Consider the following 57671-nt stretch of genomic DNA (forward strand, 5'->3'; position numbering starts at 1 on the left):
ACGCCCACCTTAACTTCGCCTTGATTGACATGCAGATGGACTACTCAATGAACACCGCCTATGAAGTGGCGAAGAAAGTATTGTCGGAGCTGGGCAAAGTGACCTCGCTGCATAAAAAGCGCCCAGAGCATGCTAGCCTCGCGGTACTAAAGTCTCCCGACATTCCCTCTATTTTGGTTGAAGCAGGCTTTATTACTAACCACAAAGAAGAGAAGTTGCTTAAAACTGGCAATCATCAAGAGAGAATTGCTAAAGCGGTAGTGAAAGGCATTAAAGCCCATTACCGCGCCAAGCCCTTGGCTGGCACCTTGTATGCGCAAACCTATGGGGTGCGTAAACATACGGTAAGAAAAGGCGAGTCTTTGTCGGTATTGGCAGCGCGCTACAATACTAGCGTGGCAGGTTTAAAAAAGGCCAACAAACTGACTTCCAATACCTTGCGCATTGGTCAAGTGCTGACCATCCCAAATAGTTAACTCAATGCCTATTCAAATATTGCCAGCGCAGCTGGCTAACCAAATTGCCGCCGGAGAAGTGGTAGAACGCCCCGCTTCGGTAGTTAAAGAGCTGATTGAAAACTGCCTTGATGCCGGCGCTACTCGTATCGATATTGAGATTGATAAAGGTGGCGCAAAGCGCATTTTAATTCGCGACAACGGCAGTGGCATTGCCAAAGACCAGCTAGGCTTGGCGCTAAGTCGCCATGCAACTAGCAAAATCGACAGCCTTGATGATTTAAGTGCCATAGCCACCTTGGGCTTTCGCGGTGAAGCACTGGCAAGTATTAGCTCGGTCTCTCGCTTAAGTCTAAGTTCTCGTACTGCTGAGCAAGAACAAGCTTGGCAAGCTCAAGCTGCTGGTCGTGACATGCAAGTTAGTTTGCAACCCTGCGCCCACCCAGTTGGTAGTTCGCTAGAAGTGCTCGATTTGTTTTTTAATACGCCTGCACGGCGCAAGTTTTTACGCACTGAGAAAACCGAGTTTTCGCACATTGATGAGCTGTTGAAACGTTTAGCCTTGAGCCGTTTTGATGTGGCGCTGAGTTTAAAACACAATGGCAAATTAATCCGTCAGTATCGCATAGCCACAGACTTGGATAAGCAGCTGAAGCGAGTAAGCACAGTATTTGGTGCCCCTTTTGCTAACCACTGTTTGCATCTAGATAATCAGCATGACCAACTACGTTTACACGGTTGGTTAGGTTTACCGGAAGTGGCACGTGCGCAAAACGACCAGCAGTATTTTTATGTGAACGGTCGGATGATGCGCGACAAGTTGCTACAACACGCTATTCGCCAAGCATTTGCAGCCTATTTACCCGATGAACAATATGCCAGTTATGTATTATTTTTGGAGTTGCCATTAGACCAAGTCGATGTGAATGTGCACCCGGCTAAACATGAAGTGCGCTTTCATCAAGCCCGTTTGGTACATGACTACATCGTACAAGTATTGGCATCAGCCTTGAGCAAAATACCGGCCCATAATCACACTGGCGAACTGCCGGTTTGCCAAGATGAACCGGCAAACGAAATGTTCGCTCAACCACTAGAGCCAGTTGGCCATGGATACACCAGCGCTGCTCCCGCGACGCCGAGAGTGAGCGAAGGCCGTCAGAGTTACCAGTCAAGCTTACAACGAGCCGATAAGCCGCGAGCCTCAGAATTATCCGCTAATCATCAGTGGTTGAGCAGTACTGCCGATTTTTCTAGCCAAGCTGCCAGTGCTAGCCCTACAAACTCTGTTAGTTCCAAGTCACAGGCCGCCGCGCTTTATCCTTTGCATTTAGTGGAAAGCGCATACTTGTTAGCGCGTATTGGCGAGAAGCTAGTATTGTTAGATCTTTGGGCCAGCCAGCAAAATCTCGCCTATACCCAAGCAATGCAGCAGTGGCCGCAGGGCTTAGATAGCGTTCCTTTATTATTACCATTAAAGCTAGCTCTAGATGAACCGATGCATCTGTTACTTAGTCAACAACAAGAAGCGCTTAAGCGGATTGGTTTTGCGTTTAACATTGCTAACAAGCAACAAGTTATTGTTGCCCAAGTGCCTAAGCTGATACGCAAGGCTGACTTTGCTCAGTTAATTCCAAGTTTGTTAATGGCGATGAGTCAGCTTCCTGAGTCTGAATGGCAGCAAGCCGAGGTATTGTTAAGTGGTTTAGTTAAGCTACAAAACAAACCCAATGAGTACAGTTGGCAGCAAGCTATAGAGCTAAGCCAGCAACTGCATAGTCACTATGCTAATCAATTGCCTCAGCACTTATGGCAAGCTGTAGATCTAAGCACCTGTATCAAGGGTTTCAATCATGATTAGCAATCTGCCAGTGATTACCTTAATGGGGCCTACGGCCTCTGGAAAAACTGCTTTGGCAATTGAGCTTCATCAGCAAATAGGTGCAGAATTAGTTAGTGTTGATTCTGCATTAATTTACCGTGGAATGGATATCGGCACCGCTAAGCCAACTGCCGAAGAGCAGCGACAAGCCCCACACGCTCTAATTGATATTTGCGATCCTACTGAAGTGTATTCAGCCGCCGATTTTCGCCGCGATGTTCTAGAGCAAATTGATGCCATTCATGCGCGTGGTAATGTCCCGCTCTTGGTGGGCGGCACCATGTTGTATTTTAAAGCCTTAGTGGACGGCATTGCTGATTTGCCAGAAGCAGATGCAGCCTTACGCAATGAGATTCAGCAGCAAGCAGCAGACGGTTCTTGGGAAAGTTTGCATCACGAACTTAGCCAATACGATCCCACCTCCGCAGCAAGGATCAATGTAAACGATCATCAGCGCTTAATGAGGGCGGTTGAAGTATATCGTTTAACCGGTAAATCTCTGACTGAAATTAATAATCAACCGGTTGCGGCCTTACCTTATAAAATCCATCAGTTTGCGATTGCGCCGAAAGAAAAAGCCCAACTACACCATCTAATAGAGGTGCGATTTAAGATGATGCTGGAACTTGGCTTTGAAGCCGAGGTCAAATCGCTGATGCAAAGAGGGGATCTCGATTTATCTTTGCCATCAATGCGAAGCGTTGGGTATCGCCAAATGTGGCAATACCTTAGTGGTGAGATGGATTACGATGAAATGGTGTTTCGAGGCGTAGTAGCTACGCGGCAATTAGCTAAAAAACAAATGAACTGGTTAAAAAGCTGGTCAGATCTCACTTGGTTACAGAGTGGTGATCCAATAAATAACGAAATAATTACTAATTCGCTAAGTGATACTTGAAATTGTCGCTATAAGGCTCCAAGTTAGTGGTATATAATCGAATTTGATCTATGCCAATTAATTAATAAGAAAAAAGGAACAATAACATGGCGAAGGGGCAATCATTACAAGACCCATTTTTGAATGCGTTACGACGTGAGCGTATTCCCGTTTCAATTTATTTAGTAAACGGTATTAAGTTGCAAGGCCAAGTTGAATCATTTGATCAGTTTGTCATCTTGTTGAAGAACACTGTCAGCCAGATGGTATACAAACATGCTATCTCTACTGTGGTACCAGCTCGCGCTGTTCCACACCATACCCCAGTATCTGACGACTCGAAGAACGACGAATAGCATTTGCGAAGGCTTATCAGCCTTGGTAAGTGCCAAGGAGTAAAATAGCTTGTTTGACCGTTATGAAGCAGGTGAACAAGCCATCTTAGTGCATGTAAATTTTAATGACGAAGATGAGCGAGAAGACCTGGAAGAGCTGAAGATGTTAGTCAGTTCTGCAGGCGTAAATGCGGTGGCTACCATCACCGGTAGCCGAGTTTCTCCCCACCCTAAGTACTTTGTAGGTGCCGGAAAAGCAGAAGAAATCGCAGAATTAGTGAAAAGTGCCCAAGCGGATGTGATCATTTTTAATCACGCTTTATCGCCAGCACAAGAGCGAAACCTAGAAATGCTCTGTGAGGCGCGGGTTTTAGATCGTACCACCCTCATTTTAGATATTTTTGCTCAACGAGCGCGAACCCACGAAGGTAAGTTGCAAGTTGAGTTAGCGCAATTGCGCCATATGTCGACCCGATTAATTCGCGGCTGGACTCACCTAGAAAGACAAAAGGGCGGTATCGGTTTACGCGGCCCAGGTGAAACCCAGTTAGAAACCGATCGACGTTTATTGCGTGCGCGAATTAAACAAATTCAACAGCGTTTAGAAAAAGTAGGCAAGCAACGAGAGCAGGGCAGACGAGCGAGGCAACGTGCCGAGTTACCCACTGTTTCCTTAGCGGGTTATACCAATGCTGGTAAATCAACATTGTTTAATCGAATTACTGAATCTAAGGTGTATGCAGCCGATCAGTTGTTTGCCACCCTAGACCCAACGTTGCGAAAAATTGATATTGAGGATGTAGGTAAGGTGATTCTTGCCGATACCGTGGGCTTTATTCGCCACCTTCCTCATGATTTAGTGGCGGCGTTTAAAGCTACCTTAACCGAAACCCGTGAAGCCCAGCTATTATTACATGTGATTGATTGTAGTGATGAAAGAATGGCTGAAAACGTAGAACAGGTTGAGGTAGTATTAGAAGAGATTGGGGCGGGAGAAATACCTTTCCTGCAGGTCTACAATAAAGTAGATCAGCACCCAGATATGAGTCCGCGTATTGAGCGTGATGACCAGGGTTTACCCCAAAAAGTGTGGGTATCAGCGTTAACGGGAGAAGGTTTGTCTTTGTTGTATAAGGCAATCAGCGAACGTTTGGTTGGTGACATGGTTAACCACACTTTGCGTTTACCACCCAGTGAGGGGCGCTTGCGTAGTCGTTTGTATCAGTTAGACTGCGTAGCAGGTGAACGTTTAGACGATGAAGGAAATATCGTTTTAGATATTCGACTCGATGCTATTGCGTGGCAGCGGTTGGATAAGCAGTTCGACCATAGTTTGGAAAGTTTTATTGCTCAATGTGAGTAGGCATTAACTATAATTTCTGGAGACACAGATGGCCTGGAATGAGCCTGGCAACAAAGGTGGCGGCGGTGACCGTGACCCTTGGGGCAATAACAATAAAAATGGTAATCAGGGTCCGCCTGATTTAGATGAAGTAATTACTAAGCTAAGCCGTAAGTTTGGTGGCATTTTTGGTGGTGGTAAAAAACCATCATCTGGTGGCAGCAGCGGTGGTGTGAGTGGTTTTGGCATTGCTGTAGTAGTGGTCATCTTGGCTGTTATTTGGGTAGCGAGCGGTTTCTACACCATTAAAGAAGCTGAAAAGGGCGTAATTCTTACCTTTGGTAAATACGATCCTGAATCAGGTTTGGTAGATTCTGGTTTGAACTGGAAAGCAACCTTTGTTCAAGAAGTGATTCCAGTGAACGTAGAGGCTATTCGATCTTTACCTGCGTCGGGCTTTATGCTGACTGAAGACGAAAACGTAGTACGCGTAGAGATGGATGTACAGTACAAAGTGGTTCGTCCACATGCTTACCTGTTTAGTGTAACTGCGCCAGATGATAGCTTGGCACAAGCTACCGACAGTGCCCTGCGTTACGTGATTGGTCACACCACCATGGATGATATTTTAACCACGGGTCGTGAAGTTGTGCGTAGCGAAACCGAAGCCTTATTAAACAAAATCATCGAACCTTATAACTTAGGTATTGAAGTGGTTGACGTGAACTTCCTGCCGGCTCGTCCGCCAGAAGAAGTTAAAGATGCCTTCGATGATGCTATCTCTGCACAAGAAGATGAGCAGCGTTTCATTCGTGAAGCCGAAGCCTATCAACGTGAAATTGAACCACGAGCACGTGGTCGAGTTCAGCGTATTGAGCAAGAAGCCCAAGGTTATCAAGAGCAGATTGTATTGCGTGCACAAGGTGAAGTGGCTCGTTTTGAGCAGTTGCTTCCTGAGTATGAAAATGCACCAGACGTAACTCGCCACCGTTTATATCTAGAAACGATGGAAGAAATTTACGCTAAGTCGAACAAGGTGTTGATTGACGCATCTAACAACAGCAACATGCTTTACTTGCCTATCGACAAGCTAATGGAGCAAGGCCAGCAGCCTACTCAACGTAAATCTAGCTCGGGCAACAAACCATCTACTATAAGTTCAGAGCCTGCTAGCTCGATTCCGTCACGCCCTTCGTCGATTCGAAGCAGTGACCGCTCTAGTTCGGGGAGAAACTAAGCCATGAAACAATTAGCTATTTTTGGCATTATTTTAGCCTTGTTAGTGGGTTACTCGTCGGTATTTGTAGTGAACGAAGGCGAGCGCGGTATTGTTATTCAGTTTGGTAAAGTAAAACGTACCGCTGATGGCGCAACCAAGGTTTACCCACCGGGTTTACAGTTTAAGGTTCCATTTATTGATTCTGTGCGTACTTTAGATGCACGTATTCAAACTTTAGATGGCAACGCTGACCGTTTTGTAACCTCTGAGAAAAAAGACTTAATCATTGATTCTTACGTTAAATGGCGAATTGCAGATTTTTCACAGTTCTACCTTTCAACCGGTGGTTCGGTACTGCAAGCTGAGTCTCTGTTAACACGTAAAATCAACAATGGTCTTCGTAGCGAAATTGGTGCTCGTACCATTCGCGATATCGTATCTGGTGAGCGTGGCCAAGTAATGGAAGATGCACTTAAACGTATGGCGCGTTCTTCTGAGATTGGTATCGAAGTTACCGATGTGCGTATCAAGCAAATCAACTTACCTGATGAAGTAAGTAGTAGTATTTACCAACGGATGCGTGCAGAACGTTTAGCAGTAGCTAAAGAACACCGTTCGCAAGGTCAAGAGCAAGCCGAGATTATTCGCGCTAACGTTGACCGCCGTGTAAATGTATTGCTGGCCGATGCAGATAAGCGTGGTCGCGAAATGCGTGGTGACGGTGATGCTACAGCCGCTAGAATATACGCAGACGCTTATACTAAGAACCCAGAGTTCTATAAGTTCTGGCGTAGCTTGGCGGCTTATCGCACCAGTTTCGATAATGGTGGAGACGTAATGGTGTTAGAACCAGATAGCGAATTCTTCCGTTACATGAAAGAACCTGCGAAACAATAATACTGAGGGCCCAGTTAACGCTGGGCTTTTTTATGACAGATTCTGTATTACTTGCATTGGCTCTAGTGTGCCTTATCGAAGGCCTAGGGCCTTTATTGTTTCCTAAGCGTTGGAAACGCCTACTAAAAACAATATCGGAAGCGCCAGCGAGTAATATTCGGCAAATTGGTCTCGGCTTAGTGGGTGTTTCTATTATACTCTTGTATGTGATTAATCTTTGACCTTGGCACATAAAATCGGTATAACATGCACCCCTTGACTGTCCGATTTCTGCTAGAATCGCTTTTTAACTGAGACGACAAAAGACAATGGGAAAGAACGTAGTGATCCTTGGCTCCCAATGGGGAGACGAAGGCAAGGGTAAGATCGTAGACTTACTTACCGATAAATCAAGCTATGTGGTGCGCTATCAAGGCGGTCACAATGCTGGTCATACCTTAGTTATTGACGGTGAAAAAACTGTCCTCCACTTAATACCATCTGGTGTACTTCGCGACAACGTTACCTGTGTAATTGGTAATGGCGTGGTGTTAGCCCCTGATGCGCTATTTAAAGAAATGGCTATGCTCGAAGAGCGCGGCGTTCCTGTAAAAGAACGCTTGGTGATCAGTGAAGCTTGTCCTCTAATTTTGCCTTACCATGTTGCCTTAGACATGGCGCGCGAAAAAGCGCGTGGTAAAAACGCTATTGGTACTACTGGTCGTGGTATCGGTCCTGCTTATGAAGATAAAGTTGCTCGTCGCGGTTTACGTGTTGGCGATTTGTTCGACATGGAGCAATTTGCTACCAAGCTAAAAGAAGTGATGGAGTACCATAACTTCCAACTTAATCATTACTACGACGCGCCAAGCGTAAGTTATGAAGAAGTGCTTGAGCAAATGACCAAGATGGCGCCAGTAATTACGGCTATGGTAACAGACGTTACTGACTTGCTAGATAAAGCGCGTCGTCGTGGTGACTCAATCATGTTTGAAGGTGCTCAAGGCACACTATTAGACATTGACCACGGTACCTATCCGTTTGTTACCTCATCAAACACTACAGCGGGTGGCGTAGCTACAGGTAGTGGTTTTGGTCCTTGCCACCTAGATTATGTTTTGGGTATTACTAAAGCTTACACCACGCGTGTGGGTTCTGGTCCTTTCCCAACTGAGCTAGATGATGACATTGGCCAACACTTAGGTGTGAAAGGCCATGAGTTCGGTGCTACTACTGGCCGTAAACGTCGTTGTGGTTGGTTAGATGCAGTAACAATGCGTCGTGCGGTACAAATTAATAGCCTTTCAGGTTTATGTTTAACTAAGCTAGATGTACTAGATGGCTTGGAAGAACTAAAAATTTGTACTGGCTACAAAATGCCAAATGGCGATTTGCTTACTGTACCACCGATGGCCGCTGAAGGTTATGAAGTAGCTGAGCCTGTATATGAGTCAATGCCTGGTTGGTCTGAAAATACCTTTGGTGTTACAGCCCGTGAGCAGTTGCCACAAGCAGCCTTAAACTACATTGCGCGTATCGAAGAGTTATTGGAAGTACCGGTTGATATTATTTCAACGGGTCCAGATCGTGTAGAAACTATTATTCTACGCCATCCATTTGCTTAATTAGTAACGTGCTAATAAAAAGGCTGCCCTTAGGCAGCCTTTTTTGTATCTGTGGTGCTTAAAGCCGGTTAAGCGGCTCGGTCGGCAGCAATATTGGCAAGGCTCATTAGTGCTTGCTTATAGTCACTATCAGGAATGATGCTTAAGGCATCAATGGCTTTTTGTGCTTCTTCGGCTGCACGTTTGCGACAATACTCAAGCGCCTTGGTTTTATCTAGAATGGCTAAGATGGCATCCAATTGGTCGCGTGAGCCACCTTGTTTAATGGCTTCGCTTATAAGCGTTTTATCGCTTGGCTCAGCTTGTTCCATTGCATAGATAAGCGGTAGGGTAGGCTTACCCTCTGCTAAGTCATCACCAACGTTTTTGCCCATCTCTGCTTGGTCTGCCACGTAATCCAGTACGTCATCCATAATCTGAAAAGCAGTGCCAAGATATTTGCCGTAGTTTTGCATGGCTAACTCAACCTCAGCGTTTTGCTCACCGATGACTGCTGCTAAGCGAGTGGCGGCTTCAAATAACTTGGCAGTTTTGCAGTAGATTACTTCAAAGTAGCGTGCTTCATCAGTACCGGGGTCGTTGCAGTTAATAAGCTGTAATACTTCACCTTCGGCGATCACATTGGTGGCGTCAGCGAGTATGTCCATTACCTTAAGGTTTTGTAATTGGGTCATTAACTGGAAAGAGCGCGAATAAAGGAAGTCACCTACCAATACGCTAGCTGCATTACCAAAGCGGGCATTGGCGGTATCTTTACCGCGGCGTAACTCCGATTCATCTACTACGTCATCATGTAGCAAGGTAGAGGTATGAATAAACTCGATAATCGCGGCAAGTTTAATGTGTTGATCTTGGCTATAACCTAAAGCTCGCGCGGCCAATACCGTTAGCAAAGGTCGGATCCTTTTGCCGCCGCTATTTACAATATAAAAAGAGATTTGGTTGATGAGGGCCACATCTGATTCGAGTTCTTTAAATATAAGCTCGTTTACTGCAGACATGTCTTGATCAGACAGCTTTTTTATCGCATCCAATTGCATAATTTCTTATTAGAGGTTGATGCCGATGATTCAGCAACTAAGGGTGATAATTTAATGCATTAATAGTATCTCAATTCCTTGGTTTAAGCAGCTTTCGCCGCGCAAAATTCTTGGCCTTGCGTGATTTTTAAACTTTTTTGAAATTCCCCTTGCGGGAACAGATCTTTTTCCGTAGAATCCGCCGTCATTGTTGAGAATTATAGACACCTTGAAATATCAGGTGTAAGCGGAGTTTGAAAAAAATGTACGCGGTTATCCTAAGTGGTGGTAAACAACACCGTGTGGCCGAAGGTCAAACACTTCGCCTTGAGAAACTAGACGTTGAGACTGGTAACACAGTTGAATTTGATAACGTATTACTAGTTGCGAATGGCGAAGACGTTAAAGTAGGCGCACCTTATGTAGATGGTACCAAAGTAACAGCTGAAGTTGTTTCTCATGGTCGTGGCGATAAAGTTAAAATCGTTAAGTTCCGTCGTCGTAAGCATTCACGTAAGCAACAGGGCCACCGTCAGTGGTTCACTGAAGTTCGCATTACAGGCATTAACGGTTAATTTAGAGGAATATACTCATGGCACATAAAAAGGCTGGTGGTAGTACTCGTAACGGTCGCGATTCGGAAAGCAAACGCCTAGGTGTTAAGCGTTTCGGTGGCGAGTCTGTATTAGCGGGTAGCATTATTGTTCGTCAACGTGGTACTAAGTTCCACGCTGGCTCTAACGTTGGTATCGGTAAAGACCATACTCTTTTCGCAACTGCCGAAGGCAAAGTGAAATTTGAAGTTAAAGGTCCTAAAAACCGTAAGTTTGTAAGCATCGAAGCTGAATAAACGTCCAACTCGATATTTAAAAAGCCCCGCAACAGCGGGGCTTTTTTTTTCCAAGAAACCACTATTTCGCTTACGAAGTAGGCGTGGTGCATTATAGTTAAGCGATAATGCTGGAGTGAAAAATGAAATTTGTAGATGAAGCGGTAATTAAAGTAGACGCTGGTGACGGTGGCAATGGCACCATTAGTTTCCGTCGCGAGAAATATGTTCCTCGTGGTGGCCCTGATGGCGGCGATGGCGGTGATGGCGGTAGCGTATATTTGGTTGCCGATGAAAACCTAAATACCTTGATTGATTACCGCTTTGAACGTTTTCATAAAGCAGAACGTGGCGAAAATGGCCAAGGTTCTAATTGTACTGGTAAGCGTGGTGAAGATTTAGAATTGCCTGTGCCGGTGGGTACGCGGGCTCGTGACCAAGATACCGGTGAGGTCCTTGGCGATCTTACTCAGCACAAGCAGCGTTTATTGGTGGCTAAGGGCGGCTTCCACGGTCTAGGTAATACACGCTTTAAGAGCAGTACTAACCGAGCACCGCGTCGCAAATCTAATGGTACGCCTGGTGAAGTTCGTAACCTGCAGTTGGAGCTATTACTGCTTGCTGACGTAGGTATGTTGGGCTTACCGAATGCGGGTAAATCTACCTTTATTCGCAGTGTGTCTGCGGCTAAACCAAAGGTAGCTGATTATCCGTTTACCACGCTTATCCCTAATTTGGGTGTGGTGCGTCAATCGGAGAATCGCGGCTTTGTGATCGCCGATATTCCTGGTTTGATCGAAGGTGCTGCAGATGGTGCAGGGCTTGGTGTACGTTTCTTAAAGCACTTAGAGCGTTGTCGCGTATTGTTGCATCTGGTAGATGTATTGCCAGCTGACGGCAGCGACCCAGCCGAAAATGCCATCACCATTATCAACGAGCTAGAACAGTACAGTGAAAAGCTATTCGAAAAGCCACGTTGGTTGGTATTTAATAAAGTCGACTTAGTGCTTGAAGAAGAAGCTGAAGAGATCCGCCAAAAAGTGATTGAAGCACTGGATTGGCAAGGTGAGGTTTTCTCCATTTCAGCCTTAGAAAACAACGGTACTAAAGATATCTGTAAAGCGATCGGTCAATTTATCGAAACCCTACCAGTGGTTGAAGAAGAAATGGCTGAGCGCGAAGAAGTTAAATTCCAATGGGATGACTATCATCAACAGCAGATCGACAAAGCAAACCAAGAAGATTGGGATGATGAAGACGACGATGATGATTGGGATGATGACGATTATGATGTAGAGGTTATCTACCAGCCATAGTAAGCTATCACCAGTGGTAGTATGACTTGGATCGTTAAATGTTACGCTCATTTAGAAACTCTCCGGAGCCTGTTCAGGCTCCGGTTCGTATTATTTCTCTAGAACAACAAACTCGGATTTGCCGTGTCGCAGTACAAGCCGGCAGAATCATGCAGCAACATGGCGCTGAGAGTAAGTTAATTGAAGAAACAACAGTCCGCTTAGGTAAAGCATTAGGCCTTGATAGTGTTGAGCTGGCAATTACCGCCAATGCACTGATTCTTACAGGCTTGTCGCAAGGGCGTTGTATTACAACCACTCGGCGAGTTTACGACCGTGGCATTAACATGCATATGGTGTGTGAAGTGCAGCGAATCACCATAATGGCGGAGAAGCAGCTATTAGATGTTGATGATGTAGTAAAACGTTTAGAGCGCTTGCAGCCTTACAAGCATAACCGCTGGTTAGTGGTATTTATGATTGGTATGTCTTGCGCGTGCTTTAGCCGATTGTTTGGTGGTGACTGGGCTGTATTTGCCATGACCTTTGTAGCCTCTGCCATAGCGATGCTATTTCGACAAGAAATGGCGCATCGCCATCATAATCCAATTTTAAATTTTGGTATGACTGCTTTTGTAGCTACGACTATCGCCGGCCTTGCGGTGCGTTACGATATTGGCAACCAACCGCAAACGGTGATGGCCGCATCGGTATTACTACTGGTGCCTGGCTTTCCTTTGATTAATGCGGTGTCAGACATGGTTAAAGGGCATATTAGCATGGGGATCTCGCGCTGGTTTTTCGCCTCTTTACTTAGTTTGGGCGTAGCCATGGGAATAGCGCTTTCTATGTGGGCTACTGGCGTAAGTGGGTGGTTATAATGATTGAATTACTCGCATTACTAGTTGAAGACGCGCTATTTTCAGCGGTCCCTGCGGTTGGCTTCGCCATGGTCTTTAATGTGCCTACTCGCATGTTAGGCTTTTGCGCCATTGGAGGAGCCTTCGCGCATAGCCTTAGGACCTTATGTATTTATTGGGGCGTGCCGCTTGAATGGGCTACTTTGGTGGCTTCTACTAGCGTAGGCTTAATTGGCGTTTACTGGTCGCGTCGTTATTTGATCCCTCGTCCAGTATTTACCGTGGCCTCTATAATTCCGATGATTCCAGGTAGCTACGCATTTACTACCATGGTGGGAATTATTAGCTTATATAGTAATGGCTTTAGTGAACCGCTACTGGCTACTATTATTGAAAATGGTTTAAGGACGATGTTCATTTTAATGGCCTTAAGTTTTGGCTTGGCCATTCCCTCAGTTGTGATATATCGCGGCCGCCCAATCGTGTAGGCCGTTTAGTTTAAAAAGGTAAAACAGTGAAAGTAGCAATGATAGCCGCAATGGCAAAGCACCGGGTCATCGGAAAAGATAATCAAATGCCATGGCACTTACCAGCCGATCTTAAGCATTTTAAAGCGGTGACTATGGGCAAGCCGGTGATTATGGGGCGTTTAACTTACCAATCAATTGGTCGTCCTTTGCCTGGGAGACTAAATGTGGTGGTAAGCCGAAATACAGAACTCGCTATAGAAGGTGTTAGCGTGGTTAATACTGTGCAAGCGGCCTTGGATTTAGTTAAAGATGAAGCTGAAGTAATGATTATTGGTGGCGGTAATATTTACCAGCAATGCTTGGCTTTTGCCGATACGTTGTATTTAACCTTTATCGACAAAGAAGTGAAAGGGGACGCTCACTTCCCTGATTATCAGCAATATCAGTGGCAGCAGTTAGAGAGTGAGAAACATCAGGCTGATGAGAAGAATCCTTATAACTACGAATTTGTAACACTGGCCCGAGTTTAGCCCACCGCATTATCGTTTAGGCACTCTTGGGTGTACATGCGCTGGTCCTCCCAGCGCAGCATCGATAAATGGTTGCCCCATACACAGCCAGTATCAAGCCCTGAGACTAAGTCATGTTTACTCTTACCCATTAGCGCGGCCCAGTGACCAAACACTATGTGGGTCTCTTTTAGGTGCTTTCCCGGGATTTCAAACCAAGGTTTAAGGTTAGGGTTGGTATTTTTGTTTGGTGGGACTTTTGATTCAAAATCCAAGCTGGCATCTGGGAAACAATAGCGCATACGAGTAAATACATTGATGATGCAACGCAGGCGATCATAACCCACTAACTCATCACTCCAATGAGCGGGCTCATTGCTGTACATATTCTTAAGCAATGATAAGTAATCATCACTGGCGAGGTGCTTATGCACTTCTTTACCGAGTTTGATTGCCTTACTGACTTTCCATTTCGGATATATGCCAGCATGCACCATCACTACATCGTAGTGGGGGTGTTTCTTAATTAGCGGCTGTTGGCGTAACCAATACAGTAATTCTTCTTTGTCGGGGGCTTCGAGTAAATCTTGTAGCTTATCGCGACGCTTGGCTCGGTGAATACCGTTGGCTACCGCTAATAAATGCAAATCGTGATTGCCTAGTACCACTTGAGCGGCACTACCTAGATCCTTAACAAAGCGTAAGGTTTCTAGTGATTTAGGACCGCGAGCAACTAAGTCTCCAGCGAGCCAGAGCTGGTCTTTTTTTGCGGAGAATTTGCACTGTTTTAGCAGTGCTTTTAATTCATCCAAGCAACCTTGAATGTCACCAACAAAATAAGTCGCCATGGCTCACCTTAAATTAGTGAAGCTTATTAGGAAGTGATAAACGAAACGGTGGGATCTCCGCTTCAAATTCGTTACCTGCTTCGTCAATCAGCGTGTAGCTTCCTTGCATTACCCCTACTTCAGTGGCTAGCACGGCACTGCTGGTATAAGAAAAAGGTTTTTCCGGTTTAAGGTGGGGCTGTTTACCCACAACACCGTCGCCTTTCACTTCATTTACTTTGCCGTCGCCGTCGGTAATCACCCAGTGTCGTCGCAATAACTGCAGCGCTTCAGCGCTGCAGTTACGAATAGTAATGGTGTAAAAAAAAGCGAACTGTTGTTTTTCTGGAACTGAGTGCTCAGGTAAAAAGCCTGATTCTACTTCAATATCCAAGTCATATTCTGGGGTATTACTCATCGCTGCTAGAAGCCTGCAATAACTGTTTTTTGTCTATGTAATTAGCAATATCACAAAATTGCTGAATAGTTAAATTTTCTGGGCGCAGCGTGGGCTTTAAATCAAGTTCGGCTAAATGCTCAACCGTAAGTAAGTTACCTAATGCGTTACGAATAGTTTTGCGGCGTTGATTAAAGGCCTCTTTACATACTCTGTCTAAGGTTGCTAACGAGTTAAGCGGGTAAAGTGTGCTCTCGTAAGGCTCTAAGCGCACCACGGCAGAGTCAACCTTAGGTGGCGGTGCGAAAGCCTCTGGCGGAACTTCTAAGGCTGGCATTACATTACATTGCACTTGAGTCATTACACTTAAACGGCCGTAAGCTTTACTATCTGGGCCTGCAGCCATGCGTTTCACCACTTCTTTTTGCAGCATAAAGTGCATATCAGAAATTGCGCTGGTAAAGCTCAGCAGGTGAAAAATAAGCGGCGTTGAAATGTTGTAAGGTAAGTTACCAAATACCCGCATTTTTTGTTCGGGCTTAGCTAACTGCATAAAATCGAATTTAAGCGCATCAATTTCATGAATAGTAAGCAGGCTGGCTAGGGTAGGGTGCTCGCGTAGGCGCTGGGCTAAGTCGCGGTCTAACTCTACCACTTGTAGGTGGCCAGCGGTGGTGGCAACGGGCTCAGTTAAAGCGCCTAAGCCAGGGCCAATTTCAACCAGGTTTTCACCTGTTTGAGGGTAAATAGTTGCTACAATTTGGCTAATAACTGAGTCATTGTTAAGGAAGTTTTGACCAAAACGTTTACGGGCGCGGTGTCCCTGATGAACTTGTTTATTCATGTTCTCGCTCTACCATATCAATGGCTTGTTCGATGGCGGTAATCATACTTCCATGATCGGCTTCACCAGTTCCCGCTAGCTCTAAGGCTGTTCCGTGGTCAACTGAGGTTCTTATAAAGGGTAGACCAAGTGTAATGTTTACCGATTGGCCAAAACCTTTATATTTTAGCACTGGTAGGCCTTGGTCGTGGTACATGGCTAACACTGCGTCGGCTTCTGCTAAATACTTATCTTGGAAGAGCGTATCTGCAGGTAAGGGACCGATTAAATTCATACCATGTAGCTCACGCATTTCGTCAAGTAATGGAATGATAATATCCAGCTCTTCGCGACCAAGGTGGCCATCTTCGCCAGCATGGGGATTTAGGCCACAGACAAATATCTTCGGCTGTTTAATCGCGAACTTGGTTTGCAGGTCATGATGCAAGATGCTGATAATATTGTATAGGCGCTCATGAGTGATGGCTTTGGCTACATAGGCTAAAGGTAGATGAGTAGTGGCTAAGGCAACCCGCAGACCTTCGGTTGCAAGCATCATTACAACATCGGCAGTACCGGATTGCTGGGCAAAAAACTCGGTATGTCCACTAAAAGACACGCCCGCTTTATTAATAATGCCCTTGTGCACAGGGCCAGTAACTACTGCAGCAAACTGACCATTCATGTTGCCATCACTAGCAAACTTCAAGGTATTTAGCACATAGTGACCGTTGGCCTCATCTAACTGCCCAGCTACTGCTGGACTGGTCATCGCAATTGGCGCAACCGTTAAGGTGCCAGCTGCTTGTGGCTTAGCCGCCTGTTCTGGCTGATAAGGGAGTAGGGTAATATCCATACCCAATTGGCTAGCGCGCTCTTTAAGCAAGCGAGGATCGGCAACTACCACTAGCTCCATTGGCCAATCACGCTGGCTAATGGCCAGCACTAAGTCTGGACCAATACCCGCGGGTTCACCTGGGGTAATAGCTATTCTAGCAACAGGCTTACTCATGCCTCACCATCCAGTATCTCTACGTATGCTTCTTCGCGTAGCTCTTCTTGCCACGATTGGGTTTCTTCATTGAACTTACGATTGAAGATCATTTGATAAGCACGGTTTTTACTGGCTTTATTGGTTGTGTCGGTGGTGCGTTTGTCTAGAACTTCCATTAAGTGCCAGCCAAAGGTAGAGCGGAAAGGCTGGCTAAGCTCGCCGACTTCTAAACGGTTAGCTGTGTCTCTAAATGCCGGTACAAATACACTAGGGTCTGACCAACCTAATTCTCCACCACGCACAGCTGAGCCCGGATCTTCAGAATACTGGCGAGCTAACTCTTCAAATGTCACTTCGCCTAAGATCAATTGCTGGCGGAACTCGGAGAGCAAACTTTGCGCCTTTTTATCGCTCAGAATAATCGAAGGTTTAATTAGAATATGGCGAGCATTCACCTCCAAGGTTTCAACTTTTTGCAAACCTTCAGCGTCCAATACCATAATGATATGTAGGCCTGAATCAGTGCGAACAGGACCCATTACTGAACCTTGGTGCTGGTTTCTTACCACTCCAGCAAACAACGTTGGCATTTCTTCAATGGTCATCCACCCCCAGTCTCCGCCTTCTAAGGCTTTTGGACCTTGCGAGTGAGTCATTGCCAACTGGTTAAAGTTTTCACCATCTTTAAGCTGCTGAACTAGGCTTTCTGCTAACTGTTGTGTGGCTTGTTCATCACCAGAAATACGCAGTAAAATGTGACCTACTTGATAGCGAACAGTGCCTTTGTCTTGCTCTTCTATAAGTTTCATTAAGGCATCAATTTCTTGCTCGGAAACATTTACGCGACGTTGAACCTGACTGCGACCTACTTCGCCAAGAACAATTTCGGTGCGAATGTCTTCACGAAACTGATTATAGCTAATGCCTTGCTTAGCTAAGTCATCTAAGAATTCTTCGCGGCTTTTCTTTTCACCGGCAATAATGTTGTCGATGGTGTTTTCTAGTTGGCTATCACTAATCTTAATACCCAGACGATCCGCCAGCTGAAGCTGTAGGCTTTCAAGAATAAGCCTGTCCATCACTTGTTGCTGTAATTCATCTTCAGGTGGTAGCTCCTGTTCCGCCCCTTTGGAATTACGCATAACTTTGTTGGTGAGTTCATCAACTTGGCTCTGAGTGATCACATCATTATTGACAATGGCGACAACTTTATCGAGCAATTGCTCTTGAGCTTGAACCAGCCCAGTTGTAAGCATAAGCATACTTAAACTAAGCAAAAATAATCTTTTCATTTCGTTCCTATCATTACTGCGAGCAAAACGCCGCTTACTCTATCATATTTGGGTTAAAGGTTTTAATTGTTGAGGTAAAAGGGGCGTCCATATTTAAAGTTACCACCTTCCAGCATTTCTTCTCGACTGCTGGTATCGCTGCCACCTAGGCCTTTAATTTCGAAATCGAGGCGTAGCGAGGTATCAAATTCGCCCACTCGGTCGACGCCTGAGCTGTCATCAACATAGGTGCTTTGCAAGCCGCGTTGGTATGTAAGGCGGATGCCCCAGCAGCAAGAGCTATATTGAACACCTAAGTAGCTCTCGATACTGCGATCTAAAATCATGTCACGGTAATAACTACCCACTGCAGATACGCTATCAGTGATGGGCCAAGCCACCTTGGTTCCCACTTGGTTTACATCACTCACCATGGTTTCAGTGGCTTGCGAATATCGGTAGTTCATTTGCACCAGTTTTTGCGCTTCGGGGCGCCACTCAATAGCGGCATTGGCCTTGTTAAGTCGTCCTTCTAATGTGTCGATTTGAAAACCAGTATGGCCGTACCAGTCTCGCTGGATATTAGCGTCAGCTTCAAAGGCCAGCGCTGAGCTGGAGTTATCTGAAGGTTCACTACCCGGTATTAAGGTGGTGCGGCTGGGTTCAAAATAGATAATTTGGCCAAGGCTTAAACGCAGTGTCTCTTGATTACTCGGTGATAAAAAGCGCGAGTGAACACCAAGGGTGATTTGGTTGGCATCGGCAATTCGGTCTAAACCGCTATAGCGTTTGTCTCTAAATAAGCCGTAGTAATCTTGTTGTAGGTTATCGGTATCATAAATCCCAATATCATCTTGATTGGTATAAGGGATGTACAAGTACTTAATCACAGGTTCTAGGGTTTGGGTGTAGTTATCGCCAAACCAAAGGGTATTTCGGTCAAAGTTTAAGCCGCCTTCAATACTCACTTTAGGCAGAGTACGATTAACTGAGCTGGCTAAATAATCATACTCAAAGTTACTACCTTTATCTTGGCTATAATAGGTATGCATTAAGGCTAAGTCAGCTTTGAAGAAACCTGCTGGCACCACATATGGCAAACTTAAACTAGGTTCAAAGTGCACCCGTTGAGCAGTGTATAAGCTACTATCACTGTGAGTGAAATTACTGATTTCTGAATCAAAACCAAACTGCAGCGTTTGCCAGTTTAAATCCCAGTCACCGGCAAAGCTTAACTGCGGAAGCAGTGTATGTGGTTGCTCGGTGTTACCCAGTACCTGAAAGTCTTGCACTAACAGCTCGGTGTACCAGTTTTTGGTGTGATAACCCACATCACCCGTTTGCAGCAATTGGTTCTCGTTTACTTTGCCAAGCTTGTCACCTAAGTCATTAAAGTAATTGTCATCACTAATGCGGGTGTAATCAGTATTAAAGCGCCAGTGGCGTTGGTACTGTCCTTGGTGGTCCCAGTGAAGTAAGTATCGATCGCGGTCTAGTTCACGGTCATCGGCTAGATATTCTACATTTAAGTTACCGTTGTTTTGCCCAAGCAAATACCTGAATTCAGTTTGCAGTTGCAAGCCTCGGCGTGTCATCAAACGTGGGGTAATGGTTGCGTCAAAATTCGGAGCAATGTTCCAGTAGTAAGGGGTGGAGACATCCACACCGTTTTTAGTGGAAGTAGAGATACTCGGAAATAAAAAACCACTGTGGCGTTGGTCGCCGATGGGGTAAGAGAAATACGGTAAGTACATCACCGGCACGTTAAATAACCTAACAGTGGCATTTTTTGTGGTTGCCCACTGCTCACTTGAGTCGATATCAATTTTCTCTGCGCGAATTTCCCAAGTAACATCATCAGGTGGGCAAGCGGTATAGCTGGCATCTTCTAATGATAAGTTCTGCTCATCATTGATCATCAGGTTGCTGGCTTCGCCACGACCTTGTTGCTCAAACAGTTGATACTCGGCAGAGTTAAGTGAAGCTTGATGGTCTTTTAAGTTGGCGTCAAAAGTATCACTTTTCACGCTCACTAAGTTATCTTGAAACTCAATGTTGCCGCTAGCTTTTAGGGTTTGAGCCTGCTCATCTAATACAGTGTTTTCGGCTTTTAATGCGCGAGGGCCTTGAGAGAACTCAACATTACCGCTGAAACTGGCTTTATCCCCTTGTTTCGCATGTAATTCATCGGCGGCAATAACATAAGGCGCGGTAGGATCTACAGGACCGGATTTAACGCGTTCTGGGATGTGTGCTCGGCACTGAGGCATCGATAACGGTGTTTCTGCGTAGGCACTGAGGCTTGAAAGCAACGCCGCTAATCCTAGCGATGTTTGCAGGCACCGTTTAGTTACGAACATATAAATGTGAACCATTCCCTGATATAAACAAATTCCAAGCCTGTAACGTCAACGTTGTGCTTAATGAATTCTGTGGTTAAAGTTAGCCGCTTATAATACTGGATTTATTGGTGAGCGGCTATTTAAAGGCTGTTATTAGTATAAGAAATTATGAGTAATTTAGTGCGCGAATCTGCATTACAGCTATGGCTGTCACAAACCTTCGACATTGTTCCTCCTCTGCTTACGATGGTAAGTGGCGACGCCAGTTTTCGGCGCTATTTTCGTTTCCAACTTGCAAATGGCGATACCGCAATTGCTGTTGATGCCCCGCCAGCGACGGAAAAAAACCAGCAGTTTGTTGATATTGCCAAGGCCCTAAATGCCCAAAATCTGCCAGTGCCTGCGGTGCTGGCTGCAGATATAGGTGCCGGCTTTTTATGCATTGAAGATCTTGGTTCAACCATGCTTGAGCAAATACTAAGCGCAGATAATGCTGCTGAACTGTATAGACAAGCACTTGCTTTAATCGTTCAACTTCAAGGCTCTAAGCGCGAAGATTTGGCAGAAATGGAAGCGTTTGACCAAGTTTTTATTCAGCGAGAGCTAGATATTTTTGCTGATTGGTTTGCCAAACAAGAATTGCAGGCCAGTGAAGAGTGGCAACAGACTTGTGATTGGTCAGGCCTATGTAGCGTGGTTAGCCAAGCTATATTGGAGCAGCCCTATGCCCCTATGCATCGGGATTTTCACAGTCGCAATTTAATGCTAAACCAACAACAAATTGTGATGATTGATTTTCAAGATATGGTGTGGGGACCGATTGCTTATGATGTGGTCTCGCTGCTGCGCGATTGCTACGTAGCTTGGCCAGAAGAGCTGGTTGATGACTTACAACAGGCTTTTTTAAGCGAAAAGTCTGCCCAATTAAGCGGCTCTATTGAGCCAAGTACTTGGCAACGCTGGTTTGATTTAACTGGATTGCAGCGCCATATAAAAGCATTAGGAATTTTCTGCCGACTTGATCACCGTGATGGCAAAACTGCCTATCGAGAGGCCATTCCACAAACTCTCGAATACGTGCTGCAAGTGACTAAACGTTACCCGGAATTAAAGGCCTTTCATCAGTGGCTAAGTCCAATCGCCAAAGGTTTTATAGTATGAGCCAGATTCGTACCGCAATGATTTTGGCTGCCGGTCGTGGTGAGCGAATGCGCCCCTTAACTGATAACTGCCCTAAGCCTTTGTTAAAAGTGGCGGGAAAAGCCTTAATAAATTGGCATATTGATAAGCTAGTAGCTGCGGGCATAACACGTATCGTGATTAACACGGCATATTTAGGCGAGATGATTGAAGCGCATTTGGGCACTGGTGAACAATGGGGAATAGACATCCTTTATAGTCACGAAACTAGCGCCTTAGAAACCGCAGGCGGCATTATTAAGGCCTTGCCGATTATTGATAGTGAACAATTTTTGGTGATTAACGGCGATGTTTGGAATGATTGGGATTACCAAGCGATTTGCCAAACTAGCCAAACCGAGTCTGATGCTCATTTATACTTGGTGGCTAACCCAAGCCATAATTTGCAAGGCGATTTTAGTCTTGAAAACGGCAAGGTGGTAGATAAGCCCGAGTTTACTTTTAGTGGTGTGGCCATTTATCATCAAGGTTTTTTTCACGGCTTGCCAAGTGGTAAGCAAGCTCTGGCTCCGTTGTTACGAGCGGCAATGGCAAATCAACAAGTGAGTGGGCAGTTGCAAGCTGGCCAATGGGTAGACGTAGGCACACCGCAGCGACTGCAATGTTTAGAACAACAATTAACCAATATTAGAGATTAGTGATGCGAATTTGGGGAAAAGTGTTAGGCGTATTCTTTGGCTTTATGTTCGGCGGGCCATTTGGCGCCTTGCTGGGTTTATGGCTAGGCCATCGTTTTGACAAAGCAGTAGGTGGCAATTTTGCGTTCTCGGCCGCTAATAGCCTAGCCGCTCAGCAAGCCTTTTTATTTTCGACCTTTGCGGTTCTTGGCCATATTGCTAAATCAAAAGGCGTGGTTACTCAACAAGAGATTCAGGTCGCTAACTTTTTGATGGATCAAATGCGGCTGCAAGGCGAAGCTAGGCGCCAAGCCCAAGATGCATTTCGCCAAGGCAAAGACGCAGACTTTCCCTTAGAAGATCAGATTTCTCAATTTGTTAGTGCGGTCAATGGACGTCGCGATTTGCTGCAAATGTTCATGGAAATTCAGCTGCAAGGGGTGTTTGCAGATGGCGTAATCGACGACAGTGAACACGCTTTATTAAAGCGTGTTGCTAAGGCTTTAGGTTTCTCAGAGCCTGAACTTCAAGCAATGATTTCGCGTTGGGAAGCTGAGCTTAAGTTCCATCGTCATGGTGGCGGTCAGCGCCAGAGTGCTCAAAGTAGTGCTAAACAGCTAGAAGAGGCTTACCAAATTCTGGGGGTTAGCCAGCAAGACAGCGACCAACAAATTAAACGCGCTTACCGTAAGCTAATGACTCAGCACCACCCAGACAAGCTGGTTGCTAAGGGCTTGCCGCCAGAAATGATGGAATTAGCAAAACAACGTACCCAAGATATCCAACAGGCTTACGAGCTGGTAAAACAGCAGCGTAAAAGCGCTAGTTAGCAGAAACTTGGTGGCGCGGTTCACCCGTTATAAATGCTTCAATGTTTTCAATTAGCTGGTCAGCCAAAACTTGCATGTTTTGGCTGCTAGCCCAGCCCACATGTGGAGTGACAATCAGATTATTCAAGCTAAGTGCTTGCATTAAAGGGCTATCTTCGGCTGGCGGTTCGCATTCTGATACATCACTGGCCGCTCCAGCAATTTGCTTGTTCTGCAAAGCATGAAGCAAAGCTTGCTCGTTCACAATTCCGCCTCGGGCGGTATTTATGAGCAAGGCGGTTTTTTTCATCATCGCAAACTCTTTTTCAGCAATTAGATCTTTTGTTTGCGAATTAAGTGGGCAATGAATGCTGATTACATCGGCACTGCGTATTGCTTCTTCAAAGGCAATCTTTCCTGAGCGAGGAGTTTGGCCTTTATGTTCTGAGAACAACACGTTCATGCCTATTTTGCTGGCTAGCTGAGCAGTGGCTTGGCCAAGATTTCCGCCACCAATAATGGCTAAAGTTTGCTTGGCTAAGTTGTCGATGGGAAAATCGAAGAAGCAAAATTGCTTGGCTTGTTGCCAGCGGCCTTGTTGAATCGCTTGATGATAAGCTAGTAGATTTCGCCTTAGGTTAAACATCAGCGCTAGGCTATGTTCGGCAATGCTTTGGGCGGCATAGTTTCTAATATTGCTGACTACGATTCCCAGCTCTGTGGCTGCTGCTAAATCTACGTTGTTAGTGCCAGTGGCCGCTACCGCGATCATTTTTAACTGTGGTAGCTGGGTTAATACCGCTTTATCTAATGGCACTTTGTTTACGATGATGATGCTGGCATCTTGGCAGCGCTCCAGCACTTGAGATGGCATAGTGCTGGGGAACTCTTGCCAGTTATGTTCAAAGCTTGGGCGCGCCAGTTTAATGTGACTAGCAAGGGTGAGGCGGTCTAAAAAAACTATTTTCATGGCAAGCAATTAGCGACAAAAGGTGGTGCTCAGCTTAGCAATATCTCGAGGCTGTCTCCAGTATCGGAAAGCGCGTTTAGCCTAATACCAACCTAAGGCATTAAACCAGCCGTAAACGGTTTTATTCAATTTTGCACTGTTCGGGGCGGTATCGGTGGTCGCCGGCAAATGGGTTTGACGGTAGTTCAATTTTTGATTTTTGTTGCTGGCAGTTAAGCGTTGCTCACGAGCTTGCTGCTGCCAGTGATTGTAATGCTCGGCATAGATATCGAGTACTGGCATAGCCAGAGTTGCAGTCTGCTCTGCCAGCTTTTTGTTTAGTGTTTGGTCTGGGTAATAAGCGCTTATAAGCACAATGCCATCAGGCTGCGCCAGTGCATCTTCGGCCAATAGTTCAACCAACCACGCTCCCATTACGCCTTGCGCTACTATTACTTGAAACCCAAACTGCTCAGCTTGATTTTGTTTGGCCGCTTCAATCACTGCTTGTAGGTTTTGTTTGTATTGCTGCAGCTGCTGGTCATTGTCTGTTGCGCCATCATCTATGCTTGCTTGCATTAAGCTAGGGGAGGGTTTTGGTGGCAAAATTGCACCGGTCTCCCAACCAAGTTTGGGAAGAGCTTGGCGCAGGGAATCTACACTATTGGGCGCGCTAGGTGATACCCCCCAATCGGGAAGTAAAATAATGGTGCCGCGTTTTTGTGGTGTTTCCTCTTCTAACCACAAACTCACAAATTGTTGCTGGGCAACGTCTAATTGTTTTAGCTCTCCATGTACCTGCCAGTGACTAAAGTCTTGTGGCTGCACCTCAGCAACTACGCTGTTTATTGCTAATAGACTTGAGAGAAAGCAATACTTAGCAATGTGCACAATTATCGTTTCCTTGGTGAGGTGTATGCCTAATGTATCGGACAATACCTGTGTTAGCTTTAACTAAAATGGCGCTGGGCACTCAAATTCCATAAATTGCTCGGTTTCAGGATGATAAAACCCTAACTTTGCTGCATGCAGGTGTAAGCGTTCGCTTAAGTCTTTGGCGGCTTGGTTAGCATAAAAACTATCACCAATTATCGGGCAGCCAATTTGCTGCATATGAACCCGCAGCTGGTGAGTGCGTCCGGTAATGGGTTTAAGTTCTACTAAGCTGGTTTGCTCTCGTTGCTCGATTACCTGCCACTGGGTTAAGGCATCTTTACCCTGTTCAAAATCTACGATTTGTTTGGGCCGATTGGGCCAGTCACAACGCAGCGGCAAATTGACTTCACCTTCACTGCTTTCAGGGTGACCAAATATCTCAGCATAATAGGTTTTGGTGGTGCGCCGTTGTTGAAACTGGCGACTCAAGTGGCTTTGAGCCGGTTTGCCTAAAGCCATAACAATCAGACCAGAGGTTGCCATATCTAGGCGGTGCACCACTTTAATCTCGGGCAAAGTTCGCTGAGCGCGATCCCATAAGCTGTCTTTTTCAAGCCTCCCGGGTACCGACAGCAAGCCGCTGGCTTTATTAAATACAACGACAGCTTCGTCTTTATATATAACGCTAAAGTAGGGTGACATTGGGGGGCGATAAACAAAATCTGGCATCTGTACAGCTCTAAAAAATAAGGCCTTAGTGTAAGCTAAGGCCTTGCAGTAAACAAAAAGAAAACCTAGGGACTGTTGGTCTTTCATGGTTAAAGTTTGTTCGAGAAAAATCGTTTTAGACGCGGCAAAGCGTGTGTCGCCTAGTCGTTCTAGGTAAATACGCCTTACCTCAAATTCAACTTAACACGGCATAAAACGATTTTAGCCGAACCCTTCGGGCAGCGTTTGTGGTTCATGTCTACTGCGTTATCTGCTTCTCATGTAGACTAACTACACATTAAAGCCTTTGCCTTGTATCAATAAGCCACAAAAATCAGCTCGAAAGATCAACAGACCCTAATTATGCGATACCAATATTACCCGTAAGGCATCGAGTTTTACTTGGGCTTTTTGCAGATAGTCATCTGCATTGTCACGCAAGCTTCGCAGGGTATCTAATTCATCTTTACGAATGCTTGGATTTACTGCGCTTAGGGCTTCAAGGCGCTCAAGCTCTGCATTTAAACTTTGCTTCATATTGTTACTTGCTTGTTCAACAATACTGCTTAACTGTTGTTGAGCGAGTTCGTTTGCCTGAGCAAGTAAAGGGTGAATCTGGGCTTGAGAAGCACTAATTAACTTGGCTGCTAGGTGGCGATTTACCGCAGAAAGTTGCTGGTTGAATTGTTCAAAATTCACGTTGTCAGACAAATTCCCGCCATTCTTATCCAATAGAATACGTACCGGAGTTGCAGGTAAGTAACGCTCTATTTGGTACTCAGCTGGTGCACTGGTTTCTACTACAAAGATCCCTTCTACAAATAAGCTTCCGACCGGCAGGGCGCGGTTCTTAAGTAGTGCCACCGATGTGGTACCTAAGTCGGCACCTAGTATGGTATCAATACAGCTTTGAATTAGCGGGTGTTCCCAAGACATTAATTGGATTTCATCTCGGCTAAGCGCAGTATCTCTATCATAAGTAATGGTGCAACCGTCTTCAGGCAAACCATTAATCGTTGGCACTAGCATTTGTTCACTAGCATGCAGCACCAGGGCGTTTTCGCCTTTGTCATCTTGATTGATGCCGATGGTGTCGAATAAACGCAGGCTAAAGGTAACAAAGTGTGGGTCTTGCTCAGCGGCTTGTATTTTCTCAATAAGCTCTGCCGCTTTGTTGCCGCCACTTGAATGAATCTCTAATAAACGGTCACGGCCGGCATCCAATTTGGTTTTTACCTCATGGTAGCGTTTAGCTGTGTGTTTGATGAGGGCGTCTAACTCTGCCGCATCCGGGGTGTTTTGACCCAGTAAGCCAGTGAGGGTTTCACCAAACTCGGAAAAAATGGCTGAGCCAGCAGGGCAGGTTTGCTCAAAGGCATTAAGCCCTTCATGGTACCAACGTAATAGCGTTTGCTGAGGTGTGCCTTCTAAATAAGGAACATGAATTTGAATGTCATTTTGTTGGCCAATACGATCTAGTCGGCCGATGCGCTGTTCCAGCAAGTCAGGGTTGGTTGGCAAATCAAATAGCACGATATGATGAGCAAATTGGAAGTTGCGACCTTCCGAACCAATCTCCGAACATACCATTAATTGTGCGCCCGCTTCATCTTGCGCAAAATATGCTGCTGCTTTATCTCGCTCAATTAACGACATATCTTCATGGAATACCGTTCCGCGAATACCTTCACGAGTGCGCACTGCATCTTCGATAGCTAAAGCGGTGGCTGCTTTGGCACAAATTAGTAACACTTTCTTTTGTTTATGAGCCAATAGAAAACCAACTAACCAGTCGATTCGTGGGTCAAATTTGCACCAGCTCGCTTCGCCTTCACTTTCCCCCTCAAACTGTTGATACAACTCTTCAGGGTACATTAGTTGTTTATTGGCGCCAGCTGCACTGCCTTGCATCATTTGTTGCACTTTTAATGCAGTCTGATACTGGCTAGGTAAGCTGAGTGGGTAGCTAGCCAATTGGCGCATCGGAAAGCCTTCAATCGCGCTGCGAGTATTTCTAAATAGTACTCGACCAGTACCGTGGCGATCTAACAAGTGCTGCAATAACTCTTCTCGAGCTTGCTGCTGTTGCTCGTAGCTTGAGCCCGCATCATTAATTAAAGCCAGTAAGGGCTCAATATCGTTTTCACTTAACAGCTCGCTTAGTTGGTTAGCTTGTTCAGTGTTTAATGGGGCGCTGGCTAACAAAGATTGCGCAGCCTCAGCCACCGGTTGATAGTGCTGCTCTTCATCTATAAAAGCTTGATAGTCATAAAAGCGGTCTGGGTCTAGTAGCCTTAAACGCGTAAAGTGACTTTGATGGCCAAGTTGATCGGGTGTTGCGGTAAGCAATAATACCCCAGCTACCTTTTGAGCAAGAGCTTCAATGATCTGGTATTCGCGACTCGGCGTTTCTTCATCCCACTGTAAGTGATGGGCCTCGTCAACGATCATTAAGTCCCAGTCGGCTTCAACTACTTGCTCAAAGCGTTTTTTACTGCCACGCAAAAAACTTAAACTGCACAAAACCAATTGCTCGGTTTCAAAAGGGTTGTCGGCTTCGGCATAGGCTTCCACGCAGCGATCTTCGTCGAACAAGCTAAAGTGCATATTAAAGCGGCGTAGCATTTCAATTAGCCACTGATATTGCAACGCGTCTGGCACTACAATCAGTACACGCTTGGCTAGGCCTGCAATAAGTTGCTGGTGGATGATTAAACCCGCTTCAATGGTTTTACCTAGGCCTACTTCATCAGACAGCAGTACCCGAGGAGAGATGCGGCGGCCAACTTCACTGGCAATGTATAGCTGGTGGGGAATAAGGCTAACCTTGCCACCCATTAAACCTTTTAATTCAGACTGCTGTTGTTCAAAGCGTTTAACTAAGGTTTGGTAACGCACCACAAAGCTGTCGAAGCGATCAACTTGACCTGCAAATAGGCGATCTTGTGGTTTGTTAAATTTAAGGAAGTGACTCAAGAACATTTCGCGCAGCTGAACGGTTTCTTCAGTATCGTGACGAACCCCATGGTAAATAATCAATTCACCAGCTTCTTCTACTTGAGTGATGGTCATTGACCAATCTTCAGTACTGGTTATGTCATCACCAACATTAAATACTACGCGAGTTACAGGTGCTTCCGCCATGGCATAGAAGCGATTCTCGCCGCTAGCAGGGAACAACAGGGTCACCATTCTGCCTTCAATGGCAACCACGGTACCTAAACCTAACTCAGATTCTGAATCACTGATCCAGCGTTGGCCGATAGAAAATGACATCAGCAAGAGACTCCACAGGAAAAAGGGCGGCTATGGTATCCAATACACAGGTGAAGTAAACCCAGTATTACAACAAAACCACCATATATAAGGCTAAGGCGGCAAACGCCATAACAAAGTACTAAAGCTAAACTATAGTTATTGGGCTTAGATCTGGCGAATTCAGTCAAAAAAAGTGCAATTTGTTTGCTATCTGAACACTTAAACGTGTTTCTGTGATTTTCTTCAAAAAACGCTTGCGCCGCGGGAATCGATCCCTATAATGCACCTCCACTGACACGGCACGCAGCGCACTAAAGCGCAGCAAGATTAAGTCAGGGTTAACAAGGCCTAGGGCTGAGTTAGCGGCGCAAAAACTTCTTTTTAATTAATATTAAAAAGCGGTTGACAGCCACAGAGGAAAGCGTAGAATGCGCACCTCGCTTCGGCAACGAAGCAACGCTCTTTAACAATTTATCAAGCAATCTGTGTGAGCACTCACAGGGCCTTAAGCGAAAAAATTAAGCTTAAGTGAACTGGAGTCTTGCACTGTAACAACAGTAATAATTTCAGTTTTTAACTTTGAGCGAAAAAACTTTTGATTGAAGAGTTTGATCATGGCTCAGATTGAACGCTGGCGGCAGGCTTAACACATGCAAGTCGAGCGGTAACAGAAAGTAGCTTGCTACTTTGCTGACGAGCGGCGGACGGGTGAGTAATGCTTGGGAATATGCCTTTACGTGGGGGACAACAGTTGGAAACGACTGCTAATACCGCATAATGTCTTCGGACCAAAGGAGGGGACTCTTCGGAGCCTTTCGCGTATTGATTAGCCCAAGTGGGATTAGCTAGTTGGTGAGGTAATGGCTCACCAAGGCGACGATCCCTAGCTGGTTTGAGAGGATGATCAGCCACACTGGGACTGAGACACGGCCCAGACTCCTACGGGAGGCAGCAGTGGGGAATATTGCACAATGGGCGAAAGCCTGATGCAGCCATGCCGCGTGTGTGAAGAAGGCCTTCGGGTTGTAAAGCACTTTCAGTCGTGAGGAAGGGGTATAGCTTAATACGTTATATCTTTGACGTTAGCGACAGAAGAAGGACCGGCTAACTCCGTGCCAGCAGCCGCGGTAATACGGAGGGTCCGAGCGTTAATCGGAATTACTGGGCGTAAAGCGTACGCAGGCGGCTTGTTAAGCCAGATGTGAAATCCCCGGGCTCAACCTGGGAATGGCATTTGGAACTGGCAAGCTAGAGTTTTGTAGAGGGTGGTAGAATTTCAGGTGTAGCGGTGAAATGCGTAGAGATCTGAAGGAATACCAGTGGCGAAGGCGGCCACCTGGACAAAAACTGACGCTCATGTACGAAAGCGTGGGGAGCAAACAGGATTAGATACCCTGGTAGTCCACGCCGTAAACGATGTCTACTAGTTGTCTGTGAGTTTAACTCGTGGGTAACGCAGCTAACGCATTAAGTAGACCGCCTGGGGAGTACGGCCGCAAGGTTAAAACTCAAATGAATTGACGGTACACAAGCGGTGGAGCATGTGGTTTAATTCGATGCAACGCGAAGAACCTTACCTGCCCTTGACATACTGAGAACTTGGAAGAGATTCCTTGGTGCCTTCGGGAACTCAGATACAGGTGCTGCATGGCTGTCGTCAGCTCGTGTCGTGAGATGTTGGGTTAAGTCCCGCAACGAGCGCAACCCCTATCCTTATTTGCCAGCACGTAATGGTGGGAACTCTAGGGAGACTGCCGGTGATAAACCGGAGGAAGGTGGGGACGACGTCAAGTCATCATGGCCCTTACGGGCAGGGCTACACACGTGCTACAATGGCATGTACAGAGGGATGCGAACTCGCGAGAGCAAGCGGACCCCAAAAAGCATGTCGTAGTCCGGATCGGAGTCTGCAACTCGACTCCGTGAAGTCGGAATCGCTAGTAATCGTAGATCAGAATGCTACGGTGAATACGTTCCCGGGCCTTGTACACACCGCCCGTCACACCATGGGAGTGGGCTGCAAAAGAAGTGGGTAGTTTAACCTTCGGGAGGACGCTCACCACTTTGTGGTTCATGACTGGGGTGAAGTCGTAACAAGGTAGCCCTAGGGGAACCTGGGGCTGGATCACCTCCTTATTATGATGCTTATGTCCTTGTGACGTGTTCACACAGATTGCTTGATGAAAAGATAAAGAGAGAAGTTCTAGTGTGGTGTAGAACCAACGAGAACAGCTAACGCAGTGTCCCGTTCGTCTAGAGGCCTAGGACACCGCCCTTTCACGGCGGTAACACGAGTTCAAATCTCGTACGGGATACCATCTCTCTCTTTGGTTGTAAGAATACAAAGCTAAGCATTAGTTAATACAGTGCTTAGCTTTGGTTTCTAAGAAGCCAATTGCTCTTTAACAATTTGGAAAAGCTGATAAAAATATCTCAAAAATACGAGTTAAATAACAAGTGTTTTTGGTATTCAAAAATAAGGTGATCGTACTCGAATAGCAGGACTTATACAGCCTGACTATTCAAGTGATTTAAGCGACAACATTTAGGTGTTGTATGGTTAAGTGACTAAGCGTATACGGTGGATGCCTTGGCAGTCAGAGGCGATGAAGGACGTGTTAATCTGCGATAAGCCATGTTGAGTCGATAAAGACGTAATAGACATGGATTTCCGAATGGGAAACCCACTGCATTTTATGCAGTATCGTAACGTGAATACATAGCGTTGCGAGGCGAACCCGGGGAACTGAAACATCTAAGTACCCGGAGGAAAAGAAATCAACCGAGATTCTGGTAGTAGCGGCGAGCGAACCCGGATTAGCCCTTAAGCTTTTATGTGATTAGTGGAATGTTCTGGAAAGGACAGCGATACAGGGTGATAGCCCCGTACATGAAAATCTACTTTAAGTGAAATCGAGTAGGACGGCACACGTGATATGTTGTCTGAATATGGGGGACCATCCTCCAAGGCTAAATACTCCTGACTGACCGATAGTGAACCAGTACCGTGAGGGAAAGGCGAAAAGAACCCCCTGAGGGGAGTGAAATAGAACCTGAAACCGTATACGTACAAGCAGTGGGGCCCTTCGTGGGGTGACTGCGTACCTTTGTATAATGGGTCAACGACTTAATTTCAGTAGCAAGGTTAAGCGAATAGCGGAGCCGTAGGGAAACCGAGTGTTAACTGCGCGCATAGTTGCTGGGATTAGACCCGAAACCCGGTGATCTAGCCATGGGCAGGTTGAAGATTGGGTAACACCAATTGGAGGACCGAACCGACTAATGTTGAAAAATTAGCGGATGACTTGTGGCTGGGGGTGAAAGGCCAATCAAACCGGGAGATAGCTGGTTCTCCTCGAAAGCTATTTAGGTAGCGCCTCGGATGAATACTAGTGGGGGTAGAGCACTGTTAAGGCTAGGGGGTCATCCCGACTTACCAACCCTTTGCAAACTCCGAATACCACTAAGTACTATCCGGGAGACACACGGCGGGTGCTAACGTCCGTCGTGGAAAGGGAAACAACCCAGACCGTCAGCTAAGGTCCCAAAGTGTATGTTAAGTGGGAAACGATGTGGGAAGGCTTAGACAGCCAGGATGTTGGCTTAGAAGCAGCCATCATTTAAAGAAAGCGTAATAGCTCACTGGTCGAGTCGGCCTGCGCGGAAGATGTAACGGGGCTAAACATACCACCGAAGCTACGGGAGCATGCTTGCATGCTCGGTAGAGGAGCGTTCTGTAAGCCGTTGAAGGTGAATCGTAAGGTTTGCTGGAGGTATCAGAAGTGCGAATGTTGACATGAGTAACGATAAAGGGGGTGAAAAGCCCCCTCGCCGAAAGACCAAGGTTTCCTGTCCAATGTTAATCAGGGCAGGGTGAGTCGGCCCCTAAGGCGAGACTGAAAAGTGTAGTCGATGGGAAACAGGTTAATATTCCTGTACTTCGTATAATTGCGATGGGAGGACGGAGAAGGCTAGGCCAGCGTGGCGATGGTTGTCCACGTGAAAGGCAGTAGGCGGTAAACTTAGGCAAATCCGGGTTTACATTACGCTGAGAGTTGATGACGAGTGTCTACGGACACGAAGTGGTTGATGCCCTGCTTCCAGGAAAAGTCTCTAAGCTTCAGATTATACGAAACCGTACCCCAAACCGACACAGGTGGTTGGGTAGAGAATACCAAGGCGCTTGAGAGAACTCGGGTGAAGGAACTAGGCAAAATGGTACCGTAACTTCGGGAGAAGGTACGCTCTTGATGGTGATGGGACTTGCTCCCTAAGCTGCTGAGAGTCGCAGATACCAGTTGGCTGCAACTGTTTATTAAAAACACAGCACTGTGCTAAATCGAAAGATGACGTATACGGTGTGACGCCTGCCCGGTGCCGGAAGGTTAATTGATGTGGTTAGTCTTTGGACGAAGCTATTGATCGAAGCCCCGGTAAACGGCGGCCGTAACTATAACGGTCCTAAGGTAGCGAAATTCCTTGTCGGGTAAGTTCCGACCTGCACGAATGGCGTAATGATGGCCAAGCTGTCTCCACCCGAGACTCAGTGAAATTGAAATTGCCGTGAAGATGCGGTGTACCCGCGGCTAGACGGAAAGACCCCGTGAACCTTTACTACAGCTTGACACTGAACATTGACCCTACATGTGTAGGATAGGTGGGAGGCTTTGAAGCGTTGTCGCTAGATGATGTGGAGCCGACCTTGAAATACCACCCTTGTAGTGTTGATGTTCTAACGTTGGTCCCTTATCGGGATTGCGGACAGTGTCTGGTGGGTAGTTTGACTGGGGCGGTCTCCTCCCAAAGAGTAACGGAGGAGCACGAAGGTTGGCTAAGTATGGTCGGACATCATACGGTTAGTGCAATGGCATAAGCCAGCTTAACTGCGAGACAGACACGTCGAGCAGGTACGAAAGTAGGTCATAGTGATCCGGTGGTTCTGTATGGAAGGGCCATCGCTCAACGGATAAAAGGTACTCCGGGGATAACAGGCTGATACCGCCCAAGAGTTCATATCGACGGCGGTGTTTGGCACCTCGATGTCGGCTCATCACATCCTGGGGCTGAAGTCGGTCCCAAGGGTATGGCTGTTCGCCATTTAAAGTGGTACGCGAGCTGGGTTTAGAACGTCGTGAGACAGTTCGGTCCCTATCTGCCGTGGGCGTTTGAGAATTGAGGGGAGCTGCTCCTAGTACGAGAGGACCGGAGTGGACGAACCGCTGGTGTTTGGGTTGTTATGCCAATAGCATTGCCCAGTAGCTACGTTCGGAACTGATAACCGCTGAAAGCATCTAAGCGGGAAGCAGGCCTCGAGATTAATTCTCACTAGGACTTTAAGTCCTCTGAAGGGCCGTTGGAGACTACAACGTTGATAGGCAAGGTGTGTAAGTGCTGTGAGGCATTGAGCTAACTTGTACTAATTACCCGTGAGGCTTAACCATACAACACCTAAAGGGTGTTGCTTATAGATACCTTATTTTTTGACCATGAATACTTGTTAGTACTCGTGAGATATTTTTAGCTTTTTCGAATGTTAAAGACAACAGTTTTTGCCTGGTGGCAATAGCGTTGTGGACCCACCTGATCCCATGCCGAACTCAGAAGTGAAACGCAACTGCGCCGATGATAGTGTGGGGTTTCCCCATGTGAAAGTAGGTCACTGCCAGGCTCTCATTATCAAAAAGGGCTTCCCGATTGGGAAGCCCTTTTTGTTTTTTAGTCTTATCAAAGACCTGCTTTCAAAAGTAGGGCGGAGGTCGCTCGGAAAGGGCGAAGCGCTTTCAGGCCGAAGCGGAAGCAGCTATGCTGCGCACCTGACCACCGCCAGGCTCTCATACTAAGCCCTCGTCATACGACGAGGGCTTTTTTATTGCTTGCGAAGTATTTCTAAACTCAATTCTCATATAGCCCTCCTTTCAGGTAAATCTCTTCATTAAACCAATTTCCTTAATTCTATATTTGATTAATAAAACAGCACTCGGATGGTTAAAGGTATGGAAAAGTTTGTAAAGCCTATCTGGATGAATTAGCCTGAGATTGAACGTTTGCAATACTTCTCACATCGCCTGTTGGCCTATGGAGGGCAAATATGGAAAATAACGCTCCAAGTAAACTGTTCATTCTCGACACTAACGTGCTGCTGCACGAACCCCTCGCAATATACTCTTTCCAAGAACATGACGTCGTTATTCCAATGACTGTCCTAGAAGAATTAGACCGAATTAAAGATAGGCAAAAGGACGTTAGCAGGGATGCTCGAGTCGCGATTCGTTCATTGGAAGACGTATTTGCTTCAGCTTCACCAGAGCAGATTGTTAATGGTGTAGAGCTGAATAATGATGCTGATAACCAAGTGAGTGGTAAGTTATCAATTTTCGCTGACCATACATTGGAAAAGGACCAACAAAATTTTACGGCTGACGAACCGGACAATCGGATCATTAATGCAGCGCTCTATTTACAAAACAAGCATAAGTCTCGTCAGGTCGTGTTGGTTACCAAAGACATTAATATGCGACTGAAAGCTAAAGGAGCAGGCTTAGAACGTGTTGAAGATTACCGTACAGATCAGCTAGTTGATGATATTCGTTTGCTAGCAAAAGGCTTTACTGAGTTAGAAGGCAGCTTTTGGGGCAGAGTAAAAGAGTGTGAGAGTAGCTCTGAAGGTCGTGATACGCACCATGTTATTGATGCCGAAATCCTCGGTCCTTGTTATGTGAATCAATACATTATCGATGACACCGAAAGCTTTGCGGCCCGAGTGGTAAAAAAGGACGAGCAAAATGTAGAGTTGCTCGACTTAGGTTATGAGCGCTTGATGGCGAAACATGCTTGGGGAGTTCACCCTAAAAACATCTATCAGGGCATGGCCTTTGATGCCTTACTTGACCCTAATATTGACTTGGTCATTCTTACTGGCCCGGCTGGTTGTGGTAAAACCTTACTTGCTATGGCAGCAGCACTAGAGATGGTGGTAGAAAAAGGCATCTATGACAAGATTATTGTCACTAGAAATACGCCTGAAATTGCTGAATCTATTGGTTTTTTACCGGGAACTGAAGAAGAGAAAATGGCCCCTTGGTTGGCCGCTATTACCGATACTCTAGAAGTGTTACATAAACACGATGAATCGATGTCTGGCTCTATGAATTACATAATGGAAAAAGCCAATATACAGTTTAAATCGGTAAACTTTATGCGTGGACGCAGTATACAGAACGCATTTGTGTTTTTAGATGAATGTCAAAATTTAACAGCTTCCCAGCTTAAAACCATTATTACTCGCTGCGGCGAAGGAACCAAATTGGTATGCTGTGGTAACTTAGCGCAAATCGACAGTAATTACTTGTCGGCCGTTACCTCTGGCTTAACTTATATAGTAGAGCGTTTTAAAGATTTTGATGGCAGTGCAAATGTGTATTTAAATGGGGTGGTAAGGAGCCGTTTGGCCTCGTTTGCAGAAGAAAAACTATAGAAGGTAGAACATGATTGGAGAAGCAAACAAGCGTGCATTTCATCGCATGCTAATTGATGCAGAGCTGCGAATTGTGGTTGGTCAACAACGCTATGCTGGTTTATGCAAAGACTTAAGCGCAACAGGTATGGGCATTAGTGTTAAAGATGTAAAGCTCGCTATTGGCGATGAAGTTGAAGTAGCTTTGAGTGGTGAAGGTGTTGCGCCTTTTAGCGCCAAAGGTAAAGTTGTTCGTAGTGCTGGAGATGGTGAAATAGACTACGCGGTAGAGTTTACTTCTCTCTCTTAAATTCTGGTGGAACCCAGTCCATTTGTTGATAGGTATATAGACCTGAATGAATGTACTGGGCACTTTCTTTTGCCACCTTTCCTAGCTCGAACAAGGCCGGCCCGGTTGGTTCTAGCAATACATACTGCTTTGCTTTTATCGTTACCGTTTCATCACCCGCTTGTGGTGCTATGCTTACTGCAAGTAGAGCATGATTAGGCACATATATAATGGCAACATCTAAGCGTGGATAGAGAGTCTTCAAGGCGCTAGCTAGCAAAGTTGTTTTGCTGTCACAGTCGCCGACGTTATTTCTAATTACTTGAATAGGGGTGAGAAAGCCCGCTCCCCGCAAACGATCTCTCGAACGTAGTTCACTGTAAGGGATGGATTGAACGAAACTTAATAGGTAGTTGCTTACTTCCCGTTGTTTGGCTTGGCCTTCGAGTTGATCCAAACTGTTATTAAGCCAGCTAAACAAGTACTCAGCACTTTCTTGGGCAAGCCTGTTATGGTCTGGCATTATTCCCATCGCACCATCGGCTGCTTGTTTTTCTATAAAATAGTGTTTAGTTAGGTAGTCTTGGTAATGCTGTTCCACTTCTTTACTGAGCTTTTCTGATAGCTCTTGAATAAACGCTTGATCATTTCCTTGCAGTTGATAACTCAGCTGACCATGTTGAGTATTGAAGCTCACTTTAGCTTGCTTCGGGTCTATTTTTCTCAAGTTAGGCTTGAGCTTAGTTAGTACATATTGCTGAGCTTGCTCTGGGCGATATTGGGTAAATTTGGTGAGTTTATGTGGGTAGTTTAATAGGCTAAAGCTAAGCGCCCGAGTATTGCTTTGGGAGTCTTTCCATAGGTAATTGTAGTTTCCGGCATTTCTTTCAAATCGAAGTTGTTCCGCTTGGGCGGATAATGAAAGGCAACCGGAGATCATGATAAAGCACAATAAAAATCTTTTCATGATGACTCCGGTTGTTTACACGCTAGCCTAATTTAGATTGCTTTTGTTTGGCTACTTGCTCAGCGCGATGAATATGATTAAGCACGTGAACAAAAGCTTTGGCTGATGCTTCAACAATGTCGGTTGCCAAACCCATACCGTGGTATTTACGGCCCTGGTAATTGGCCACAATATCGGCTTTACCTAGAGCGTCTTTAATATCGGTTTTCTCGGCGGTAGCGGTGCCGCCACCCGCTGCCTCGATGGTGTAATCATCAATCTTGATATCGTAACCGGTAATTTTTCGTAAACAACGATAAGCGGCATCAATAGGACCGTTGCCGGTAGAGGCTTCTAGTATAGTGTCCTCGCCAGCTATTAGTTTAACTGTGGCGGTGGAAACAACATCTGAGCCGCTTTGTGCGCTTAAGTATTCTAAACGGTAATGCTCTGACTCATCCTGTAAGTTATTAAAGAACACCAGTGCTTCAAGGTCGTAATCAAATACTTGCCCTTTGCGGTCGGCCAACTCTAGGAAACTGTCGTATAACTCATCTAACTTGTAGTCATCTTCGCTATAACCTAGCTCTTGCATACGGTGCTTGATCACGTGGCGACCTGAACGTGAGGTAAGGTTTAAGCTGTTTTTATTTAAACCAATACTCTCGGGCGTCATAATCTCGTAGGTATTTTCGTTCTTCAGCATGCCATCTTGGTGAATACCTGAAGAATGAGAAAAGGCGTTACTGCCCACAATGGCTTTGTTTGCTTGCACCGGCATATTACACAAGTGGCTTACTAGTTGGCTAGCGCGGTAAATTTCTTGCGATTTAACATTAGTTGTTAAACCACCAAGCTGGTCTTTGCGAGTATTAATGATCATCGCCACTTCTTCTAGTGAACAGTTGCCTGCGCGCTCACCAATACCGTTTAGAGTACATTCAATTTGGCGCGCGCCCTGTTGCACTGCCGAGATAGAGTTAGCTACAGACAAACCTAAGTCGTCGTGGCAATGAACCGATATTACTGCTTGGTCAATATTCGGTACTCGGTTGAATAGGGTTGAGATAATGCCACCAAATTCACTAGGCACGGTATAGCCCACGGTATCTGGAATATTTACGGTAGTTGCACCGGCTTTAATTGCCGCTTCAACCATGCGACACAAGTTATCAATTGGGGTTCGACCGGCATCTTCACAAGAAAATTCAACGTCATTGGTGTAATTGCGTGCGTGTTTTACCGCATTTACCGCCATCTCAAGTACGTCATCAAAGCTGCGCTTTAGCTTGCTTTCAACGTGTACGGTTGAGGTGGAAATAAAGGTATGAATGCGAAAAGCATCAGCTACTTTTAAGGCTTCGGCTGCTACGTCAATATCTTTGGGCAAGGCGCGCGATAGCGCACAAACCGTCGAGTCTTTGATTTCTCGAGCGATGGTTTGCACCGAGTCAAAATCACCAGGTGACGAAATAGGGAAACCCACTTCCATGATGTCTACACCTAAGCGCTCTAAGGCAAAGGCAATTTGCAGCTTTTCTTTTACTGTTAAGCTGGCTGCTAGTGCTTGTTCACCGTCACGTAGGGTGGTATCAAAAATCTTGACTAGGTCAGACATTCATTAATCCTTGTCTATTGTTATTTGTGTTTGCTTCACTGCACAAGTTTACGATTAGGCTTATTATACCAAGGGTACTAAATAACTGATCATTCTATTTGGTTAAAACACTCGACAACTGTCTTAGAATTTTTGATTGTAGAATAACTACTTATCTAAAAATCCCGCCTTATTCTCGAGTGTTTTTCCTGCGCTAGTTCTGGTCACTTACTTAGTGTGATTGGTATTATTATTTTAGGCCTTACTGTGCACAAGTTTTCGGCTAGTTTAACAAGCTCTCGGCAAACTGGCTAACAGCAAATGCAGTACTAAAAATAAACCATAAATGAGGATATGAATATTGACCAAAACGGCCGTTGTAATTGGTGCTACTGGCTTAGTGGGAAGTGCCTTGTTAGAGCAACTTTTAGCAGATGAAAGCTGGGATAAAGTGCGGGTATTTGGCCGTAAACACTCTGGTTTGCAGGCCGCTAAGTTGGAAGAACATATTGTTGATTTTGCCAACATAGAGGACTGGCAGCAGCTGATTCAAGGCCGCAGCTTGTTTATCTGCATTGGTACCACACTCAGCCAAGCAGGCAGTAAAGCGGCTATGCGGGCGATTGATTTAGATCTGCCGCTACGTTTCGCTAACTATGCTAGGCGCAATCAAGTTGAAGATTGTTTACTTATCTCCTCTTTGTTCGCTAATGCCAAGTCTCCTTCCCATTACTTGCGCATAAAAGGGCAGTTAGAACATCAGCTAACTTTCCTTGGCTTTAAACACTTAATGGTGTTTCGCCCCGGGCCATTATTAGGAGAGCGCAAACAGGTGCGCTTTTCTGAGCAGGTGGTGGCCGCGATGCAACCTGTATTCTCTGCCAGCTTGTCACCTTTGCGGCGCTGGCGTGGTATTGAGGCTGAACAATTGGCTGTAACTATGCTTAGGTATGCCAATACGCCGCCGGCTGAAGCGAGCCTAGTTATTCAAGGAGAAGCACTTTTTTCTGCGCGCTGAGTCTATAAACCTCGCAATCTAGCCTTATATTAGGCTCCGTCCTATTTTATTTCTGCAGTGAAAACACCTAGTTCTAGTTGTGTTATTTGTCACCAAGCTGGTCTTTGTCATGGATTTGTAAAATTACTTTCATTTCTCGGTAAAGCATTTTATCCAGTCTGTGGAAAAGCACGAGAAGGAGCTTGGTATGTTACAACGATTGAGCCAGTGGGATTATGCAATCTCCGCAACCTGTTTGGGGCACCGCTTTAATGCACAGGTGGCCCGCCTAGCCAGAGTAGTATCGCATTCCGGTGATGGTTATTACTATGCCTTGTTTGGTGGCATTATAGCCTTCACTTCATATGCCGGCGCCTTTTGGAGTCTCGCCTTACCTGCATTTGTTATTGAACTAATGTGTTATTTGCTGCTTAAGCAAATATTTCGACGCGACCGCCCACAAGCTTTGCCGGTATTTATTCGCCCTTCCGACCGATTTAGTTTTCCCTCCGGCCATAGTGCTGGCGCCTTTGTTATGGCTGGCTGCGTGGCTCAAATATTTCCGTCTTGGGCGGGCCTTGCCTTTACTTGGGCCAGCTTAGTGGCCTGCTCTCGGGTATTGCTTGGTGTGCACTTTATTAGCGATGTTATCGCAGGTGCCAGCTTAGGTTTGTTAATTGTTTACGGTATAAATTAGGTAAGCCGAATAATGCGAATTCTTTATGGTGTACAAGGAACTGGAAACGGCCATATTACGCGGGCTCGTTTGCTATGTAGTGCTTTAAAAAAACAAGGCGTCGACGTAGATGTATTAATGTCTGGACGGGTTGGTAAAGCGCCTAAAGTGGAAGAGTTTGGAGAATACAAAAGCCTTAAGGGGATTAGTTTTCATCACCAGGGCGGCAAAGTAGATAAATGGGCTACCTTTAAGGATCTTTCTTTAAAGCAGTTTCACAAAGATATTGCCGAGCTCGATTTGTCTGGCTACGACCTACTAATTAATGATTTTGAGCCAGTGAGTGCTTGGGCGGCTAAAAAGCAGGGTTTAACCAGTATCTCTATCTCCCACCAAGCAGCGTTTCTTCACGATATTCCCACTAAAGAGATGGGCCTGTGGAATCGATTATTAGTGCGCAATTTTGCACCATGCGAATATAACCTAGGTGTTCACTGGTGCGATTTTAAGCAAACGATTGTGCCGCCCCTAGTAGAAAAGCTGGATGGGCTGAGCAACAACGGCAAAATTTTGGTGTATTTGCCTTTTGAGTCTCTTGAGCAAATTCGCCCCTTGTTAACCCGTTTTACCGGCTACCAATTTGTCTGTTTTCATCCAGAAATCAAGCAAGCTGCCAGTGATGAAAACTTGGAATTGCAGCCCATTCATCGAGAAAATTTTCTAGAGAACCTGCGCAGCTGTGCTGGGGTGTTTTGTAACGCTGGTTTTGAATTACCTTCAGAAGCCATGGCGGCGGGTAAGAAGCTGTTGGTGAAGCCACTGTTTGGCCAGTTTGAGCAAGTCACCAATGCCTATACTCTGCAAAGCCTCGGTTTAGCGCGTATTGCCGAAAGCTTAGAGCCTTATATACTAGATTCGTGGCTACAGCTAGACCAGAGCGAGCCAGTGTATTACCCAAATGTGGCCGAAATGCTGGCAGAGCATATTCAAAACAATACTTGGCAAGATTTAGACCTTATGGCTCGAGCTATGTGGAAACAAGTGAGTTATCCGGCTGCTAGCCAGTTACTAATGGCCAATATCTTGAGCGACAGCACGGTAAGTGCAGAATCCTTGACTAAAATAAAAGTGTCTGGGTAAACGATTAGGAGGGAGCATGCGTTTTACTAATGAAGACGGTGAGGTGATGGAGTTAGCAAACAACATGACCATAGAAGAACTGTACGACATGGGAGTAAGTATCTCCCTGAGCGAAGATTCGGATCCTGAGCAGCAAATTTGGCTAACAGAAGAGCATGATACTATTAAGTAGTTAAGTGCTTTATGGTAGTGCTGAATCACCGGGTGTTAACTTGTTTATCATCCGGTTTTTTGTGTCTTGCTTAGAAGATAGCTCTTATGTGGCTGCCAGAAGCTTGAGCAGTTTTATATGATTAGCTGCTTAAAAGAATAGAAAGAGAAGACAAAAGCGTAGACGCTGGGGGGCAAGAAACGTTAAAGTGCTAGCCTTGGAAGACAGGATATTAAGTCCCATTTCCCGCAACATAATAGAGTTATCCCCACAATTACAATAAATTAAGCCTGGAGGCTTGAACATGGAGAAGTTATCCGGCGCCGAAATGGTCGTCCGCTGTTTGCAAGATCAAGGTGTTAAACACATTTTTGGCTACCCTGGTGGCTCAGTATTAGATGTATACGATGCCCTGTTTGATAGTAGCGATATCGAGCATGTATTGGTTAGGCACGAGCAAGCTGCTGTGCACATGGCCGATGGTTATGCACGAGCAACTGGCGAAGTAGGAACAGTACTTGTTACCTCAGGACCTGGCGCTACAAATACCATTACTGGTATTGCTACAGCTTATATGGATTCAGTTCCATTGGTAGTGCTATCGGGTCAGGTGCCCACTGGCTTGATTGGCCAAGACGCTTTCCAAGAAACCGACATGATCGGCGTTTCGCGCCCCGTAGTAAAACATAGCTTTTTAGTTAAAAAGGCCGAAGAAATCCCAGCGGCCATTAAAAAAGCTTATTACATAGCATCTACTGGTCGTCCTGGTCCGGTTGTTATCGACTTGCCTAAAGATGTTCAAAATCCTCTGCTTAAGTTCCCTTATGAATACCCTAAGTCAGTTAGCATGCGTTCTTACAACCCAACGCTAACCGGTCACAAAGGGCAGATTAAGAAAGCCGTTAAAGCCTTGGCCGAAGCCGAAAAACCGGTGTTATACATTGGTGGTGGCGCAATTATGGCCGAAGCTGGCGAGCAAATTAGCAAGCTAGTAGAAATATTCAACATGCCGGTTACCTCAACCCTAATGGGTTTAGGGGCGTTCCCATCTACAGACTCCCGCTTTGTGGGCATGTTGGGTATGCATGGTACTTACGAAGCAAACATGTCGATGCACAATGCAGACGTTATTTTTGCGGTAGGCGCGCGTTTTGATGACCGCGTAACCAACAACGTGAAAAAGTTCTGCCCAAATGCCACCATTCTACATATCGATATCGACCCAACGTCTATTTCGAAAACGATTCGCGCAGACATTCCCATTGTAGGTTCGGTAGATTCGGTTCTCGATCAAATGCTCGAATGCATTAAAGAAACTGGTGCTAAAAGCAATGCCGATAGTTTAAAAGACTGGTGGGCACAAGTTGAAGAATGGCGCAGCCGTAAGTGTTTAAACTACGCCAAAAGCGATACCTTAATTAAACCTCAGCAGGTTATCGAATCGATGTATCGCGCCACCAAAGGTGATGCTTACGTAACCTCTGATGTAGGTCAGCACCAAATGTTTGCTGCCTTGTATTACCCCTTTGATAAGCCTCGTCGCTGGATCAACTCTGGTGGTCTAGGCACCATGGGCTTTGGCTTCCCTGCTGCTATGGGGGTGAAGTTTGCCTACCCAGACGCAACCGTTGCTTGTGTAACCGGTGATGGCTCGATTCAAATGAACATTCAAGAGCTTTCCACTTGTTTGCAATACAACGTTCCGGTAGTGATAGTGTCGCTAAACAACCGCTCGCTGGGCATGGTTAAGCAGTGGCAGAAAATGTTCTACGATGGACGTCAATCACACTCTTATATGGATTCGGTGCCTGACTTTGTGAAACTGGCAGAGGCCTATGGCCATGTTGGTATGCAAGTTAATCATCCTGATGAGTTAGATGAAGCCATGGAGAAAGCCTTCTCGATGAAAGATCGCGTGGTATTTATGGATATCATGGTTGATCCTGAAGAGCATGTTTACCCAATGCAGATTAAAACCGAGTCAATGAAAGATATGTGGTTAAGCAAAACGGAGAGAACATAATGCGCCGAATTATTTCAGTATTATTAGAAAACGAAGCCGGCGCTTTGTCTCGCGTTACCGGATTGTTTTCACAGCGTGGTTTCAACATTGATTCACTAACTGTATCAACCACGGAAGACCCAACCTTGTCACGTATGACTATTTGTACCTTTGGTGATGAAAACACCATCGAGCAAATTACTAAACAGCTGAACAAGCTAGTCGACGTGTTAAAAGTGTCTGAACTCACCGAGGCTGAGCATGTAGAGCGTGAAATTATGTTGGTTAAAGTGCGTGCAGCGGGTTCTACCCGTGAAGAAGTGATGCGAACTTGTGACATCTTCCGCGGTCAAATTGTCGACGTTACACCAAGCATGTATGTGATGCAGTTAAGTGGTGACAGCGCGAAGTTAGATGCCTGCTTAAAGACACTATCTCAATCAACTGAAATTTTAGAAGTTGTACGTAGTGGTGTATGTGGCATGAGCCGTGGCGAGAGAATGCTACGACCCTAATATCTGGTCACTTTTGAGCTAAAGACCAGCCTCGGCTGGTCTTTTTGTTTGTGATTACCAAGCTATTTGCAATTTACTGATATACTCAAGCAATGGTCATACCAAAGGATGGTGAGACTAAGAGCTTGAAGGTGAGGAACACCCTTAATGAAATTTTCCAGTCGGATCATAGTATTTACCATTAGCTGCGTAGTGGTAGCAGTGCTATTGGTATTGCTTGGGGGCGCGCTTACCTTCCGTCAGTTGGCATTTAATCAGCAGCAACATCAATTGCGCTCAGTAGTCGAAGTGATCGATGGTCAGTTAAGTGTTCAACCGGAAACGCCAGAATTTGCCCAATGGCTACCCAGCTGGTTACGCGCACACAATATCCAAGTGCTGGAAGTCTCTAATCGCGGAGGGGTTATTTATACCTTTCGTGAGCTTAATTACACCGGCAGCAGCAAAAACCTGATTCCTTATCGTTATCCATTAGCGGCTCATCCTGATTTTTTCATTCAAATTTGGGTAGAAAGACCCTTTAAACAGCTCACCTATGAACCTGAAGCGATGCTCGGTATTGGTGGTGGTGTGCTGATCGTGGCGCTAGGGCTAATAGCAGTATTTCGCTGGCTAAAAAGCATCATGTATGGTGCTGAATTACTGCAGACTCGCGGTAATAAAATTCTTGCTGGCCGCCTGCGCGATGTGCAGCAAGGCAGCCCTAAAGAGTGGCCCAATGCCGCCAGTAAAGCGATTGAGCAGTTAATCACTCAACTTATTGAAGCTCGCCAAGAGCGCAGTCGTTTTGACTGTATCATCCGTAATAATGCCTTTGTGGATGAGCTTACCCAGCTATCTAATCGCACTCACTTTTTAAATCAGTTGGAAGCTGAGATTGGCGATGCAGATGCGCACACCGGTGCTGTACTGTTGGTGTACTTGCGCGGAATGGACGATGTTAACTACCAATATGCACGTAACGAAGGCGATGCAATTTTGCAGCAGAGCTCCGACGCCTTAAAGCAATATACTCGCCGTAATATTGATGTGAATCTGGCACGCTATAGTGGTGATGCTTTTGCTTTGCTAATGCCGCTATCGACCTTGGATGAAGCAGAGGATACCGCAGCGGGGATCCTCAAATTACTTGAGCGAATTCCTTTGCCTGAAGTGGCCGAGGCCGATGATTTCTTCTACATCGGTATTGCTGGTTATGAGTATGGTGATAATGCACAGCTGGTTATAGAGCAGGCTGAAGATGCCTTAAGAGTTGCGCAGATGCAGCGCCACAATGGTTGGTATGCAATTCCACGAGAGCTCAGTTCAACCCAAACCGGTAAAGGCTCGGTTCGCTGGCGTACTTTATTACAGCACGTTCTTAGTAACGATGCTCTGCATTACTATCAACAGGAAGTTTTCGACGAAGACCGCCGAGTTTGCTACAAGGAGTTATTGGCCCGTATCACCGACTACCAAGGTGAAGTGATTAACGCTGGTGTATTTTTGCCTTGGGCAGAGAAAAGCGGCTTGCAGGCAGACTTTGATCAACATGCTTTAAAATTTGCTATGCAACAGGTTAAATACTCCCGCCAGCCTATTAGCATTAACTTAAACATAGCGACAGTGATTAAGCAGTCGGTGATGCGTGATTTACTGCAATGGGTATTCTCTGTTCCTTTTAAAGAATGCCAAAAGCTAGTACTGGAGTTTCCTGAAACCCAGCTATCGCAACTCAACGATACTGAAATGCTCCGCCTAAAAGCCTTAAACAAAAAAGGTATTAAGCTGGCTGTAGAGCGCGCAGGTCAGCGCGTTGTTAGTACTCAATACATTAGCGAGCTTAAGTTGGAATACTTAAAGCTGCACACTAGCTTGGTGAGAGATATTCAAGTGCGCCAAGTTAACCAGTTAGCAGTGAGCTCATTGGTAGCCAGTTGCGCTGGTCGGGTGCAAGTGATGGCAGTGGGCGTTGAGCGTAATGAAGAATGGCGAGTGTTACAGCGCTTAGGCGTGCATCATGCGCAAGGCTTTTTGTTTAGTAAACCCGAGCCTATTTAACTCACACTTCGCTGATGTTTATTTGATGTAGAGGTGTGGTAATTGTATAGCTAATCTACAGTTACTGGATATACCGCTTTTTATCTTGAGAATTAGCACATATTTGTCGGCCAATGCTTTAAAAAATAAAAGAAAAGTTTAGACTAGGTGACTAGTGTTTGACATGGATATCATCAAAGGATAATGATTGGATGGGCTTAGCGTTTTGGCGTAGGAAAACCGCAAAAACTCGTTGTAGTGCTTATTTGCGCCCTGACTTTTTGGTGTTAGCTAATCAAAATGAACAAATCTTTGAGCAAGCTATTGATTCTATTGAACAATGGCCCGCAGCCTTTGCTGGTTTATGTAAAGAAGCGAAGTTATCAAGTGACCATCAAATTGTGTTTGTATTGGGTAGCCAGCACTACCAGCAGTTTCAGGTAGAAAAGCCCAACGTTCCTGATGAAGAGCTAGCTGGCGCAGTGCCTTGGACCATCAAAGATATGGTCGCCGAACAAATCCCCGATTTAGCTATCGATTACTACCAAGCCCCCACCACACCCATGGCCAGTGAAAAACTGAATGTTGTTTGTGTGCGTAAACAGATTATCCAGCAGCTAGTGCAATTAGCTCAGCAGCAAGATATTCAGCTTGAAGGCATTACCATCGAAACGTTGGCTGCAGTTAACCTGTTAGAAAACAACGACCGTTGCCAAATGCTGTTGTGGCAACCAAAAGCTGGAGATTTAGAGCTGATAGTGGTGCGCCAAGGGCAAGTGTGTTTTTCTCGGCAACTACGGGCATTTTCTGGTTTAGGCAAAATGCAGGAGATTGAATTTACTCAAACTTTCTTCGACAGTTTAAGTTTAGAGCTACAACGTTCTATCGACTACATTAGTGCCACTTTGAAACTGCCTGATGTAAGCCATATTCAATTAGCCATTCCTAGTCGCTTTTGCGATGAAATTGCCCAACAGTTGCAGCAAAATCTGACACCCAACGTAGCCTTATTGGATATGTCGGCGATAGAGTCTAGCGACCAATATTACAAAATTCCTGCACTTGCTGGCTTACAAGAAGGGGTGCTGTCGTGAAAACGCGAATTAACCTCTATACCGAAGAATTCAGACCCAAACCAGAGCGTGGCTCCTTAAGGCAAGCCGCAGGACTGTGGTTATTGGTTGGAGTAATTGCCTTAGCTTGGGGTTTTTGGCAACAGAAACAAACACGTTCCGCCGTGGTTGAAGCTGCCGCTCAACGTAAACTAGTTAGCTCGCAAGAGCAGCAGCTTGCTCAGCTAAAAGCTGCAATAGAGCAACGAGCAGTAGATCCAAAACTGCAACAACAATTAGCTTTAGCTGAACAGGAACTGAAACTAAAACGCTTGCTTGAGCAACGCTTGCAAGGTCAAAGTTATGCGAACAACGGCTTCTCTTCCTCTTTATCGGCCTTGGCATCTATTCAAGACCAGCAGATTTGGCTAACCCAAATTAGTATTCAGCGAGGTAAAATGGCTTTGGCTGGTCAATCGACTAGTAGCGATGCGGTGCCCAAATGGCTCAAGCAATTTAAATATTATCCTGATTTGTCACAGCAGCAGTTTGCCGGTTTAAAAATTTATCGCGATGAGCAACAACAATTGCACTTCAGTTTAAGCGGCTCTAGTCATAACGAGCTTATGCTAGGAGGTGCCAATGAGTGAGCAATGGCAACAATGGCAGCTACGTTTTGCCGCCTTAAGCCTGCGTGAAAGGGTTCTTATTCTGATTACAGGGTTGGTGGTAGTTGTGCTTCCTAGCTATTACCTGTGGATTGAGCCTGCAAGCTTAAAGCAAGAGCGAGCCGAAAAAGAGCTGGTTCAAGCCACCGCCAAGTACAATAACAATATAAACCTCATTGAATTTAGTAAGAATAAGTTACGCGAAGATCCTAACCAAGATATCAGCCGACAGTTAAAACAGTTAAAAACGCAATTGGCGCAAATCGATCAGTCTTTAGAGCAGCAGCAAGCGGGCCTAATTCCTGTTGAGCAAATGGCAGAAGTACTCGAGCAGTTATTACAAAAAAGTCCTGGCTTAGTATTAGTGGCTATGGACTCTTTAGCACCAAAGCCGGTATTAAGCAGTGAAGAAAGTAATCCCGATAGTTTGAATTTCTATCGTCATGGGATCCGCTTAAAACTCAGTGGTGGCTATTTTCCACTATTAAAGTATTTGCAGGTTGTTGAAGATCTTCCGCAGCGATTTTTGTGGCAATTAATTGATTATCAAGTAGACGAGTATCCAAAGGCTGATATCACTATCGACATATACACCTTAAGCACCAATAAGGACTTTATCAGTGGTTAAATCTCTTTGTTTGGTACTGCTGGGGTGTTTGCTCATCGTTAGTCATGGTTACGCTAGTACCTTGAGCGATCCAACCGCACCACCAAATAGCAGGAAGCAAACTAGCACCACTAAGCGAGCAGCTTTACCGAGTTTACAGGCCATTATTGTAGGTGGTGAGCAACCAGGCGCTATTCTTAATCAACGCTTTGTGGCAGTAAATCAAAATATTTCCGGCTTTACTTTAAGTCGGCTTCACCAAGATTATGTGGTGTTAGCCCGAGCGGGTAAGCAATATAAAATTAAATTGGACAAGGTGTCGGTAAAACGCGTCACTGTGCAGGGGCAGTAATACATGTATATCAAACGGATTTTTATAGCTTGTATGGTGGTATTGGTGGGTGCTTGTCAAAGCACCAATCGCCCCGACCCTGTAGAAGCTAAGCAAGCAATTTCCGAGGCGCAGGTGCCAACGAACAATGCCATCAGTGCTCCAGAGCTTCCTGCAGAAGTTGAAGCGGAGCTAATGCCAGAATTGGCTTTGCAACCCGGTAACTTATTGCAAGTTGAACATCGCTTTGATGTGAATGCTCGTAATGTAGATGCTAAAGCGTTTTTCCCAGCCCTAGTAAAAGGCTCACCTCTTAGCGTGGCTTTACACCCAGGTGTAGAAGGCCAAATTACCTTAAAGCTTAAAGAAGTAACGCTTAAAGAAGCCATTGATGTAGTGGCTGATATGTATGGTTATGACATTAAACGTCGCGGTAAAATCTTGCATGTTTACCCAGCCGGCATGCGCATCGAAACCATTCCATTAAACTATCTAATGTTAGAGCGTTACGGTTATACCCGCACGCGGATTAACTCTGGCGGTATCACTGGCAGTGATAGCGACAACAATAGCTCAAGTAACAATAATTCGAATAATTCTTCAAGCAATAATTCGTCGAACAATTATTCCAATAACAACAATAGCAGTCGTAACTCTAATCGTAGTGACAGTTTCAACGGCACTAAGATTGAATCCGCCACCGAGACTCGCTTTTGGTATGAATTAGAAGAAACTCTGCGTGGCATGATTGGCATAAACATGCGTCGTGACCGTGGTAATGATACTTCTTACGCCAACGACGGACGAATGGTGGTAGTTAGCCCGCAAGCCGGTTTAGTTACCGTACGCGCCTTTCCAGACGAAATTCGTACAATTAAAACCTTCTTAAGCAAGTCAGAGAAAAACCTGCAACGCCAAGTGGTGTTAGAGGCCAAGATTATTGAAGTCACCTTGAGTGACGGTTACCAACAAGGTATTGATTGGACCAATGCCGGTGATGTATTTGGTTCTACCGAAGTATTGTTTAACAGTGTGTCGCAAATTCCAGGCGATGCGATTAGTAGCGTATTGGGCGGCGGCGGTGCGTTAACCGTCACCGACGGAAATTTTCAAGCGGTGGTAAAATTGCTGCAAACTCAGGGCGATGTGAACGTACTGTCTAGCCCGCGAATTACCGCATCTAATAATCAAAAAGCGGTGATAAAAGTAGGCACCGACGAGTATTTTGTTACCGACGTATCAAATACCACGATTACGGGTACTAACCCAGTTACCAATCCAAGTGTAGAGCTTACGCCGTTCTTCTCTGGGGTTGCGCTAGATGTTACCCCGCAAATTAATGACCAAGGTGAAGTTTTATTGCACGTTCACCCCTCGGTTACCGACGTTAAAGAGCAGCGAAAAGTTATCAGCTTCGGTAGTGATTCCGGCAGTTTAGATTTGCCATTGGCGCAAAGTGACATTCGCGAAACCGACACAGTGATTAAAGCTAGCTCTGGCGATGTGGTGGTGATTGGCGGCCTGATGAGTTCTAAACAGGAAGAAATAGTCTCTAAAGTACCATTCATTGGTTCTATTCCTGGTTTAGGTGAGCTGTTTACCAACCGCGCCGTATCTAATCAAAAAACCGAGCTAGTGATTTTGATTCAACCAACGGTGGTTACAGAGGATACCTGGCAAAACGAGCTACAAAAATCACAAGAGTTGTTAAACACTTGGTATCCAGAAGATAACTAGGCGGTCATTGGTGGCGGTATATCTCGAACATTTTGGCCTCTCACAAGCCCCTTTTGGTTTAACTCCAAATACTGGCTTGTATCAAGCCTTGTTGCCTCATGATGAAGCGATTCAAGTTTTGCAAACGGCACTTAAATCAGGTGAAGGCTTCATCAAAGTGAGTGGCGAGGTGGGCACCGGTAAAACGCTGTTATGCCGTAAGTTACTTAATGAAATGGCCGACGATTACCAGTTTGCTTATTTGCCAAATCCTTGTTTGTCGGCAGAGCAAATTCATGCAGCTTTAGCTAGCGAGCTCGGTCTGCAAGTCGAAGCTAGTGCTTCTTCTCATAGTTTATTAGAAAGCATTCATCATCACTTAATTGAGCTAGCTACTCAGCAGCGCCCAGTAGTGCTGCTTATTGATGAAGCGCAAGCCTTAAGTGATGAAGCCCTAGAGGTGATTCGACTGTTGGGGAATTTAGAAACCGAGCAACGCAAGTTATTGCATGTGGTGTTATTTGGCCAACCTGAACTGGATGAGCGTTTGGCCACTCAGCAGCTCAGGCAACTACGTCAGCGCATTACTTTTTCCTATCGCCTGCGCGCTTTAGAAAAAGATGAAGTAGCCAGTTATATTCAGCATCGTTTGCACTTAAGCGGTTACAGAGGCGGCCCATTGTTTACTGCTGCTTCCTTAAAAATGCTCACTCGCGCTAGCCGCGGGGTCCCTCGTTTAATTAACATACTCGCCCACAAAGTATTAATGCTTTGTTATGGTCAGGGCGCTCAACAGGTTAGTGTGAAGATGGTCAAGCAAGCAGTGGCTGATACAGAAGATGCAGTAAGGCCACAAAGCCAAACTAGTTGGTTCGTTCTCGCTGTAAGTGCTTGTGTCGCAGTGGCCGCAGCCGCATGGTGGAGCTTGTCACTATGAGCGTAATTAACCAGATGCTTAAAGATTTGGACAAGCGGCAAAATAGCAATCCGCAAAGCATGTCTCCCTTAGTGGAAGACAGCGGCAAAAGTGCCAGAGCCTATATACTAATGGCCTTGGTATTAATTGCTTTAGCCATTTCGGCTTGGTTAGCACTGCGCTATTTTAAGAATATTGAAGTAGGCAGTGATGTAGAAGTGGTTGCCGAAACAACTCAAAATGCTAATCCATTGGCTGTTTCACCGGAAACGGAACAGTTACAAGCGGTGGCCGAAGCCATTGATGTAGAACTGGCCGAGCCAATTAACCAGACTGCTACACCGCAGGCTTTAGTTAGCGAAGAAGCTAATTCCGCCGAATACTCTGGGCTTGAAGCCGACTCAAATAAACAGGTAGTTCAGCCTACAGCTGCAATAGTTGTAAGGGAGCCCAAAGCAGAACCCGCTGCGGCGGAAGCGACAACTCAAGTGATTGCCGAAGCTGAAATAAAACCAGCGCTAAATAATAAGCCTGTGGAGGCTAAAGCAAAAGAACCAGAAAAGCCTCAAGCCGAGCAAGACTCAACACTAGAGATTAAACCCTTAAAGCTTAACCGAGAGCAGCAAGTTGCCTTATATACTCGCCGTGGTTTTGAGGCTTTAGATAAAAACCTACCGGATGAAGCTCGCAAGGAGTTCCAAAAAGCCTTGCAGCTTGATCATCAAGCGCATGAAGTTCGAGAACAACTTGCCGCGCTTATGTTTGGTCGTGGCGAATTGCGCGCTGCCGTTGACTTGCTTGAGGAAGGCTTACAACTAAGCCCAATGCGAGGCTCATTTAGGGTGATGCTAGCGCGAATTTTTGTGCAGCAAGACAACCTGCCTCAGGCTATTTACTATTTAGAAAGTGCCGAACCTAGCATAACCGGCAATGTGGATTATTACGCCATGTTAGCGGGTTTAGCCCAGCGCTTAGACAAACAAGAACTGGCCTTAACTAGCTATCAAAAATTAGTGCAACATGAACCTTCGCGAGCCCGCTGGTGGCTGGGTTACGCCATTGCCAACGATAAGCTTGGTAGTTATCAAGAAGCCTTAGCTGCGTATCAGCAAGCTGAGCTCATGGGGCAGCTTTCCAGTAATTCTCGCGATTTTGTTGTTAATCGCATTCGACAGTTGGAGCAATAAACCATGGCACAACCAAAACTACGAATGCGCTTGGGTGACTTGCTGGTTAGTGAGCAGGTGATCAGTGAAGCCGATTTAATGAGCGCCTTAGCGCAACAAAAACAATCGGGGCGAAAACTAGGTGCAACCTTAATTGAACTCGGGGTTATTGCCGAAGTGCAATTGCTGGAATTTTTGGCTCGTCAGCTAGGTATTCCTTTTGTCGATTTAGCGCAAATTTCGGTAGATGCCAATGCTGTGGTGTTGTTGGGCGAAGTGCATGCTCGCCGCTTGCGGGCTTTGGTGATTCATAAAGATGGCGACGTGTTAACTGTAGCTATTTCCGATCCCGCCGATCTCTCGGCTATTGACACCTTAGCATCGCTGTTAGCTCCTCATCAGCTTAAATATGTGGTGGCAAGGGAGTCACAGGTTGTAGAAGCCTTCGACCGTTTTTATCGAAGAACCCGTGAGATTGAAGGTTTTGCACAAGAGCTAAAAGAAGAATACGCCAGCAGTGATGAATTTGATATTGGCCTTGCCACTGCAGGTGATGAGAGCAATGAAACTACCGTTGTTAAGCTGCTTCAATCCTTGTTTGAAGATGCGGTGCAAGTGGGCGCTTCTGATATACATATTGAGCCAGACGAAAACGTACTGCGAATACGCCAACGGGTAGACGGTGTGTTACAAGAAAGCGTGCTTAATGAGGTACAAATTGCTTCTGCCATGGTGCTGCGTTTAAAGCTGATGTCTGGCTTAGACATCTCTGAAAAGCGCCTGCCACAAGATGGCCGTTTCAATATTAAAGTGCGCGGGCACTCTATTGACGTACGTCTATCGACCATGCCTATTCAAGCCGGTGAATCGGTAGTAATGCGTTTGTTAGACCAATCGGCAGGCATATTGTCGCTAGAGCAAACTGGTATGCCAGCTGACATTATGGAGCGCTTTCGCCGCCAGCTGCATCGCCCGCATGGAATGATTGTGGTTACCGGCCCTACCGGTAGCGGTAAAACCACCACTTTGTATGGCTCTTTGAGTGAGTTGAACCAGCCAGAATCAAAAATTATTACTGTAGAGGACCCCGTTGAATATCGACTGCCGCGTATCAACCAAGTACAAGTAAACAGTAAAATTGGCCTCGATTTCTCCAATATTTTGCGTACTACTTTGCGTCAAGACCCCGACATTTTGCTGGTGGGGGAGATGCGTGACCAAGAAACCGTGGAAATTGGTCTACGGGGCGCATTAACGGGTCACTTGGTATTAACTACCTTACACACCAACGATGCGATCACTAGCGCCTTACGATTAATAGATATGGGCGCAGCGGGCTATTTGGTGGCAAGTTCCTTAAGAGCAGTTATCGCTCAGCGTTTGGTGCGTAGACTCTGTGAAAACTGTAAACAAGAACATAGCTGCTCGCTCGAAGAAAAGGTTTGGCTAGAGCATATTAGTAGCGAAGATTTAAGCCAACAGGTCTTCTATAAAGGTCATGGTTGCCAAAGCTGTAACTACACCGGCTACAAGGGCCGAATTGGTGTGTTTGAGATGTTAGAGCTTAATGACGCTATGATGGAAGGTTTGCGTCGCGATGATCCTGATGAGTTTTCTAAGGCTGCAAAAGCCTCGAACAACTACCGGCCTTTGTCGTTAGCCGCTTTAGATTATGCCAAACAAGGAGTGACTGCGATTGAAGAAGTGCTGCGATTGGTAGAAGAGATTGACGTTTATGGCAGTGTTACAGCAGAACAGGGTGAGTCTCAGTAATGGCTATGTTTCGCTATCAAGTTCGCGATAGCACTGGTCGCTTGATCAATGGTGACATTGAAGCTGCCAATCAAAATGCTGCGGCAGAAAGCTTACTGCGCCGTGGTCTCACGCCAATAAAGATTGCAGAAGGCAAAAGTAAAGGCGAAAGCTTAGGCTCCTTAGATGTAAGCTCTTTGTGGGAAGGGCGAATCAAGCTTGATGAGTTAGTGGTATTTACTCGGCAAATGTATTCGCTAACCAAGGCTGGCATTCCGATAATGCGTGCCATTAATGGCCTAGCCGAAACAGCTCATAGTAAGCTATTGCGCCGCTCACTCGCTGGCGTGTCTGATGCTCTGAGCAGCGGGCGAACCTTGTCGACTTCCATGGCAGAGTACCCCAAAGTATTTTCTCAGCTGTTTGTGAGTATTGTTCATGTTGGCGAAAACACCGGTCAGTTAGAAAAAGCATTTTTGCAATTATCTCAGTACCTTGAGCTGGAAATGGATACCCGTAAGCGAATCAAAACCGCGATGCGTTATCCCACTTTTGTGATTCTGGCAATTGTTATTGCAATGGTGATTCTAAATATTTTTGTTATCCCCCAGTTTGCCGAAATCTTTGGCCGCTTTAATGTGGAACTTCCTTTAGCCACGAGGATCTTGATAGGCACCTCCAACTTTTTTGTTCATTACTGGCCTTTGTTATTGGTGCTAACGATAGGCTCGGTATTTCTGGTGCGCTGGTATGTCGGTACTCCCAAAGGCCGTATGTTATGGGACAAAACGCGACTGCGCTTACCGGTTGTTGGCTCAGTGATTGAGCGCTCGTTACTGGCTCGTTTCTCGCGCAGTTTTGCGATGATGGTAGGAGCGGGGGTTCCGCTTAACCAAGCCTTATCTTTGGTGGCTAGCGCTGTTGATAATGCGTTTATGGCTGAGCGAATTGTTGAAATGCGTCGCGGCATTGAGCGCGGCGAAAGCTTGCTGCGTAACGCGATTGCCAGTGAGTTATTTACACCTTTGGTATTGCAGATGATCTCGGTGGGCGAAGAAACCGGGCAAGTCGATGAATTACTTACCGAAGCGGCCGAGTTTTACGAGCGTGAAGTCGACTATGATTTAAAGAGCTTAACAGCACGTATTGAACCAATACTGATTACAGTGGTCGCAGGTATGGTACTGATTCTTGCTCTTGGCATCTTTACCCCAATGTGGGACATGATGCGCGCGGTAAGAGGTGGTTAATTGAATCAGCATGAGTTGTTGGATAACAATCGCTCGCGCTTTAGTTGGCTTGTGACCTTCTGCATAGTTTTATTAGTTGTATTATTGCTTTTAGTTAGCTTTATTAGGACAATTAATCAAGCTGAGCAGCAAGTCGTAGAAGAATATGCTCAAACTTGGGTGAGACAACTGGCGCAAGTTCATGGTTTGTGGATAGCTAGATTCCGCCCTGAGCAGCTGGAGATCAATTTATATCAGCGTGATGCGCTTAGCGGTGAGCAAAAGCCATTAGAGGTAATACGCTTAGCGATGAGTAAAGCGGGGTGGCCTAAGGTTACATCAAACCAGCAGTGCCAAGATTTGTGGCGTGACATGGTTGGTGCTGAGCTAAGTGGGCAAGGTAATGCCGTAACAGCGGACTATAAAAACCAGCAATGCCATTATGAGTTTTTAGGTGTGGCGATACTGATATATGACCCGCAACAAGGTGTGATGACAAAGGAATGGCTCTAAAGCCGATTTAAGAGGTAGTCTAACAGTGACAACAATTTCTACGGTATCAAGATCTACAATGAGACAAGCTGGCTTCTCGCTGATTGAGTTGGTGATTGTAATTGTTATTCTGGGCATTTTAGCTGCTACCGCCTTGCCGCGATTTTTGGATGTTACCGAAGAAGCTAAGGTGGCGAGCTTAGAAGGCGTAGCCGGTGGCTTTGCTACTGGCGTCTCGTTAGCTCGTGCGCAGTGGGAGGCAGAAGGTCGCCCTAGTGAAAATGGCAAAAATGCCGTTATTTATGATACTCAAAAAGTGTATTTAACCACGCCTACTGCTGCGCAAATAAGCAATGGCAGTGTTGCTCCTGGTTACCCGATGACCAGCGACGATGAAGACGTGGATCCCGGAACCTTATCCGGAGACAAGTGCTTGAAAGTGTGGGACGCAATTTTACAAAATCCTGCCCGCGCTACGGCTACCTTCTCTGAGGTAGCTAACCAAGGTGATTATTTCAAGTATTACACCACGGTAACGGGAGCCGCAGAGCAGACGCGATGTATTTTTTATCAAGTAAACTCTTTGGCTAAAAATAGTGACGGTTCCTACGTGGATCCTGGTAACGATGAAGGCTCATATAACAATTTCACGTATCAACCAGCCGCAGGGCGGGTTTTTACTAACATTCCTAACTAACGATTTATAAATCAATAATTTTCTAAGGATATAGAAATGAAGGCAATTAAACAGCAAGGCTTTACGCTAATCGAATTGGTGATTGTGATTATCATCTTAGGTATTTTAGCAGTGACTGCCGCACCTAAGTTTTTGAACTTACAAACTGATGCGCGAGTTTCAACCTTAAGTGGTTTAGAGGCTGCGCTGAAAGGTGGAGCTAACTTAGTTTATAGTAAATCTGCGATTGCAGGCGTTGAGCGTGTAGATTCTAGTTCAGTTTCAGACTCTGGAAATACTATCAATACAGCATTTGGCTATCCTGAAGCAAATGCAGACTATCAATTTTGGGTAGACGCTAATACTGGCGATTGGAGCGCTGATACTGCCGCTGATGGTGTAATCACTTTCCGCCCAAGCTCTGTTGCCTCAGATGCTAACTGTACCGTTGTTTACACTGAAGCAGCTGATGCAAATACTCCTGCTACGTCAGTTGTTGGCTTAACCGACGGTTGTTAATCGCTTATAGGGCTAGCTTCGGCTAGCCTTATATTTGCTGATGTAGAAATTGGAACTTCCACGAATACCTCACACTAAAACCTCCGGCTTTACCATTA

53 protein-coding genes, 1 tRNA gene and 3 rRNA genes (2 of these 57 running past the window's edge) are annotated in these 57671 nt (G+C 45.7%); 44 read left to right on the plus strand and 13 right to left on the minus strand.

Going from position 1 to position 57671, the window contains the following annotated elements; genetic code table 11:
- The 9 genes from K5609_RS03145 to K5609_RS03185 all read left to right on the plus strand — a co-directional run.
- Positions 1 to 476 carry the end of an N-acetylmuramoyl-L-alanine amidase gene (locus K5609_RS03145; protein ID WP_221075920.1) on the plus strand. The gene continues 880 nt to the left of window position 1, outside the view, so the window shows 476 of its 1356 coding nt (coding positions 881-1356); its start codon lies beyond the left edge, outside the window; the stop codon is at positions 474 to 476.
- Positions 477 to 480: 4 nt separating this feature from the next.
- A complete protein-coding gene (gene mutL, locus K5609_RS03150; protein ID WP_221075921.1) occupies positions 481 to 2316 on the plus strand; it encodes a DNA mismatch repair endonuclease MutL in 1836 nt (611 codons plus the stop codon).
- Complete coding sequence (gene miaA / locus K5609_RS03155) at positions 2309 to 3235, plus strand: tRNA (adenosine(37)-N6)-dimethylallyltransferase MiaA (protein WP_221075922.1); 927 nt, start codon at positions 2309 to 2311, stop codon at positions 3233 to 3235. Before mutL ends, miaA begins: the two co-directional genes overlap by 8 nt.
- An 86-nt stretch (positions 3236 to 3321) precedes the next feature.
- Positions 3322 to 3570: an RNA chaperone Hfq gene (gene hfq / locus K5609_RS03160; RefSeq protein ID WP_016403748.1), complete on the plus strand. Its 249-nt coding sequence runs from the start codon at positions 3322 to 3324 to the stop codon at positions 3568 to 3570.
- A gap of 49 nt (positions 3571 to 3619) precedes the next feature.
- A complete protein-coding gene (gene hflX, locus K5609_RS03165) occupies positions 3620 to 4912 on the plus strand; it encodes a ribosome rescue GTPase HflX (protein ID WP_221075923.1) in 1293 nt (430 codons plus the stop codon).
- A gap of 28 nt (positions 4913 to 4940) precedes the next feature.
- Positions 4941 to 6128 carry an FtsH protease activity modulator HflK gene (gene hflK, locus K5609_RS03170; RefSeq protein ID WP_221075924.1) on the plus strand — a complete coding sequence of 396 codons (1188 nt, stop codon included), beginning with the start codon at positions 4941 to 4943 and terminating at the stop codon, positions 6126 to 6128.
- A gap of 3 nt (positions 6129 to 6131) precedes the next feature.
- Positions 6132 to 7007, plus strand: a complete 876-nt coding sequence (gene hflC, locus K5609_RS03175) for a protease modulator HflC (RefSeq protein WP_221075925.1) — start codon at positions 6132 to 6134, stop codon at positions 7005 to 7007.
- 32 nt (positions 7008 to 7039) lie between these two features.
- The gene (locus tag K5609_RS21900; protein ID WP_163134536.1) at positions 7040 to 7228 is read left to right on the plus strand and encodes a DUF2065 domain-containing protein; all 189 of its coding nucleotides are present in this window, start codon (positions 7040 to 7042) and stop codon (positions 7226 to 7228) included.
- Positions 7229 to 7315: 87 nt separating this feature from the next.
- Positions 7316 to 8611: an adenylosuccinate synthase gene (locus K5609_RS03185; RefSeq protein ID WP_221075926.1), complete on the plus strand. Its 1296-nt coding sequence runs from the start codon at positions 7316 to 7318 to the stop codon at positions 8609 to 8611.
- 68 nt (positions 8612 to 8679) lie between these two features.
- On the opposite strand, the gene ispB is transcribed toward K5609_RS03185, so the two are convergent.
- Positions 8680 to 9651, minus strand: coding sequence for an octaprenyl diphosphate synthase (gene ispB / locus K5609_RS03190; protein WP_221075927.1), 972 nt, complete (start codon positions 9649 to 9651; stop codon positions 8680 to 8682).
- Positions 9652 to 9893: 242 nt separating this feature from the next.
- Here ispB and rplU point away from each other — a divergent pair, with 242 nt between their 5' ends.
- The 6 genes from rplU to folA all read left to right on the plus strand — a co-directional run bounded on the left by rplU (position 9894) and on the right by folA (position 13614).
- Positions 9894 to 10205 (plus strand): 50S ribosomal protein L21, encoded by a 312-nt coding sequence (gene rplU, locus K5609_RS03195; protein WP_016403742.1) that lies wholly within the window; start codon positions 9894 to 9896, stop codon positions 10203 to 10205.
- Positions 10206 to 10222: 17 nt separating this feature from the next.
- Complete coding sequence (gene rpmA, locus K5609_RS03200; RefSeq protein ID WP_016403741.1) at positions 10223 to 10480, plus strand: 50S ribosomal protein L27; 258 nt, start codon at positions 10223 to 10225, stop codon at positions 10478 to 10480.
- 122 nt (positions 10481 to 10602) lie between these two features.
- Positions 10603 to 11775, plus strand: a complete 1173-nt coding sequence (cgtA, locus tag K5609_RS03205; protein ID WP_221075928.1) for an Obg family GTPase CgtA — start codon at positions 10603 to 10605, stop codon at positions 11773 to 11775.
- Positions 11776 to 11813: 38 nt separating this feature from the next.
- Positions 11814 to 12635: a threonine/serine exporter family protein gene (locus tag K5609_RS03210; RefSeq protein WP_163134532.1), complete on the plus strand. Its 822-nt coding sequence runs from the start codon at positions 11814 to 11816 to the stop codon at positions 12633 to 12635.
- Positions 12635 to 13102, plus strand: a complete 468-nt coding sequence (locus K5609_RS03215; RefSeq protein ID WP_152785513.1) for a threonine/serine exporter family protein — start codon at positions 12635 to 12637, stop codon at positions 13100 to 13102. Before K5609_RS03210 ends, K5609_RS03215 begins: the two co-directional genes overlap by 1 nt.
- Before the next feature lie 26 nt (positions 13103 to 13128).
- Positions 13129 to 13614 carry a type 3 dihydrofolate reductase gene (gene folA, locus K5609_RS03220; RefSeq protein ID WP_221075929.1) on the plus strand — a complete coding sequence of 162 codons (486 nt, stop codon included), beginning with the start codon at positions 13129 to 13131 and terminating at the stop codon, positions 13612 to 13614.
- On the opposite strand, the gene K5609_RS03225 is transcribed toward folA, so the two are convergent.
- The 6 genes from K5609_RS03225 to lptD all read right to left on the minus strand — a co-directional run bounded on the left by K5609_RS03225 (position 13611) and on the right by lptD (position 20217).
- Positions 13611 to 14441 (minus strand): symmetrical bis(5'-nucleosyl)-tetraphosphatase, encoded by an 831-nt coding sequence (locus tag K5609_RS03225; RefSeq protein WP_221075930.1) that lies wholly within the window; start codon positions 14439 to 14441, stop codon positions 13611 to 13613. The two genes, folA and K5609_RS03225, sit on opposite strands and share 4 nt — an antisense overlap.
- Positions 14442 to 14454: 13 nt before the next feature.
- Positions 14455 to 14838 carry a Co2+/Mg2+ efflux protein ApaG gene (apaG, locus tag K5609_RS03230; protein WP_016403735.1) on the minus strand — a complete coding sequence of 128 codons (384 nt, stop codon included), beginning with the start codon at positions 14836 to 14838 and terminating at the stop codon, positions 14455 to 14457.
- Positions 14831 to 15661, minus strand: a complete 831-nt coding sequence (gene rsmA, locus K5609_RS03235; protein WP_221075931.1) for a 16S rRNA (adenine(1518)-N(6)/adenine(1519)-N(6))-dimethyltransferase RsmA — start codon at positions 15659 to 15661, stop codon at positions 14831 to 14833. The genes apaG and rsmA overlap by 8 nt, the downstream gene beginning before the upstream one ends.
- Complete coding sequence (pdxA, locus tag K5609_RS03240; protein ID WP_221075932.1) at positions 15654 to 16652, minus strand: 4-hydroxythreonine-4-phosphate dehydrogenase PdxA; 999 nt, start codon at positions 16650 to 16652, stop codon at positions 15654 to 15656. Before pdxA ends, rsmA begins: the two co-directional genes overlap by 8 nt.
- Positions 16649 to 17926, minus strand: coding sequence for a peptidylprolyl isomerase SurA (surA, locus tag K5609_RS03245; RefSeq protein WP_221075933.1), 1278 nt, complete (start codon positions 17924 to 17926; stop codon positions 16649 to 16651). The genes pdxA and surA overlap by 4 nt, the downstream gene beginning before the upstream one ends.
- A 62-nt stretch (positions 17927 to 17988) precedes the next feature.
- Positions 17989 to 20217, minus strand: a complete 2229-nt coding sequence (gene lptD, locus K5609_RS03250; RefSeq protein WP_221075934.1) for an LPS assembly protein LptD — start codon at positions 20215 to 20217, stop codon at positions 17989 to 17991.
- A gap of 198 nt (positions 20218 to 20415) precedes the next feature.
- Here lptD and K5609_RS03255 point away from each other — a divergent pair, with 198 nt between their 5' ends.
- Genes K5609_RS03255 through djlA form a run of 3 tightly spaced genes read left to right on the plus strand, consistent with a single transcriptional unit; the run spans position 20416 to position 22894 of the window.
- A complete protein-coding gene (locus K5609_RS03255; RefSeq protein ID WP_221075935.1) occupies positions 20416 to 21408 on the plus strand; it encodes an aminoglycoside phosphotransferase family protein in 993 nt (330 codons plus the stop codon).
- Positions 21405 to 22085, plus strand: coding sequence for an N-acetylmuramate alpha-1-phosphate uridylyltransferase MurU (gene murU / locus K5609_RS03260; protein WP_221075936.1), 681 nt, complete (start codon positions 21405 to 21407; stop codon positions 22083 to 22085). Before K5609_RS03255 ends, murU begins: the two co-directional genes overlap by 4 nt.
- 2 nt (positions 22086 to 22087) lie before the next feature.
- The gene (djlA, locus tag K5609_RS03265) at positions 22088 to 22894 is read left to right on the plus strand and encodes a co-chaperone DjlA (RefSeq protein WP_221075937.1); all 807 of its coding nucleotides are present in this window, start codon (positions 22088 to 22090) and stop codon (positions 22892 to 22894) included.
- On the opposite strand, the gene K5609_RS03270 is transcribed toward djlA, so the two are convergent.
- From K5609_RS03270 to rapA, 4 genes are all read right to left on the minus strand, one after another.
- Positions 22887 to 23843, minus strand: a complete 957-nt coding sequence (locus K5609_RS03270; RefSeq protein WP_221075938.1) for a D-2-hydroxyacid dehydrogenase — start codon at positions 23841 to 23843, stop codon at positions 22887 to 22889. The genes djlA and K5609_RS03270 overlap by 8 nt on opposite strands.
- Before the next feature lie 81 nt (positions 23844 to 23924).
- Positions 23925 to 24713 carry a DUF3530 family protein gene (locus K5609_RS03275; RefSeq protein WP_221075939.1) on the minus strand — a complete coding sequence of 263 codons (789 nt, stop codon included), beginning with the start codon at positions 24711 to 24713 and terminating at the stop codon, positions 23925 to 23927.
- Positions 24714 to 24776: 63 nt separating this feature from the next.
- Positions 24777 to 25427 carry a pseudouridine synthase gene (locus K5609_RS03280; RefSeq protein WP_221075940.1) on the minus strand — a complete coding sequence of 217 codons (651 nt, stop codon included), beginning with the start codon at positions 25425 to 25427 and terminating at the stop codon, positions 24777 to 24779.
- 336 nt (positions 25428 to 25763) lie between these two features.
- A complete protein-coding gene (rapA, locus tag K5609_RS03285) occupies positions 25764 to 28682 on the minus strand; it encodes an RNA polymerase-associated protein RapA (protein WP_221075941.1) in 2919 nt (972 codons plus the stop codon).
- Between the two features lie 578 nt (positions 28683 to 29260).
- Here rapA and K5609_RS03290 point away from each other — a divergent pair.
- The 6 genes from K5609_RS03290 to K5609_RS03315 all read left to right on the plus strand — a co-directional run bounded on the left by K5609_RS03290 (position 29261) and on the right by K5609_RS03315 (position 36427).
- A 16S ribosomal RNA gene (locus K5609_RS03290) occupies positions 29261 to 30800 on the plus strand.
- Positions 30801 to 30906: 106 nt separating this feature from the next.
- A tRNA-Glu gene (locus K5609_RS03295) sits at positions 30907 to 30982 on the plus strand.
- 240 nt (positions 30983 to 31222) lie between these two features.
- Positions 31223 to 34105: ribosomal RNA gene (locus K5609_RS03300) — 23S ribosomal RNA — on the plus strand.
- Between the two features lie 111 nt (positions 34106 to 34216).
- Positions 34217 to 34332 (plus strand): 5S ribosomal RNA (gene rrf / locus K5609_RS03305).
- Together the 16S, 23S and 5S rRNA genes with 1 tRNA gene alongside form the textbook arrangement of a ribosomal RNA operon.
- Before the next feature lie 420 nt (positions 34333 to 34752).
- Positions 34753 to 36138, plus strand: a complete 1386-nt coding sequence (locus K5609_RS03310) for a PhoH family protein (protein WP_221075942.1) — start codon at positions 34753 to 34755, stop codon at positions 36136 to 36138.
- A gap of 10 nt (positions 36139 to 36148) precedes the next feature.
- Positions 36149 to 36427 carry a PilZ domain-containing protein gene (locus tag K5609_RS03315; RefSeq protein WP_221075943.1) on the plus strand — a complete coding sequence of 93 codons (279 nt, stop codon included), beginning with the start codon at positions 36149 to 36151 and terminating at the stop codon, positions 36425 to 36427.
- Here the strand turns inward: K5609_RS03315 and K5609_RS03320 are convergent.
- Both K5609_RS03320 and leuA read right to left on the minus strand, forming a co-directional pair.
- Positions 36411 to 37373, minus strand: a complete 963-nt coding sequence (locus K5609_RS03320; RefSeq protein ID WP_221075944.1) for a hypothetical protein — start codon at positions 37371 to 37373, stop codon at positions 36411 to 36413. The two genes, K5609_RS03315 and K5609_RS03320, sit on opposite strands and share 17 nt — an antisense overlap.
- A gap of 22 nt (positions 37374 to 37395) precedes the next feature.
- Positions 37396 to 38970 carry a 2-isopropylmalate synthase gene (gene leuA, locus K5609_RS03325; protein WP_221075945.1) on the minus strand — a complete coding sequence of 525 codons (1575 nt, stop codon included), beginning with the start codon at positions 38968 to 38970 and terminating at the stop codon, positions 37396 to 37398.
- A gap of 340 nt (positions 38971 to 39310) precedes the next feature.
- Here leuA and K5609_RS03330 point away from each other — a divergent pair, with 340 nt between their 5' ends.
- From K5609_RS03330 to K5609_RS03425, 20 genes are all read left to right on the plus strand, one after another.
- The gene (locus tag K5609_RS03330; protein ID WP_221075946.1) at positions 39311 to 39967 is read left to right on the plus strand and encodes an NAD(P)H-binding protein; all 657 of its coding nucleotides are present in this window, start codon (positions 39311 to 39313) and stop codon (positions 39965 to 39967) included.
- A gap of 187 nt (positions 39968 to 40154) precedes the next feature.
- Positions 40155 to 40643 carry a phosphatase PAP2 family protein gene (locus tag K5609_RS21810; RefSeq protein ID WP_221075947.1) on the plus strand — a complete coding sequence of 163 codons (489 nt, stop codon included), beginning with the start codon at positions 40155 to 40157 and terminating at the stop codon, positions 40641 to 40643.
- Positions 40644 to 40655: 12 nt separating this feature from the next.
- Positions 40656 to 41762, plus strand: coding sequence for an MJ1255/VC2487 family glycosyltransferase (locus K5609_RS03340; RefSeq protein ID WP_221075948.1), 1107 nt, complete (start codon positions 40656 to 40658; stop codon positions 41760 to 41762).
- Positions 41763 to 41778: 16 nt separating this feature from the next.
- A complete protein-coding gene (locus tag K5609_RS03345) occupies positions 41779 to 41934 on the plus strand; it encodes a hypothetical protein (protein WP_221075949.1) in 156 nt (51 codons plus the stop codon).
- 283 nt (positions 41935 to 42217) lie between these two features.
- Complete coding sequence (locus K5609_RS03350) at positions 42218 to 43936, plus strand: acetolactate synthase 3 large subunit (RefSeq protein WP_221075950.1); 1719 nt, start codon at positions 42218 to 42220, stop codon at positions 43934 to 43936.
- The gene (gene ilvN / locus K5609_RS03355; protein ID WP_016400709.1) at positions 43936 to 44430 is read left to right on the plus strand and encodes an acetolactate synthase small subunit; all 495 of its coding nucleotides are present in this window, start codon (positions 43936 to 43938) and stop codon (positions 44428 to 44430) included. Before K5609_RS03350 ends, ilvN begins: the two co-directional genes overlap by 1 nt.
- Before the next feature lie 147 nt (positions 44431 to 44577).
- On the plus strand, positions 44578 to 46470 hold the full coding sequence (locus K5609_RS03360) for an EAL domain-containing protein (protein ID WP_221075951.1): 1893 nt from the start codon (positions 44578 to 44580) through the stop codon (positions 46468 to 46470).
- Positions 46471 to 46661: 191 nt separating this feature from the next.
- Entirely contained in the window at positions 46662 to 47543 is an 882-nt protein-coding gene (locus K5609_RS03365; RefSeq protein WP_221075952.1) for a hypothetical protein, read from the plus strand.
- Positions 47540 to 48151 (plus strand): PilN domain-containing protein, encoded by a 612-nt coding sequence (locus tag K5609_RS03370; protein ID WP_221075953.1) that lies wholly within the window; start codon positions 47540 to 47542, stop codon positions 48149 to 48151. The genes K5609_RS03365 and K5609_RS03370 overlap by 4 nt, the downstream gene beginning before the upstream one ends.
- Positions 48144 to 48797 (plus strand): type II secretion system protein M, encoded by a 654-nt coding sequence (locus K5609_RS03375; RefSeq protein ID WP_221075954.1) that lies wholly within the window; start codon positions 48144 to 48146, stop codon positions 48795 to 48797. Before K5609_RS03370 ends, K5609_RS03375 begins: the two co-directional genes overlap by 8 nt.
- Positions 48790 to 49128, plus strand: coding sequence for a hypothetical protein (locus K5609_RS03380; protein ID WP_221075955.1), 339 nt, complete (start codon positions 48790 to 48792; stop codon positions 49126 to 49128). Before K5609_RS03375 ends, K5609_RS03380 begins: the two co-directional genes overlap by 8 nt.
- Before the next feature lie 3 nt (positions 49129 to 49131).
- Positions 49132 to 50844: a pilus (MSHA type) biogenesis protein MshL gene (mshL, locus tag K5609_RS03385; protein WP_246611937.1), complete on the plus strand. Its 1713-nt coding sequence runs from the start codon at positions 49132 to 49134 to the stop codon at positions 50842 to 50844.
- Positions 50845 to 50854: 10 nt separating this feature from the next.
- Positions 50855 to 51760 (plus strand): ExeA family protein, encoded by a 906-nt coding sequence (locus tag K5609_RS03390; RefSeq protein WP_221075956.1) that lies wholly within the window; start codon positions 50855 to 50857, stop codon positions 51758 to 51760.
- On the plus strand, positions 51757 to 52926 hold the full coding sequence (locus tag K5609_RS03395; RefSeq protein WP_221075957.1) for a tetratricopeptide repeat protein: 1170 nt from the start codon (positions 51757 to 51759) through the stop codon (positions 52924 to 52926). The genes K5609_RS03390 and K5609_RS03395 overlap by 4 nt, the downstream gene beginning before the upstream one ends.
- 3 nt (positions 52927 to 52929) lie before the next feature.
- Positions 52930 to 54678, plus strand: coding sequence for a GspE/PulE family protein (locus K5609_RS03400; RefSeq protein WP_221075958.1), 1749 nt, complete (start codon positions 52930 to 52932; stop codon positions 54676 to 54678).
- On the plus strand, positions 54678 to 55907 hold the full coding sequence (locus K5609_RS03405) for a type II secretion system F family protein (protein ID WP_221075959.1): 1230 nt from the start codon (positions 54678 to 54680) through the stop codon (positions 55905 to 55907). Before K5609_RS03400 ends, K5609_RS03405 begins: the two co-directional genes overlap by 1 nt.
- Positions 55908 to 56399, plus strand: a complete 492-nt coding sequence (locus K5609_RS03410; protein ID WP_221075960.1) for a hypothetical protein — start codon at positions 55908 to 55910, stop codon at positions 56397 to 56399.
- Positions 56400 to 56457: 58 nt separating this feature from the next.
- Positions 56458 to 57075, plus strand: coding sequence for a pilus assembly FimT family protein (locus tag K5609_RS03415; protein ID WP_220720222.1), 618 nt, complete (start codon positions 56458 to 56460; stop codon positions 57073 to 57075).
- A 36-nt stretch (positions 57076 to 57111) separates the two neighbouring features.
- On the plus strand, positions 57112 to 57573 hold the full coding sequence (locus tag K5609_RS21815) for a prepilin-type N-terminal cleavage/methylation domain-containing protein (RefSeq protein WP_221075961.1): 462 nt from the start codon (positions 57112 to 57114) through the stop codon (positions 57571 to 57573).
- Between the two features lie 49 nt (positions 57574 to 57622).
- Positions 57623 to 57671 carry the 5' end (the start) of a type II secretion system protein gene (locus tag K5609_RS03425; RefSeq protein ID WP_221075962.1) on the plus strand. 428 nt of this gene lie beyond the right edge of the window, so only the first 49 of its 477 coding nucleotides appear in the window; it begins with the start codon at positions 57623 to 57625; its stop codon lies off the right edge, out of view.

The sequence above is a fragment of the Agarivorans aestuarii genome, from assembly GCF_019670125.1.
Lineage (GTDB): Bacteria > Pseudomonadota > Gammaproteobacteria > Enterobacterales > Celerinatantimonadaceae > Agarivorans > Agarivorans aestuarii.

Coding starts and splice junctions, on each gene's coding strand:
- mutL (WP_221075921.1), top strand. CDS start 481: ATGCCTATTCAAATATTGCCAGCGCAGCTGGCTAACCAAATTGCCGCC.
- miaA (WP_221075922.1), top strand. CDS start 2,309: ATGATTAGCAATCTGCCAGTGATTACCTTAATGGGGCCTACGGCCTCT.
- hfq (WP_016403748.1), top strand. CDS start 3,322: ATGGCGAAGGGGCAATCATTACAAGACCCATTTTTGAATGCGTTACGA.
- hflK (WP_221075924.1), top strand. CDS start 4,941: ATGGCCTGGAATGAGCCTGGCAACAAAGGTGGCGGCGGTGACCGTGAC.
- hflC (WP_221075925.1), top strand. CDS start 6,132: ATGAAACAATTAGCTATTTTTGGCATTATTTTAGCCTTGTTAGTGGGT.
- K5609_RS21900 (WP_163134536.1), top strand. CDS start 7,040: ATGACAGATTCTGTATTACTTGCATTGGCTCTAGTGTGCCTTATCGAA.
- K5609_RS03185 (WP_221075926.1), top strand. CDS start 7,316: ATGGGAAAGAACGTAGTGATCCTTGGCTCCCAATGGGGAGACGAAGGC.
- ispB (WP_221075927.1), bottom strand. CDS start 9,651: ATGCAATTGGATGCGATAAAAAAGCTGTCTGATCAAGACATGTCTGCA.
- rplU (WP_016403742.1), top strand. CDS start 9,894: ATGTACGCGGTTATCCTAAGTGGTGGTAAACAACACCGTGTGGCCGAA.
- rpmA (WP_016403741.1), top strand. CDS start 10,223: ATGGCACATAAAAAGGCTGGTGGTAGTACTCGTAACGGTCGCGATTCG.
- cgtA (WP_221075928.1), top strand. CDS start 10,603: ATGAAATTTGTAGATGAAGCGGTAATTAAAGTAGACGCTGGTGACGGT.
- K5609_RS03210 (WP_163134532.1), top strand. CDS start 11,814: ATGTTACGCTCATTTAGAAACTCTCCGGAGCCTGTTCAGGCTCCGGTT.
- K5609_RS03215 (WP_152785513.1), top strand. CDS start 12,635: ATGATTGAATTACTCGCATTACTAGTTGAAGACGCGCTATTTTCAGCG.
- K5609_RS03225 (WP_221075930.1), bottom strand. CDS start 14,441: ATGGCGACTTATTTTGTTGGTGACATTCAAGGTTGCTTGGATGAATTA.
- apaG (WP_016403735.1), bottom strand. CDS start 14,838: ATGAGTAATACCCCAGAATATGACTTGGATATTGAAGTAGAATCAGGC.
- rsmA (WP_221075931.1), bottom strand. CDS start 15,661: ATGAATAAACAAGTTCATCAGGGACACCGCGCCCGTAAACGTTTTGGT.
- pdxA (WP_221075932.1), bottom strand. CDS start 16,652: ATGAGTAAGCCTGTTGCTAGAATAGCTATTACCCCAGGTGAACCCGCG.
- surA (WP_221075933.1), bottom strand. CDS start 17,926: ATGAAAAGATTATTTTTGCTTAGTTTAAGTATGCTTATGCTTACAACT.
- K5609_RS03255 (WP_221075935.1), top strand. CDS start 20,416: ATGAGTAATTTAGTGCGCGAATCTGCATTACAGCTATGGCTGTCACAA.
- murU (WP_221075936.1), top strand. CDS start 21,405: ATGAGCCAGATTCGTACCGCAATGATTTTGGCTGCCGGTCGTGGTGAG.
- djlA (WP_221075937.1), top strand. CDS start 22,088: ATGCGAATTTGGGGAAAAGTGTTAGGCGTATTCTTTGGCTTTATGTTC.
- K5609_RS03270 (WP_221075938.1), bottom strand. CDS start 23,843: ATGAAAATAGTTTTTTTAGACCGCCTCACCCTTGCTAGTCACATTAAA.
- K5609_RS03280 (WP_221075940.1), bottom strand. CDS start 25,427: ATGCCAGATTTTGTTTATCGCCCCCCAATGTCACCCTACTTTAGCGTT.
- rapA (WP_221075941.1), bottom strand. CDS start 28,682: ATGTCATTTTCTATCGGCCAACGCTGGATCAGTGATTCAGAATCTGAG.
- K5609_RS03310 (WP_221075942.1), top strand. CDS start 34,753: ATGGAAAATAACGCTCCAAGTAAACTGTTCATTCTCGACACTAACGTG.
- K5609_RS03315 (WP_221075943.1), top strand. CDS start 36,149: ATGATTGGAGAAGCAAACAAGCGTGCATTTCATCGCATGCTAATTGAT.
- K5609_RS03320 (WP_221075944.1), bottom strand. CDS start 37,373: ATGAAAAGATTTTTATTGTGCTTTATCATGATCTCCGGTTGCCTTTCA.
- leuA (WP_221075945.1), bottom strand. CDS start 38,970: ATGTCTGACCTAGTCAAGATTTTTGATACCACCCTACGTGACGGTGAA.
- K5609_RS21810 (WP_221075947.1), top strand. CDS start 40,155: ATGTTACAACGATTGAGCCAGTGGGATTATGCAATCTCCGCAACCTGT.
- K5609_RS03340 (WP_221075948.1), top strand. CDS start 40,656: ATGCGAATTCTTTATGGTGTACAAGGAACTGGAAACGGCCATATTACG.
- K5609_RS03345 (WP_221075949.1), top strand. CDS start 41,779: ATGCGTTTTACTAATGAAGACGGTGAGGTGATGGAGTTAGCAAACAAC.
- K5609_RS03350 (WP_221075950.1), top strand. CDS start 42,218: ATGGAGAAGTTATCCGGCGCCGAAATGGTCGTCCGCTGTTTGCAAGAT.
- ilvN (WP_016400709.1), top strand. CDS start 43,936: ATGCGCCGAATTATTTCAGTATTATTAGAAAACGAAGCCGGCGCTTTG.
- K5609_RS03360 (WP_221075951.1), top strand. CDS start 44,578: ATGAAATTTTCCAGTCGGATCATAGTATTTACCATTAGCTGCGTAGTG.
- K5609_RS03365 (WP_221075952.1), top strand. CDS start 46,662: ATGGGCTTAGCGTTTTGGCGTAGGAAAACCGCAAAAACTCGTTGTAGT.
- K5609_RS03375 (WP_221075954.1), top strand. CDS start 48,144: ATGAGTGAGCAATGGCAACAATGGCAGCTACGTTTTGCCGCCTTAAGC.
- mshL (WP_246611937.1), top strand. CDS start 49,132: ATGTATATCAAACGGATTTTTATAGCTTGTATGGTGGTATTGGTGGGT.
- K5609_RS03395 (WP_221075957.1), top strand. CDS start 51,757: ATGAGCGTAATTAACCAGATGCTTAAAGATTTGGACAAGCGGCAAAAT.
- K5609_RS03400 (WP_221075958.1), top strand. CDS start 52,930: ATGGCACAACCAAAACTACGAATGCGCTTGGGTGACTTGCTGGTTAGT.
- K5609_RS03405 (WP_221075959.1), top strand. CDS start 54,678: ATGGCTATGTTTCGCTATCAAGTTCGCGATAGCACTGGTCGCTTGATC.
- K5609_RS03415 (WP_220720222.1), top strand. CDS start 56,458: ATGAGACAAGCTGGCTTCTCGCTGATTGAGTTGGTGATTGTAATTGTT.
- K5609_RS21815 (WP_221075961.1), top strand. CDS start 57,112: ATGAAGGCAATTAAACAGCAAGGCTTTACGCTAATCGAATTGGTGATT.